The 56743-nt window shown below is 42.8% G+C and carries 62 protein-coding genes and 1 riboswitch (2 of these 63 running past the window's edge); of the genes, 15 read left to right on the plus strand and 47 right to left on the minus strand.

Annotated features, from left to right (window positions below):
• The 18 genes from fmt to HF881_RS04095 form a co-directional block, all read right to left on the minus strand.
• Positions 1-650, minus strand: partial view of a methionyl-tRNA formyltransferase gene (gene fmt, locus HF881_RS04010; protein WP_125844447.1) — the 5' portion only. The gene continues 286 nt to the left of window position 1, outside the view; the window shows 650 of its 936 coding nt (coding positions 1-650); its start codon is at positions 648-650; the stop codon falls past the left edge of the window.
• A 12-nt stretch (positions 651-662) separates the two neighbouring features.
• On the minus strand, positions 663-3059 hold the full coding sequence (locus HF881_RS04015; RefSeq protein ID WP_169446551.1) for a primosomal protein N': 2397 nt from the start codon (positions 3057-3059) through the stop codon (positions 663-665).
• A 65-nt stretch (positions 3060-3124) separates the two neighbouring features.
• Entirely contained in the window at positions 3125-3439 is a 315-nt protein-coding gene (rpoZ, locus tag HF881_RS04020) for a DNA-directed RNA polymerase subunit omega (RefSeq protein ID WP_002874282.1), read from the minus strand.
• Between the two features lie 24 nt (positions 3440-3463).
• A complete protein-coding gene (gene gmk / locus HF881_RS04025; RefSeq protein ID WP_000775041.1) occupies positions 3464-4090 on the minus strand; it encodes a guanylate kinase in 627 nt (208 codons plus the stop codon).
• 134 nt (positions 4091-4224) lie between these two features.
• On the minus strand, positions 4225-5838 hold the full coding sequence (locus HF881_RS04030) for a ribonuclease Y (RefSeq protein ID WP_049519337.1): 1614 nt from the start codon (positions 5836-5838) through the stop codon (positions 4225-4227).
• A 126-nt stretch (positions 5839-5964) separates the two neighbouring features.
• Complete coding sequence (locus HF881_RS04035) at positions 5965-7638, minus strand: P-loop NTPase fold protein (protein ID WP_240956779.1); 1674 nt, start codon at positions 7636-7638, stop codon at positions 5965-5967.
• Positions 7639-7874: 236 nt separating this feature from the next.
• The gene (locus HF881_RS04040) at positions 7875-8129 is read right to left on the minus strand and encodes a Txe/YoeB family addiction module toxin (protein ID WP_169446553.1); all 255 of its coding nucleotides are present in this window, start codon (positions 8127-8129) and stop codon (positions 7875-7877) included.
• Positions 8130-8132: 3 nt separating this feature from the next.
• Positions 8133-8387, minus strand: coding sequence for a type II toxin-antitoxin system Phd/YefM family antitoxin (locus tag HF881_RS04045; RefSeq protein ID WP_000388572.1), 255 nt, complete (start codon positions 8385-8387; stop codon positions 8133-8135).
• 130 nt (positions 8388-8517) lie between these two features.
• Entirely contained in the window at positions 8518-9615 is a 1098-nt protein-coding gene (locus HF881_RS04050) for a nucleotidyltransferase (RefSeq protein ID WP_169446554.1), read from the minus strand.
• A gap of 9 nt (positions 9616-9624) precedes the next feature.
• Complete coding sequence (locus HF881_RS04055) at positions 9625-10365, minus strand: class I SAM-dependent methyltransferase (protein WP_169446555.1); 741 nt, start codon at positions 10363-10365, stop codon at positions 9625-9627.
• Positions 10366-10793: 428 nt separating this feature from the next.
• Positions 10794-11144, minus strand: a complete 351-nt coding sequence (gene rsfS / locus HF881_RS04060) for a ribosome silencing factor (RefSeq protein ID WP_169446556.1) — start codon at positions 11142-11144, stop codon at positions 10794-10796.
• Complete coding sequence (gene yqeK / locus HF881_RS04065) at positions 11145-11738, minus strand: bis(5'-nucleosyl)-tetraphosphatase (symmetrical) YqeK (RefSeq protein ID WP_169446557.1); 594 nt, start codon at positions 11736-11738, stop codon at positions 11145-11147.
• A complete protein-coding gene (locus HF881_RS04070; RefSeq protein ID WP_009729842.1) occupies positions 11738-12367 on the minus strand; it encodes a nicotinate-nucleotide adenylyltransferase in 630 nt (209 codons plus the stop codon). The genes yqeK and HF881_RS04070 overlap by 1 nt, the downstream gene beginning before the upstream one ends.
• A 51-nt stretch (positions 12368-12418) precedes the next feature.
• Positions 12419-12730: a ribosome assembly RNA-binding protein YhbY gene (gene yhbY, locus HF881_RS04075; protein ID WP_169446558.1), complete on the minus strand. Its 312-nt coding sequence runs from the start codon at positions 12728-12730 to the stop codon at positions 12419-12421.
• Positions 12731-12943: 213 nt separating this feature from the next.
• Entirely contained in the window at positions 12944-14050 is a 1107-nt protein-coding gene (gene yqeH, locus HF881_RS04080; RefSeq protein WP_169446559.1) for a ribosome biogenesis GTPase YqeH, read from the minus strand.
• A 2-nt stretch (positions 14051-14052) separates the two neighbouring features.
• The gene (locus tag HF881_RS04085) at positions 14053-14580 is read right to left on the minus strand and encodes a YqeG family HAD IIIA-type phosphatase (protein WP_006153778.1); all 528 of its coding nucleotides are present in this window, start codon (positions 14578-14580) and stop codon (positions 14053-14055) included.
• Between the two features lie 17 nt (positions 14581-14597).
• On the minus strand, positions 14598-15506 hold the full coding sequence (locus HF881_RS04090) for a magnesium transporter CorA family protein (protein WP_038804075.1): 909 nt from the start codon (positions 15504-15506) through the stop codon (positions 14598-14600).
• 57 nt (positions 15507-15563) lie between these two features.
• Positions 15564-16124, minus strand: a complete 561-nt coding sequence (locus HF881_RS04095; protein WP_169446560.1) for a mechanosensitive ion channel domain-containing protein — start codon at positions 16122-16124, stop codon at positions 15564-15566.
• A gap of 148 nt (positions 16125-16272) precedes the next feature.
• Here HF881_RS04095 and sstT point away from each other — a divergent pair, with 148 nt between their 5' ends.
• Positions 16273-17478, plus strand: coding sequence for a serine/threonine transporter SstT (gene sstT, locus HF881_RS04100; protein WP_000720780.1), 1206 nt, complete (start codon positions 16273-16275; stop codon positions 17476-17478).
• A 67-nt stretch (positions 17479-17545) separates the two neighbouring features.
• Positions 17546-18499, plus strand: a complete 954-nt coding sequence (locus HF881_RS04105) for an aromatic acid exporter family protein (RefSeq protein ID WP_169446561.1) — start codon at positions 17546-17548, stop codon at positions 18497-18499.
• A 293-nt stretch (positions 18500-18792) separates the two neighbouring features.
• Here HF881_RS04105 and HF881_RS04110 read toward each other — a convergent pair whose 3' ends face one another.
• Both HF881_RS04110 and HF881_RS04115 read right to left on the minus strand, forming a co-directional pair.
• Positions 18793-20337 carry a peptide chain release factor 3 gene (locus HF881_RS04110; protein ID WP_169446562.1) on the minus strand — a complete coding sequence of 515 codons (1545 nt, stop codon included), beginning with the start codon at positions 20335-20337 and terminating at the stop codon, positions 18793-18795.
• A 143-nt stretch (positions 20338-20480) separates the two neighbouring features.
• A complete protein-coding gene (locus tag HF881_RS04115) occupies positions 20481-21173 on the minus strand; it encodes a TIGR02206 family membrane protein (protein WP_169446563.1) in 693 nt (230 codons plus the stop codon).
• A gap of 204 nt (positions 21174-21377) precedes the next feature.
• Here HF881_RS04115 and gatC point away from each other — a divergent pair, with 204 nt between their 5' ends.
• From gatC to nusB, 7 genes are all read left to right on the plus strand, one after another.
• The gene (gene gatC / locus HF881_RS04120; protein WP_000705420.1) at positions 21378-21680 is read left to right on the plus strand and encodes an Asp-tRNA(Asn)/Glu-tRNA(Gln) amidotransferase subunit GatC; all 303 of its coding nucleotides are present in this window, start codon (positions 21378-21380) and stop codon (positions 21678-21680) included.
• Positions 21680-23146, plus strand: a complete 1467-nt coding sequence (gatA, locus tag HF881_RS04125; protein WP_169446564.1) for an Asp-tRNA(Asn)/Glu-tRNA(Gln) amidotransferase subunit GatA — start codon at positions 21680-21682, stop codon at positions 23144-23146. Before gatC ends, gatA begins: the two co-directional genes overlap by 1 nt.
• Entirely contained in the window at positions 23146-24591 is a 1446-nt protein-coding gene (gene gatB, locus HF881_RS04130) for an Asp-tRNA(Asn)/Glu-tRNA(Gln) amidotransferase subunit GatB (RefSeq protein WP_169446565.1), read from the plus strand. Before gatA ends, gatB begins: the two co-directional genes overlap by 1 nt.
• Positions 24592-24648: 57 nt before the next feature.
• Positions 24649-25047, plus strand: coding sequence for a hypothetical protein (locus HF881_RS04135; RefSeq protein ID WP_001032002.1), 399 nt, complete (start codon positions 24649-24651; stop codon positions 25045-25047).
• A gap of 399 nt (positions 25048-25446) precedes the next feature.
• Positions 25447-26007: an elongation factor P gene (gene efp, locus HF881_RS04140; RefSeq protein WP_000568640.1), complete on the plus strand. Its 561-nt coding sequence runs from the start codon at positions 25447-25449 to the stop codon at positions 26005-26007.
• 21 nt (positions 26008-26028) lie between these two features.
• Positions 26029-26418 (plus strand): Asp23/Gls24 family envelope stress response protein, encoded by a 390-nt coding sequence (locus HF881_RS04145; protein WP_000510598.1) that lies wholly within the window; start codon positions 26029-26031, stop codon positions 26416-26418.
• Complete coding sequence (gene nusB / locus HF881_RS04150; RefSeq protein WP_084971775.1) at positions 26411-26833, plus strand: transcription antitermination factor NusB; 423 nt, start codon at positions 26411-26413, stop codon at positions 26831-26833. Before HF881_RS04145 ends, nusB begins: the two co-directional genes overlap by 8 nt.
• Before the next feature lie 251 nt (positions 26834-27084).
• Here nusB and HF881_RS04155 read toward each other — a convergent pair whose 3' ends face one another.
• The 20 genes from HF881_RS04155 to HF881_RS04250 all read right to left on the minus strand — a co-directional run bounded on the left by HF881_RS04155 (position 27085) and on the right by HF881_RS04250 (position 42180).
• Complete coding sequence (locus HF881_RS04155; RefSeq protein ID WP_125848866.1) at positions 27085-27393, minus strand: hypothetical protein; 309 nt, start codon at positions 27391-27393, stop codon at positions 27085-27087.
• Between the two features lie 13 nt (positions 27394-27406).
• Positions 27407-27721 (minus strand): hypothetical protein, encoded by a 315-nt coding sequence (locus HF881_RS04160; protein ID WP_061454088.1) that lies wholly within the window; start codon positions 27719-27721, stop codon positions 27407-27409.
• Entirely contained in the window at positions 27702-29423 is a 1722-nt protein-coding gene (locus tag HF881_RS04165) for a cutinase family protein (protein WP_169446566.1), read from the minus strand. The genes HF881_RS04160 and HF881_RS04165 overlap by 20 nt, the downstream gene beginning before the upstream one ends.
• Positions 29416-29817 carry a hypothetical protein gene (locus HF881_RS04170; protein ID WP_084974192.1) on the minus strand — a complete coding sequence of 134 codons (402 nt, stop codon included), beginning with the start codon at positions 29815-29817 and terminating at the stop codon, positions 29416-29418. Before HF881_RS04170 ends, HF881_RS04165 begins: the two co-directional genes overlap by 8 nt.
• Before the next feature lie 138 nt (positions 29818-29955).
• Positions 29956-30378, minus strand: a complete 423-nt coding sequence (locus HF881_RS04175) for a hypothetical protein (RefSeq protein WP_169446567.1) — start codon at positions 30376-30378, stop codon at positions 29956-29958.
• A 140-nt stretch (positions 30379-30518) separates the two neighbouring features.
• Positions 30519-30920, minus strand: a complete 402-nt coding sequence (locus HF881_RS04180; protein WP_169446568.1) for a hypothetical protein — start codon at positions 30918-30920, stop codon at positions 30519-30521.
• A 140-nt stretch (positions 30921-31060) separates the two neighbouring features.
• The gene (locus HF881_RS04185; RefSeq protein WP_169446569.1) at positions 31061-31462 is read right to left on the minus strand and encodes a hypothetical protein; all 402 of its coding nucleotides are present in this window, start codon (positions 31460-31462) and stop codon (positions 31061-31063) included.
• Positions 31463-31612: 150 nt separating this feature from the next.
• The gene (locus HF881_RS04190; protein WP_169446570.1) at positions 31613-32380 is read right to left on the minus strand and encodes an acetyl-CoA carboxylase carboxyl transferase subunit alpha; all 768 of its coding nucleotides are present in this window, start codon (positions 32378-32380) and stop codon (positions 31613-31615) included.
• Positions 32377-33243, minus strand: a complete 867-nt coding sequence (accD, locus tag HF881_RS04195) for an acetyl-CoA carboxylase, carboxyltransferase subunit beta (RefSeq protein WP_169446571.1) — start codon at positions 33241-33243, stop codon at positions 32377-32379. The genes HF881_RS04190 and accD overlap by 4 nt, the downstream gene beginning before the upstream one ends.
• 35 nt (positions 33244-33278) lie before the next feature.
• Positions 33279-34646, minus strand: coding sequence for an acetyl-CoA carboxylase biotin carboxylase subunit (gene accC, locus HF881_RS04200; protein WP_169446572.1), 1368 nt, complete (start codon positions 34644-34646; stop codon positions 33279-33281).
• An 11-nt stretch (positions 34647-34657) separates the two neighbouring features.
• A complete protein-coding gene (fabZ, locus tag HF881_RS04205; protein ID WP_000565515.1) occupies positions 34658-35080 on the minus strand; it encodes a 3-hydroxyacyl-ACP dehydratase FabZ in 423 nt (140 codons plus the stop codon).
• Positions 35077-35565, minus strand: coding sequence for an acetyl-CoA carboxylase biotin carboxyl carrier protein (gene accB / locus HF881_RS04210; protein WP_169446573.1), 489 nt, complete (start codon positions 35563-35565; stop codon positions 35077-35079). Before accB ends, fabZ begins: the two co-directional genes overlap by 4 nt.
• A gap of 2 nt (positions 35566-35567) precedes the next feature.
• A complete protein-coding gene (gene fabF, locus HF881_RS04215) occupies positions 35568-36803 on the minus strand; it encodes a beta-ketoacyl-ACP synthase II (protein ID WP_169446574.1) in 1236 nt (411 codons plus the stop codon).
• 28 nt (positions 36804-36831) lie between these two features.
• A complete protein-coding gene (gene fabG, locus HF881_RS04220) occupies positions 36832-37563 on the minus strand; it encodes a 3-oxoacyl-[acyl-carrier-protein] reductase (protein ID WP_169446575.1) in 732 nt (243 codons plus the stop codon).
• A gap of 45 nt (positions 37564-37608) precedes the next feature.
• A complete protein-coding gene (fabD, locus tag HF881_RS04225; protein WP_169446576.1) occupies positions 37609-38529 on the minus strand; it encodes an ACP S-malonyltransferase in 921 nt (306 codons plus the stop codon).
• Entirely contained in the window at positions 38522-39496 is a 975-nt protein-coding gene (gene fabK, locus HF881_RS04230; protein ID WP_125827468.1) for an enoyl-[acyl-carrier-protein] reductase FabK, read from the minus strand. The genes fabD and fabK overlap by 8 nt, the downstream gene beginning before the upstream one ends.
• A gap of 117 nt (positions 39497-39613) precedes the next feature.
• Complete coding sequence (locus HF881_RS04235) at positions 39614-39838, minus strand: acyl carrier protein (protein WP_000257840.1); 225 nt, start codon at positions 39836-39838, stop codon at positions 39614-39616.
• 57 nt (positions 39839-39895) lie between these two features.
• Positions 39896-40870: a beta-ketoacyl-ACP synthase III gene (locus tag HF881_RS04240; protein ID WP_169446577.1), complete on the minus strand. Its 975-nt coding sequence runs from the start codon at positions 40868-40870 to the stop codon at positions 39896-39898.
• Entirely contained in the window at positions 40870-41304 is a 435-nt protein-coding gene (locus HF881_RS04245; protein WP_000386342.1) for a MarR family transcriptional regulator, read from the minus strand. Before HF881_RS04245 ends, HF881_RS04240 begins: the two co-directional genes overlap by 1 nt.
• Before the next feature lie 90 nt (positions 41305-41394).
• The gene (locus HF881_RS04250) at positions 41395-42180 is read right to left on the minus strand and encodes an enoyl-CoA hydratase (RefSeq protein WP_125838899.1); all 786 of its coding nucleotides are present in this window, start codon (positions 42178-42180) and stop codon (positions 41395-41397) included.
• Positions 42181-42382: 202 nt separating this feature from the next.
• Between HF881_RS04250 and HF881_RS04255 the strand changes: the two genes are divergently transcribed.
• The 3 genes from HF881_RS04255 (at position 42383) to serS (ending at position 45609) form a co-directional block, all read left to right on the plus strand.
• Positions 42383-43747 carry an aspartate kinase gene (locus HF881_RS04255; RefSeq protein ID WP_000869649.1) on the plus strand — a complete coding sequence of 455 codons (1365 nt, stop codon included), beginning with the start codon at positions 42383-42385 and terminating at the stop codon, positions 43745-43747.
• A 2-nt stretch (positions 43748-43749) separates the two neighbouring features.
• Positions 43750-44121 (plus strand): DUF956 family protein, encoded by a 372-nt coding sequence (locus tag HF881_RS04260; RefSeq protein ID WP_000079372.1) that lies wholly within the window; start codon positions 43750-43752, stop codon positions 44119-44121.
• A gap of 213 nt (positions 44122-44334) precedes the next feature.
• On the plus strand, positions 44335-45609 hold the full coding sequence (gene serS / locus HF881_RS04265) for a serine--tRNA ligase (RefSeq protein WP_169446578.1): 1275 nt from the start codon (positions 44335-44337) through the stop codon (positions 45607-45609).
• Positions 45610-45634: 25 nt separating this feature from the next.
• Here the strand turns inward: serS and HF881_RS04270 are convergent, their stop codons facing one another.
• The 6 genes from HF881_RS04270 to zapA form a co-directional block, all read right to left on the minus strand.
• Entirely contained in the window at positions 45635-46534 is a 900-nt protein-coding gene (locus HF881_RS04270) for a TDT family transporter (protein ID WP_169446579.1), read from the minus strand.
• A 108-nt stretch (positions 46535-46642) separates the two neighbouring features.
• The gene (locus HF881_RS04275) at positions 46643-47191 is read right to left on the minus strand and encodes a carboxymuconolactone decarboxylase family protein (protein WP_169446580.1); all 549 of its coding nucleotides are present in this window, start codon (positions 47189-47191) and stop codon (positions 46643-46645) included.
• A gap of 130 nt (positions 47192-47321) precedes the next feature.
• Entirely contained in the window at positions 47322-48644 is a 1323-nt protein-coding gene (locus HF881_RS04280) for a sodium:alanine symporter family protein (RefSeq protein WP_169446581.1), read from the minus strand.
• Between the two features lie 90 nt (positions 48645-48734).
• Positions 48735-48823: riboswitch (glycine riboswitch) on the minus strand.
• Between the two features lie 168 nt (positions 48824-48991).
• Entirely contained in the window at positions 48992-51328 is a 2337-nt protein-coding gene (locus HF881_RS04285; protein WP_169446582.1) for an endonuclease MutS2, read from the minus strand.
• 111 nt (positions 51329-51439) lie between these two features.
• A complete protein-coding gene (locus HF881_RS04290) occupies positions 51440-51988 on the minus strand; it encodes a CvpA family protein (RefSeq protein ID WP_169446583.1) in 549 nt (182 codons plus the stop codon).
• On the minus strand, positions 51985-52287 hold the full coding sequence (gene zapA, locus HF881_RS04295; protein ID WP_125848905.1) for a cell division protein ZapA: 303 nt from the start codon (positions 52285-52287) through the stop codon (positions 51985-51987). The genes HF881_RS04290 and zapA overlap by 4 nt, the downstream gene beginning before the upstream one ends.
• A gap of 86 nt (positions 52288-52373) precedes the next feature.
• Here zapA and rnhC point away from each other — a divergent pair, with 86 nt between their 5' ends.
• The 3 genes from rnhC (at position 52374) to HF881_RS04310 (ending at position 56388) form a co-directional block, all read left to right on the plus strand.
• Positions 52374-53255: a ribonuclease HIII gene (gene rnhC / locus HF881_RS04300; RefSeq protein ID WP_169446584.1), complete on the plus strand. Its 882-nt coding sequence runs from the start codon at positions 52374-52376 to the stop codon at positions 53253-53255.
• A 3-nt stretch (positions 53256-53258) separates the two neighbouring features.
• Positions 53259-53873, plus strand: coding sequence for a signal peptidase I (gene lepB / locus HF881_RS04305; RefSeq protein ID WP_001105831.1), 615 nt, complete (start codon positions 53259-53261; stop codon positions 53871-53873).
• Between the two features lie 148 nt (positions 53874-54021).
• Positions 54022-56388, plus strand: a complete 2367-nt coding sequence (locus tag HF881_RS04310) for an ATP-dependent RecD-like DNA helicase (RefSeq protein WP_169446585.1) — start codon at positions 54022-54024, stop codon at positions 56386-56388.
• A gap of 47 nt (positions 56389-56435) precedes the next feature.
• Here the strand turns inward: HF881_RS04310 and tig are convergent, their stop codons facing one another.
• Positions 56436-56743, minus strand: the 3' end of a protein-coding gene (gene tig, locus HF881_RS04315) for a trigger factor (RefSeq protein WP_169446586.1). The gene runs 976 nt beyond the window's last position; 308 of the gene's 1284 nt are visible here — the last part of the coding sequence; the start codon falls outside the window, past its right edge; its stop codon occupies positions 56436-56438.

Below are 56743 nucleotides of genomic sequence, written 5' to 3' on the forward strand. Positions count from 1 at the left end.
GTTTTAGTCCAATCGAGTTTCTCTTCTTCTGGCTTGATATTTGGCGAGAAAGTGACTTGACTAGGATCTTGTGGTTCAGGTTGGATTTCTCCTGCTAGGTAGTCAGGTAGCGTATCCAATAGCAAGTCACGACCAACAACCGCCAATTTCTCAAACAAGGTTCCAACGTTGTCATCATCAGTGATGGGAATACTGCGACGAGAAATCATATCTCCTGCATCCATTTCCTTGACCATCTCCATGATGGTCACACCAGCTTCCTCATCCCCTTGAATCAAGGCATAATGAATAGGGGCGCCACCACGGTGTTTAGGAAGAAGGGAAGCGTGAACGTTGACCGCAAAATCCATGCTATCAAGAAGTTTACTTGGGAGAAACTGTCCAAAAGCAGCGGTCACAATCCCATCCGCCCCTAAATTCATGATAGCTTCCAGCTCTGGGCTTCCAGATAATTTTTCAGGCTGGTAAATGGGAAGACCTGCTTCTTTGGCAGCCTGCTTGACTGGGGTTTCTTGGATCACTTTTTTACGGCCGACAGCGCGGTCTGGCTGGGTCACAACAGCTAGGATCTCGTAACGATCATCTGATAACAAACCCTTCAAAACTGTTGCTGAAAAGTCGGGGGTCCCCATAAAGATTAGTTTTGTCATTTCTTCTCCTTCTTATAAAAATTGCTGCGGTTCGTGGTCAATGCTGAGACGAAGCTCGCTATTTTCCCGTTCTTGAGTCAAGGCCAAGACCTGATTGAGGGTTGGACCCAGCTCATCTTCTAAACGGTATTTAATCAAAATCTGGTAATGATAAAGGTTGTGGGTGCGTGCAATGGGTTTTGGTGTCGGTCCAAGGATTTTACTAGTTTCCGATAAACCTGAGCGCAAAATTCCCATGACCTCATAGGCACGCTTGACAACCTCTTCTTCTTTCTTGTGAGAGAGGGTAATCCCAATAGTGAAATAATAAGGCGGATAGCCGAGTTGGCGCCTGATACTCATTTCATAAGCGTAAAAGCCTTCATAGTCCTGTTCCTTGGCAAAACGAATGGCATAATGCTTGGGATTGTAAGACTGGATCAAGACCTGCCCAGCCTTTTCCGCACGTCCTGCCCGACCAGCCACCTGAGTTAAGAGTTGGAAGGTTCTCTCAGAAGAACGGAAATCAGGCAGATTCAAGGCCGTATCTGCATTAAGAACTCCGACCAGAGTCACATTTGGAAAATCCAAGCCCTTGGCAATCATCTGAGTTCCCAACAAGATATCTGCTTCCCCTCGGCCAAACTGGTCAAGAAGAGCTTGGTGACTACCCTTCCTGCGGGTCGTATCCACATCCATCCGCAGAATGCGGGCCTGAGGAAAGAGCTCTGCTAGCTCATCGTAGGCTTTCTGAGTCCCTGTACCGTAGTAGCGAATGCTGCGACTCTGACAGTTGGGACAGACATGAGGAATTCCCTTGGAAAAGCCACAGTAATGGCAGTTCATGGTCTTGGTATCCATGTGGAGAGTCAGAGAAATATCACAGTTGGGACAGCTATCTACCGTCCCACACTCCCGACACATAACAAAGCTAGAATAACCCCGACGGTTGAGCATGAGGACTACCTGCTCTTTTTTATCCAGTCGGTCTTGGATAGCTTCTAGCAAAGGAGGGGTAAAGTTTGATGTCTCATTCTGCCCGATATAGTCCCGAAAGTCAATCACTTGAACCTCAGGAATGGTAGCTAAAGGATTGGCCCGTTGGGTCAGACGTAAGTGTTGATAGACTCCTTTTCCAGCACGCGCACGGCTCTCTAAGCTCGGTGTTGCCGAACCAAGGACTAGGACTGCTTGATTGTACTGGGCCCGTAAGATGGCTACCTCTCTAGCATGATAACGGGGATTGCTGCCTTGCTTGTAGCTAGCTTCATGCTCTTCATCGATAATCATGACACCTAGATTTTTCAAAGGAGCAAAGATAGCTGATCTGGCACCAACCACAACTTGAGCATCGCCACGCTCAACCTTGCGCCATTCGTCGTACTTTTCACCATTGGACAGGCCTGAGTGAAGAATGGCCACTTTCTCGCCGAAACGAGCAATGAAACGTTCCGTCATCTGAGGAGTCAGGGAAATCTCAGGCACCAGCAAAATGGCTGTCTTGCCCTTGTCCAAGGCTCCTTGGATAATCTGCAAGTAAACCTCTGTTTTCCCGCTTCCTGTAATCCCTTGAAGGAGGAAAGGAGGCTGTTGACTGCCAATAGCACTGACAACGGCATCACGTGCCTGTCTTTGTTCAGGATTCAATTCCAAAGGTTGGCTGGCTTCAATGCCTTCAAAATAAGCAGCTGAACGTTGCACTTCCTTTTGGACTATGGACACAGCACCTTGTTCCACAAAGAAATTGACTTGCTCCCGCGAGTAGGATTCTAACAAACTAGCCAGAGGAGCACTTTCAGGATGAGACAGCAAATAGTCTCTCAGCTCTGCCTTTTTCTTAGCACGCGCAGAAATCTCAACTCCTTCTAACTGCTCAACATGAACCTCATACCAAGACTGGGTCTTGACCTTCTTCTGATCGACTGCCTGATATTCTAAACGGAGCAAACCTTTTCTCGTCAAGCGCATCATCTCAGCTTGCTTAGCAAGGTCTAGAGAAGAAAAGGCTAGCGAATCTTCTGAACCAAACAAGCGCTCTTTGTCTTGCCGACTCAGACCTTCTAAAGGATAAAGAATCTTATCATAACTGGAGTTTAAAAATCCTGGAAGCATGGCTTTTAGAATGGAGATTTTGTAAGAAAAGACAGACTTTCGAAGCTCCTCAGCCAGCCAGAGTTGCTCCTGAGTCAAGACTGGAGAAAAGTCCAGCACTTCTGCAATCTCTTTCAGGTTTTGATCAGCCACTTCTTCATCCGACTGGGACTCCAAGCCTAGCACAATCCCTTGGATCAAACGATTGCCCTTGCCGAAGGGTACATGGACCCGCATACCGACTTCCAGCATGTCTACAAATTCCTCAGGGACCTTGTAACTGTAGGGCTGGTCCGTCTGCATCAGGGGAACATCCACGATAATCTTTGCGATCGCCATCTTCTCACCTCCTTCTTGTCAGTAAATTCTTGCAATAGAAAAAATAAGATTGAGTCCCCCCAACCTTAAATTTTTTCACCATCTTCTTTTTCTTTAGCAATTTGCTCTTTAATTTTCTTTTCTTCTTCTTCTTTGCGGCGTTTTTCTTCTTCGATACGGAGACGAACCGCTTCACGTTTTCCTTCTGGATCTGGGTGAATCGTAACGTTTCCTGACTCGATTTCTTCCAAAGCGCGAAGAGTTGATTTTTCAGACTTAAACTCTTGAGTTGCTGGCGCACCTGCTTCTAGTTCGTGGGCACGTTTTGCTTCCAAGATTACGAGTGAATATTTTGATGGTACCTTGTCAAGCAAGGTATCGATAGAGGGTTTTAACATCATTTGCTTGTACCTGTTTCCTATAGTTTATCGAGTAGTTGGAGATTTTGGCAACATCTCCTGGTAGTGACCAATGACACGGTCCACACGGAAGTGTTCTGCTTCGATCACACGCTTGACACGTTCAGCAGCGAGGGGCACCTGATCGTTGACAATGGCATAATCGTACTCACGCATGAGAGCAATTTCTTCCTTGGCTTTTTCGATTCGTTGGGCAATCACTTCAGCGCTATCTGTTCCACGACCAACCAAACGATCTTGCAATTCATCCAAATCTGGCGGCGTTAGAAAGATAAAGACAGCATCTGGAACCTTTTTCTTAACCTGAAGAGCTCCCTGGACTTCAATCTCAAGAAAGACATCGATTCCCTTGTCCAGAGTTTCATTGACATAGGTCAGAGGAGTTCCGTAGTAGTTACCGACATATTCTGCATATTCCAACATCTGGCCTTGACGGATCAGCTCTTCAAACTCTTCACGAGTACGGAAGAAATAATCAACCCCGTCCACTTCACCAGGACGTTGCGCACGCGTCGTCATCGATACAGAGTATTGAAATTGATTCTCAGAACTCTCAAAAATCTCTCTTCTAACCGTTCCTTTCCCAACTCCTGAAGGACCAGAAAAAACGATTAGCAAGCCTCGGTCTGCCATTATGTCTCCTTTAGTTAGTCTGTGAAATAAAGTGAAATTTCTCTCGGATACTGATGATTGCGTCAGTTATCCTTCTACAGTCTTTCTATCTAGTGTAACAAAAAAGCAGTAATTTTTCAACTGCTCTTTCTTATTTATTTAGCATAATCTACTGCACGAAGTTCGCGGATCACGGTTACCTTGATATTTCCTGGGTAATCGAGATTGTTTTCAATTTTCTCACGAACTTTGTGAGCCAAGATTGTGACTTTGTCATCTTTGATTTGTCCTGGATTAACCATGATACGGATCTCACGTCCTGCTTGAAGGGCAAAGCTATTTTGCACGCCTTCAAAGCCATTGGCGATTTCTTCCAAATCATGGAGACGCTTGATATAGCTTTCAAGAGATTCACTACGAGCACCTGGACGCGCCGCACTCAAGGCATCTGCTGCAGCAACGATTACTGCAATGACACTTTCGGCTTCGACATCGCCGTGGTGGCTAGCAATCGTATTCACCACAACTGGGTGTTCCTTGTACTTACGAGCCAACTCCGTACCAATCTCAACGTGGCTACCTTCAACCTCGCGGTCAATAGCTTTCCCGATGTCATGAAGGAATCCAGCACGACGGGCAAGAGCTGCATTTTCACCAAGTTCACTCGCGATAATACCAGATAACTTAGCAACCTCAATCGAATGGCGCAAGACATTTTGTCCATAAGAAGTACGGAACTGCAAACGTCCCATGATCTTCATCAAGTCTGGATGGAGGTTTGGCGCACCAATCTCATAGGCAGCAGCCTCTCCATATTCACGGATTTTGTTGTCAATCTCTTGACGGTTTTTCTCCACCAACTCCTCGATACGAGCTGGGTGGATACGGCCATCCTTGAGCAACATTTCCATGGTCATACGAGCAATTTCGCGACGAATCGGATCAAATCCTGACAAGGTTACCACTTCTGGCGTATCGTCGATGATGACATCAACCCCTGTCAAACTTTCAAAGGTACGAATATTGCGTCCTTCACGACCGATAATACGTCCCTTCATGGTATCGTCTGGCAGGTGAACTGTCGAGTTTGTTGACTCTGCTACATAGTCACCAGCGATACGTTGCATAGCCTGAACCAAGATATCTTTAGCAATCTTGTCTGAACGTTCCTTGACTTCTTGCTCAGCCTCACGAATGCGGCTAGCAATTTCCTTGGTCAAGTTTTCCTCTGTCTGAGCCAAGATAATATCTCGAGCCTCAGTTTGGGAAAGGGAACCGATACGTTCAAGTTCAGCTTCTTTTTGCCTTTCGACTTCCTCTAATTGCTCTTCACGTGCATCAAGGTTTTTTGCTCTATCAGAAATACTTTGTTCTTTTTGTTCAAGTGTTTTTTCTTTGTTCGTCAAATTGTCGTCTTTACGGTCAAGGCTCGTAGCTCTCTCCGTCAAACGACTTTCAATTTGCTTGAGCTCCTGACGTTCTGACTTAAATTCAGCGTCCACTTCTTCACGGTATTTTCTGGCTTCCTCTTTGGCCTCCAATAGTGCTTCTTTTTTAAGAGACTTGCTTTCGCTCTTGGCTTCATTTAGCAATAAATCCGCTTCGCGCTCAGCTTGTCCTCGTAAATTAGTTGCTTCTTGTTCAGCATTTAGAAGCATCAACTCTGCAGCCTCTTGTGATGATTTCATCTTAGCTGAGATGCTGACATATCCAATGACTAAACCAATGATGACGGCAAAAACAACAATCGCAATTGTCATGATTTCCATGTTTTTACCTCATTAAATTTGTTTATCGAATGACATACATTCTTTAATATTCTATCATAAAAAAGGAATTTAAACAAACCCAAATTGAAGAGTTTTGTGTGAATTTTAGACAAAAAGATTTCTAGTTCAGCTATCACTTAATACTAATTCATCTAGAGGAATATGATTAATTGTAATTTGCCCTTTTGAATCTAAACGTAAGCATTTTTTTATAAAGTTCTGACATTTCGCGTCTTTCAATTCATCTATGTTAATCACTTGATAATTATTTTTTAGTCTATAATTTAAAATATCATAATAAATTTCAACTAAACAGCCCTTTGTTCGGCCACAAAGTATGTCATGATCATCATAATATATTTTGTGGCCTGTTTTTGATATAAATAGATTCCTTAGCCCCATTTCCCATAAACATGATAACAATTGAGAATAATATATAATAGGTCCACGAATGTAATTAAAATAAATATATATATCCTTCTCTGAAGTAGGCAAAGAACTTAAACCTACAATCTTCTCTAACATTTCAAAATGAAAATATGCGTCTAACTCATAGGGCTGGTCATACTCATCTATTTCATAAATACCATCAAAAAATTCAAAAAATGATACTAGAATACTATCAGTTCCCATGCGTCCATTCATGCAATCAACGATATAATTTGATATCTTTCCACTAGAATATGGTAGAAGCCTATCACTCTCAATTATATTTGAAAGTTCTTCTAATGATTTCTGGAACTCTCTTAAACTTGGCTTTTTAACTTTTGAATCTTTATTTTTATATTGTACAACTCTCTCATCTATATTTCCATAATAAATTTTATAAATTAGTGATAAAATTTCCCCAAGCTTATTATCTCTCAATTTACTCTTTTTCAAGATGTTATCTATAACTTCTTCTGTAGATACCATTTGATTATGATTCAGCTTAAATTTGTTATCAATAAGATTTTTCTTTGTTGACTTAATTTCCTCACTATTTAAAATTACAATAATTTTAAGTTTTTTATTTTCAGAAAGATAGTCAATATAACCCAATAAATCATTGTAATCTGAGGGGTTATCTGATGTTTCTGCATATGAAACCCGTTCAAAATCATCAAAAATAACGATAGAATCTCGCTTCATCAAATCCGTTCCAACTATTTTAAAGAACCATTTAAAAACTCCTCCAACAAGTGGAATAAAGTCCAAATTTCCGAGTATGGATTGTTTTTCTATCTCATTAATCAATATTTTCTCGGCTTGCTCTCTTGTTTTTATCCCAAAGCAGGAAATATAGTAGATTTCTTTCTTTTTGTAAATTTGATTTTCAAAAAACGTCTTTATAAAAAATGTTTTCCCACTCCCCCAAGAACCATCTAGCCAGAAGACATTATGAATAGAGTCTGGACTATTTAAAAACTCCACCAGATGAGTTTGATAAGGATAGTCATACAAGTAATATCCTGGAAATAGATTTGGATCCAGTTTTTTATAACTAACCTTTTTAAAAATTATGTCTAAAAACCAAAATAGTATTGTTGGTATGGTCAGTGCTAACAATATTATTACACGATTCACATACAAAATCGAAATAATATCTTTTAAAAAATTATAATTAGATATAAATTTATATATAGGTGAAGCAAAGCGTTTAAATTGTTCAATCTCCAGCGCAAGATACAGTACCCATATACTGGCTATAAATATTTTGTACCACTCAACAACTCTAACATTACTACTCCATGATGACCTTTGAAATGGATATTTCAGTAGCCGTTTAAAATTCAGAAAAGTATTAAATATGCTGTTCATTATATTTCTCATATATCGCTCATATATCGCTCATATATATCCCTTTTAATCTATATCATCATGATTATACCACAAAATAAGAGTTATTAAGCGGATTCAAGGGACAAGAATCTAGTTATTATACTAAAATTTTTCACTGATTTTTTAACTTAGGAAGTCTATCATTTTCCAAAAAATTTTATCTTCAATTTACTAGCTAAAATTTCTAAAATAAAAAAGCCCACCTTTCAGTAGACTTAGTAATGATCTTTGAAGGACAAGAAAGCGACGCTATCTCCATCCATCATGTAAATCAAGCGATTTTCCGCGTCAATACGCCGTGACCAAGTTCCTTGATAATCATACTTGAGCGGTTCTGGTTTCCCCATTCCTACAAAAGGATCTCGTTGAATATCCTTGATTAGCATGTTGATTCTTTTTAACGTCTTCTTATCCTGAGTTTGCCAGTAGCAATAATCTGCCCAGGCATCTTCTGTAAACTTGAGCAGCATTCCTCACTCCTCAATCACATGGACTTGAGTGCTTCCAGCACGGACTTGAGCCATTCCTCGCAAAACCTTGTCAGAAAGTTCCTTATTTTGAGCGATTCTCAGGGTTTCCTGAATACTGTCCCATTCGCTCTTTGAAAGGACTACAATGTCCTCATCTGGATTTTTATTGACCACCGTTAAAGGCTCAAATTCATCATTTACCTTCTTCATGTAGTCCTTTAAATGATTTCGGAATGTTGAGTAAAGAACTGCTTCCATAACCATACCTCGTTTTACCTCTTTTCCACTATTATACACGAAAAGAAAGAAATTGTCAGGAACTTGTACAAGATTTTCTTTTCTATCTATTTATTCGGAAAAATTTCAAAAAGCCTACCTTTCAGTAGACTTAGTTTGATTCTATTCTAATGGGTACTCTGCCGAAATTCTGCTCTGCTATACTTGAATTCCCTAGTCGGTAAATCTGGTCTGCCTTTTGGGTCATAGCATCCCAAGGTTCTTTGCCAATTCGGCTGACTAGATGGACCTGCTCTTTCAGAGACTTGAGATGCTGTCTACCTTTTTCAGTAAAACCAAGGACATGAATGGCTTCTGGCAAGTCACTTTCTCTGGCCTGCACCAGGATATAGGTCAAGAGACGTCTGACACGCGCCTTGGTATAGCGTTTGGTCGCAATCACCTCGACCAATTCGTCAACAGACTGGGCTGTCTTGATAGCTTCCTTGATGCGCACTGCCATTTCTTGATTGACCTGATAGATGGTGGTTAGGTCTGGATTTGACAAGATTTGATAGCGGAGCAAGGGAAAATAGTCGTCCCAGCTCACCTTACTGGCCTGCTCAAAGAGAATAACAGAAGGCATAAAGCGTTCTAAGAAATCTTTGTCCCTCTGGTGCTGACGGAGGGCTGTCGCCGAGGCAAAGTCCACATTCTTGTCCACAGAATGGTAACCCGCTCCCTGACGCTGAATCGGCTGGAGTTTGATGTTGCGTCCTGCAACCGCCTTGGCATAGGCTAGAGCAAGGACATGATTGGGCGTATTGCCAGAAAAATCAAGACCAGCAAATTCCTTCCACATGGCTTGGGTTTTCTGGGGATAGGAGAGAGAGTCAGGCAGATTTTCCACAAAATTCTCCATCTCACTACCTTGATTTGTGTATAAGTCAGCGATTTTCTGGTAATCCAGAACTTCTTCTGTCCCAAAAGCGAGGCTATCAATGCCCAACCGAGCCAAGATATCCACAGCTCCTTGGCCAAAGAAATCTGCTGCCTGAACACTGACTAAAAAGGGCAATTCCACTACCAAGTCTGCGCCATTTTCCAGTGCCATCTGGGTCCGAACCCACTTGTCAACGATAGCAGGCTCGCCTCTCTGCATGAAATTCCCAGACATGGCAACGATTTTCAGCCCCTCTGCCTGTTCCAGCAGGTATTTGTGGCCATTATGAAAAGGATTGAATTCCGCGATAATACCTGTGATGGTCATGATGCTCTCCTACTTCTGCGCGACAAAAAACCATCGTTTGCTGGTCTTTGTCGGCTCCTTGTCCTCAAAGTCCGCATAGAGTTTGAAGGATTTGAAACCAGCCTGTTCCAATAAAATATCGTAGGTCAAGATCTCATAGGTCCGCTCCTCATGCACCTCATCGTGGCGACTAAAGGAACCGTCCGCTTCCTTGATAAAGAAAGTCAACTCATGCACGATGGAGTGAGGAGCTTCGTCCTCATAGGTGTCCCAAAGCATGGCAAAATCTTCCGCATTTTCATGGTAGGAATAGCCTGGAAAAACTTCATCTGTCTGGTAGGTCGAATGCACATCAAAGATAAAGACGCCATCTTCGTTGAGGGCATTATATACTTCCTTAAAGACGTCTCCTACCTCCACCTCATCCTGCATATAGCAGATAGAGTCCGAGTAACACGTAACAAAGTCGTACTTACCAGCCCTGGATAAATCCAGCATATTGCCTTCAATAAAATCAATCTTTTGCTTGGCTGAAGCCGCTCTCTTCTCAGCAATCTTCAGCATATCCGCGCTTAAGTCCAGTCCAGTCACTTCAAAACCAGCCTGAGAAAAGCGCACAGACTGGATACCTGTCCCGCAAGCCAGTTCCAAGAGTTTTTTTCTCTCCTTGGTCTTAGGCAAATGACGCAGCGAAAAATCCGTCCATTTATCGTATAAACTATCGTCCATCACAGCATCGTAAACAGCCGCAAAGGTTTCATAAGTCGCCATAAAACATGATACCAAGTCCGCCCGTAATTTGATAGAAAATTAGGAGCCTGACGATGGAGCCGAGCTCCAAGGAAGGCTGTCTATTTTCCGAGAATTACAGGACGGGTTCAAATCCTTTCTAAGATACAAAGAGCGTTAAAAGCAAAGAGAAAATAGGAAACTTTCTGCCGTATCATCAGATACAAAGGAAGTTACTCTTTTTCTCACAGCTTTTAGCTCGCGTTCCGTTTCAAGATCAACCAAACACGACGCCCTCACCTTTCCATCAATTTCTTTTAAAATAAGCAAAGAAACCCAGTCGACTACAACTGAGTTCAATTGTAACGCTATAGTCTTTTCGTTTGCTTTTAGTACTAGGCAACGAATTGCAGGCATAACTAGAGTTAGCCAAAATGAGTTAACGCCGTAATAAAAGATAAAGGAAAAGACTATAAAGTTTCAGATAAATCTACTGAATTCGCCTCATGCCAGAGTTTTTCTAGGTTATAGTGGGCGCGCATTTCTTCAGAAAAGATATGTACAACGACCCCACCGAGGTCCAGCAAGACCCAGCCTCCAGCTGCGTCGCCTTCGACATGGCTGCCTTTAACACCAGCTTCGGCTACTTTTTCACGAATGTTATCAGCGATTGCGTCCAACTGACGGCTATTCATCGAGCTAGTGATAACAAAGTAGTCTGTCACACTGGTCAAATCTTGTACATCAAGTACAAGGATATCCTCCGCACGTTTCTCATCCGCCGCTTTCACGACTAGTTCTAGTAATTCTTTTTCGTTCATTTAGTCCTCTTTCAAATAGTGCACATAGGCGTTATAGGTTTCAAGGGTTTGGGGATAGATGGGAAATCCCTGATGAGCCAAATGCTCGACAGTGCGAGCTGTTTCATAGGCCACCGCCTTATTGAGCGATAGCTCAGCAATCTCACGCGCCACATCCACTCCCGGAAATGCTCGGTTATGCTCGATATAGTCTGCGACATAGACAACCTTATCTAAGTCTGTCATCTGACCAGCTCCGACTGTATGGATTTCAATGGCCCGCAGGATCTCAGAATCTTTCAAATTCAAATCTTCCTGAATCTTGTAGATGCCAACCATGCCATGCCAGACATTATTGCCCCAGTTTTTGAGGTCAGGGTCTAGCTGATAACGGGCAATCAAGTTTAGAAATTCCTGATCTGACAACTTTTTAGCATAGTCGTGGAGAAGACCTGCTAGTCCTGCTTTCTCGGCATCGACTCCAAATCTCTCAGCTAGTTCTATGGCTGCACGCTCTACACCCAGACAATGGGTCAAACGTTTTTCAGGCAGAAGCTCTGCCATTTTTTCCAACAAAGCCTCACGTGAACAGTTGATATAGTCTTGATATGCCATCAGTAAAGTCCCTCCTTCTCGATGTAGTCTAGCACTGGCTGAGGTAGGAGAAAGTTGGGTTTCCGACCTTGGGCAATGAAGTCACGCACCATGCTTGACGAGATGTCCATGAGAGGCACATCCACCCAGATAACTGGATAGGAAGTTCCAGCCTTGTAACGCGGACGCTGAACTCCTACAAACTGAACCATGTCGACCAGCTCATCAATTCGGTACCATTTAGGCAGATAGTCCACCATATCAGCCCCGATAATGAAGTAATAATCAGTGTCTGGATGTTGCTCTGTCAAAATCTTCATGGTGTCGTAGGTGTAAGAAATGCCCTTGCGCTCCAGCTCAATAGTTTCAATGGCTAGGCCTTCGATCCCCTCAATCGCCAATTCAAGCATCTTGAGACGGTGGTGTTCAGGGATGGTTTCTTTTTTGTCTACATGAGGAGGTTGGTATTCAGGCATAAGCAGAACCTGGTCCAGCCCTAACTGTTGACGGACTTGGTCCGCAACGATCAGATGGGCATTGTGAACAGGGTTAAAATTCCCCCCTAAAATCCCGACTTGTTTGCGTTTTTTCTCCTTGATTTCTGGCTCCAACTCTACCTTGGTAAAGGGAGTCAATAATTCGATTGCCATAGGCTTGTCTTCCTTTAATTCTCTGTAAAAACAGTTGTTTGGAGTAGGGGTTTAGATTTCTTTGACTTTTTTAGAAATCTTGCGATTTTCTTTCTTGCTAGATTGCTTAAACAAGATCAAGATGCGTCCGATTTTTTGGACAGTATCTACACCGATTTCTTCTTCTAAAACTTCAGCTACTTCGTGGATGTTTTCGTCTGTGTTTTGCAAGAGCGTGACTTTAATCAATTCACGGGCGTCAAGAGCTTGACGGACGCTGGTTTTGATTTGGTCGTTGAGACCATTTTTCCCGATTTGAATGATGGGTTTGAGGGTGTGTGCCTGGCTGTTGAGAAAGGCACGTTGTTTTGATGTTAATGACATAATTTCTTAAAAAGAGTTTCTTTTTATACTTTTCTAAAGTGGTGACGGACGTCAGCAAAGTCCTTCGAACTTTCATGACTAAAATTTTAGCCTAAGGTCTCAAATTTTCCGCAGTTGGTACAATCACTTATACCAACTAACACCACGGCGAAAAGTATTCTCTACGGGCTCGCAACGCTCGCCTTAATAAAGACAACCCTTTCCTTTCTGTGTTTAAATAATTGCTTTTCGTGTGACGACGGCGACGTCTTCTGGTGCCCAGACGGCGACTTTGGCGGTGCCTGTTACGCGGATCCAGCCGAGTCCTGAGATGACTAGGTCAGTCTTGTCCTTGATATTAAATACATGCTGGACTAGTTTTGGAAAATCTTCTTTTTCCTTACTATTTGGCGGTGTGAGAAGAGTTCCGAGGTGCTTTTCATAAAAGGCACTAGCGCCTTCTAGCTTGGTACGGTGGAGTTTGAGTTCATTGTCAAAGAAGGCTGTGAAGCCTTGTTTTTCTCCTGAAATGAAGTCAAATCGTCCCAAACCACCTAGAAATAGAGTTTGCTCAGGGTTAAGTTGATAGGTTTTAGGCTTGATTTCCTTTTTAGGGCTGACATACTTGAGGTTTTTGGCTGTCAAGTAGTGGGCCATCTGGTGTCGGTGGATAATTCCCGGCGTATCATAGATATAAGATCCGTCGTCAAGCGGAATCTCAATCTTGTCCAAGGTCGTCCCTGGAAAGCGTGAAGTCGTGATGACATTTTGGTCACCAGTGATTTCTTGGATAATAGCGTTGATAAGGGTTGACTTTCCAACGTTGGTCACCCCAACTACGTATACATCACGGCCCTTGCGGTAGTGTTCAATCTTGTCAATGACTTCCTTGATAGCATGCTTATTCTGAGCCGAAGTCAGGACGACATCCACAGGGCGAAGACCTTCTTCGTGGGCACGTTCCATGAGCCACTGGCTAATCTTGCTCGGTTTAACAGACTTGGGCAGGATATCTTTTTTATTTCCGACCAAGAGGACATCATTACCCGATACAAAGCGTGGCAAACCTGGGATGACAGAACCATTAAAGTCAAAAATATCAATGACATTAACCACCAAGGCATCACTATCTCCCACTTCGTGCAAGAGTTTGAGGAAATCATCATCCGTCAACTGGACATCTGTGATTTCATTGTAATGACGGAGACGGAAACAGCGTTGGCAATAGACTTCGCCTGTCTCCAAACCTTTTTCGAGTGCCGACTGGGGAGTAAATCCTAGACCAGCCTTGTCTGTCGTCTGAATGGTTGCTCCACAACCAATACAGAGAATTTCTTCCATAGTTAGATTCCTTTTTTATATGTAATTGGTCCGTACTTTTCAGTAATTTGCTTCATGACACGGCGCTCGCGAGCTCGGTTAATCTGCGTCTTGATCGAGTCGTGTTGGACCAAGGGTTTGACCAAAATCGATCGAATACCTGCACGGTGCGCTGCACGAATATCCGTCATGAGTTGGTCGCCGACCATGACCACTTCATTTTTCTCATAGTGGAATTCCTTCATGGCACGATCAATCCCAAATGTGAAAGGCTTCAAGGCCCAATAAACGTAATCAATCCCAAATTTTTCAACTGCTCGTTGAACCCGTTTTTTGGTATTATTTGAGACCACGATGATGCGGATACCTGCGTCTCGGAGGTCATGTAGCCATTGCTTCATCTCTGGCGTTCCATCAGGGTTGTTCCAAGCAATGAGGGTATTGTCCAAATCGACCAAAACAGCCTTGATCCCCTGCGCCTGCAGGCTTGGGACTGTCAGATCATAGACTGCTTCCACAGCAAAATCTGGCATATAGTTTTCAATCGCCATTCTGGCTCCTTTTCTTTTTAATTTCTAGCAATTTTCTTTAAACATTGGGCTAAGACTGCCCATAAAATGAGACTAGCTATCAAAATATAAATCCAAGCATTCGGTTCATCTGTAAACGGTAAAGGGACATTCATTCCGAAGAATCCTGTAATAACCGCAAGGATAGCCAGCAAGACTGAGATAATTGTCAAAGTTGTCAAATTATCATTCAGATTATTATTTAGGATGTTGTTGTAAGAGGCTGAGAGTTGTTGCAAAACTTGAGAAATCAAGTCTGTCATCGAAACCAACTGATGCGCTTCAATCATAGCATCATCAAACTGCTCTCTTTCTACCTCATTAAGATTGCGATAAAGAGCATGCCCTTGGATATGTTCCAAGAGGAGACGATTTTGCTTGGCAGCAGCTGTCAGGTAAACCATACCGGTTTCCAAGTCAGAGAGGGCAAAAAGATTTTTTTTAGTTGTTTTTTGACGAAGAAGTGCACTAATTTCATCCTTACTTTTATCCATCTCTTCAATAACTGGATAATAAGCATTGCTAATAATCTCTAAACTGGCAAAAAGAAATTTGTAGATTGAAATAATTTCATGGCTTTCAAGATAGGTCGCCATGCGTTTAATCACATAAGTATTCTTGTGATTGCTGATAGTGATCAACCGTTGTTTTTCAACGATAAAGGTCATCGGAATCGCTTCATAATATTCTTTGTCTTTTTCTAAATCAAGAACATTATAAATGAAGGTTACCGTCCCCGTTTCACGGTTATAATCCATGTGGGCTCGTTCATTTCTATCTAGAGCATACTCGATGGTTTCCTTGTCCAATCCATAGATGTCAGAAAGATCTTCCATATTTTTAATCTTGTCCACATCAAGGTCTATCCAGGTACAATCATGACCTAGTTTTTTCTCTACAAATAGCATACTCTCTCCTTTGCCAAACTCTTTCTATTGTACCACAAATCTGCCAAAATAGCAGACCTACTCTGTACGAGAGAAGTTGCTGACAACAGTGATATTTCGGTTGGGAACAAAGTGAAGGGCTTGGTCGTCACTGCGAAGTTGGGTCGTACGGATTCCTACACTGACAACCTTTCCAGATACGGTAATAGGACCATTTGTGAGGATCACTTCGTCGCCCACATCAAGCTGGCGTTCAAAGAGGATGAAAAAGCCGTTGATGACATCGGATAAAAAGCCTTGAGCCCCCATCCCAATGGCAACCCCAGCAATTCCTGCCCCAGCAAGGAGGCTGGAAACTGGCAATCCTAAAATGGACAAGATGCAGTAAATTAAAAAGAAATAAAGGGTGTAGTTAAAGATATTCTCAAGCAAACGAGAGATGGTCTTTTGTCTGCCTGCATCCCGATTTGAAAATTTAAGCGAGGGCTTGACAATCTTTCGTACAGTCGCATGAAGTATCTTTTTAGCTATATAAAATAGCAGAAACAAAATTAAAAGAGAAATCACCTTGGTCAAGACATTCTCTAATACAGTTGTTACATCCAATTTATCAAGATAACGCTGAAAAAATTCTTGCATACAAAACTCCTTTTTAGTATTATACCACAAATCATCCCATTCAAATCCCTCATAAATATTCCGATATTCCCCCAAACTCAAAAAAAGACTTGCCTCAATGGCATATTTATACTATAATCATAAACAATACATTTTGAAGGAGACTATTATGAAAAAAATCATTCGAGCCTGGAACAAGGCCAGCCTCATCAAACGTATCCTAATCGGCATGCTTCTTGGAGCCTCTCTAGGGCTACTTTTTCCTAGTCTGTCGGGGCTCGGCATTCTCGGTGACCTATTCGTTGGGGGTCTGAAAGCCATCGCTCCTGTCTTGGTCTTTACCCTCGTCGCAAATGCCCTCTCACAACATCAAAAAGGGCAAGATACCAATATGAAGACCGTTATTTTTCTCTATCTACTCGGTACCTTTGCAGCTGCCTTGATTGCTGTACTGGCTAGTTTTCTCTTCCCAGTCCAGATTACTCTCAGCAGTGCGAGCACAGAGATTGCCCCACCAGACGGCATCGGTCAAGTTCTCAGCAACCTCCTGCTAAATCTCGTAGACAATCCCCTCAACGCCATCGTTCAAGCTAATTATATCGGGATCCTATCCTGGGCTGTTGTCTTTGGACTTGCTATGAGAGAAGCTAGCAAAAACAGTAAGGAATTGCTCAAAACCATGGCTGGTGTAACTTCCAAGATTGTGGAGTGGATTATCAATTTGGCACCTTTCGGAATTATGGGCTTGGTCTTCAAGACCATCTCTGATAAAGGAATTACCAGCCTTGCTAACTACGGAATTTTGCTAGGACTCTTGATTGCAACTATGGCTTTTGTGGCCCTTGTTATCAATCCCCTCATTGCCTTTTTCTTTATGAGAAAAAATCCCTACCCTCTTGTTTTTAAATGTTTGCGTGTCAGTGGAATTACAGCTTTCTTTACTCGTAGTTCTGCCGCTAATATCCCTGTCAACATGAAACTCTGCCAAGATCTAGGACTCAATCCAGATACCTACTCTGTTTCTATCCCCCTTGGCTCCACTATTAACATGGCTGGCGCAGCCGTAACCATTAACATTCTGACTCTAGCTGCAGTCAATACGCTAGGAATCTCTGTCGACTTTGGTACAGCTTTTGTGCTCAGTGTCGTCGCTGCCATTTCTGCCTGCGGAGCTTCTGGAATCGCTGGTGGATCACTCCTCCTCATTCCCGTCGCTTGTAGTCTCTTTGGGATTTCAAATGACGTTGCTATGCAGGTAGTCGGAGTTGGTTTTGTCATCGGTGTCGTCCAAGATTCCTGCGAAACTGCCCTAAACTCTTCTACCGACGTCCTCTTTACAGCAGTAGCTGAGTACGCATCGGCACGTAAAAAATAGATTTTTTAAGACAAGTCTTCCAAGCCTTGTCTTTTATACTCTTATTCTAGTATTATAGGAAATTCTCATGTCTATCACCCAACGTACGACAAAACTGATCTTAGCGACCTGCCTCGCTTGTTTTCTAGCTTATTTTTTAGATTTATCATCAGCGGTTTCAGCTGGAATTATCTCCCTCTTAAGCCTATCCGACACGCGCAGAAGCACGCTGAAATTAGCACGTAACCGCCTCTTCTCCATGCTCCTAGCACTGGCTATCGGTGTTCTAGTCTTTCAGCTGACAGGCTTTCACATCTGGAGCCTCGGGCTCTATCTGGCTCTCTACGTGCCCCTAGCCTATAAAATGGGCTGGGAAATTGGTATCACCCCTAGCAGTGTCTTGGTCAGTCATCTTTTGGTACAGGAGTCTACCTCTCCAGATCTCTTGCTCAATGAAATACTCCTCTTTCTCATCGGGACAAGCTTTGCTCTATTGGTCAACCTTTATATGCCCTCTCGTGATAAAGCCATCCAAAGCTACCACCTTCAGGTCGAAGAAAAGTTAAAAGGCATCCTGCTTCGCTTTAAATACTATCTGTCAAGGGGAGACGGACGCAATCAAGCCCAACTCGTTGACCAATTAGACAAGCTCCTTGATGAGGCCCTCAAGCTAGTTTATTTGGATCACTCAGACCACCTCTTTCACCAGACGGACTACCATATCCACTACTTTGAGATGAGACAACGGCAAAGTCGTATCCTGCGAAATATGGCCCAGCAGATCAATACTTGTCACCTAGCCGCAAGTGAAAGTTTGATCTTGGCCCAGCTCTTTTCTAAGATTGCTACCCAGCTAAGCCAGACCAATCCTGCTCACGATCTACTTGATGACATCGAACGCTATCTGCAAGTCTTCCGCAATCGGAGTCTCCCTAAAACACGTGAGGAGTTTGAGACCCGTGCCACCCTCCTGCAGCTACTACGCGAAGCCGAAACCTTCATTCAGGTCAAGGTCGATTTTTATCAGAAATATGGAAACTAGAAAAACCTCAGAAGAATTCATGTAACATGATTTCTCTGAGGTTTTTAATTTACCTTTGACTTCAATTACCTTTACTATATGAAAAAATCCACGAATCGATATTATTCGCGGACTTTTTCTAGTAAAGCGCTTAGGTAAGCCGCCATAGCGGTTACCGATTGTTAGATTACGACACTGAGTTTTACAAATCGATTTCATTTGTAAAACTCAGTTAGTGAGGCAGTTAGCTAGTCTGCAAAATAGCGGTTAGCGTCCAACAATCAGGAACTTTGGTTCCAATTGTTGGTATTGAATCACATCTTCTCTTCTAACTCTACGTCTGGGTACTTGTCTGCAAACCAGCGGAGGGCGAAGTCATTCTCAAAGAGGAAGACAGGTTGGTCGAAGCGGTCTTTTGCCAAGATATTGCGGCTTGATGACATCCGTTCATCCAAGTCCTCAGGCTTGATCCAACGAACGGTCTTTTTACCCATTGGGCTCATGACCACTTCCGCATTGTATTCATTTTCCATACGGTGCTTGAAGACTTCAAACTGAAGTTGACCTACAGCGCCCAGCATGTACTCGCCTGTTTGGTAGTTAGTATAAAGCTGAATGGCTCCCTCTTGTACCAACTGCTCAATTCCCTTGTGGAAGGATTTTTGCTTCATGACGTTCTTAGCAGAAACTTTCATGAAAATCTCAGGTGTAAAGGTTGGCAGTGGTTCAAATTCAAACTTGTTTTTTCCAACCGTCAAAGTGTCTCCAACCTGATAAGTACCGGTATCGTAAACCCCGATGATATCTCCTGCAACAGCGTTGGTCACATTCTCACGACTTTCCGCCATAAACTGAGTGACATTCGAAAGCTTGGCACCCTTCCCAGTACGAGGCAGATTAACACTCATCCCACGCTCAAATTCACCGGATACGATACGCACAAAGGCAATACGGTCACGGTGACGAGGGTCCATGTTAGCTTGGATTTTAAAGACGAATCCTGAGAAGTCCTTGTCATATGGATCGACAATTTCACCGTCTGTCTTCTTGTGTCCATGTGGTTCTGGAGCAAATTTCAAGAAAGTTTCGAGGAAGGTCTGTACCCCAAAATTGGTCAAAGCTGAGCCAAAGAAGACCGGTGTCAAGTCACCTGCAAGAATAGCTTCCTCTGAGAACTCATTCCCAGCTTCATTCAAAAGCTCAATATCATCTTTGACTTGCTCGTAGAAAGGATTGCTACCAAAAAGCTTGTCCCCATCTTCTAGACTAGCAAAACGCTCATCCCCCTTGTAGAGCTCCAAGCGTTGGTTATAGAGGTCATATAAGCCTTCAAAGGCTTTCCCCATCCCGATTGGCCAGTTCATAGGGTAGCTGGCAATCCCTAGGACTTCTTCCAATTCTTGCAAGAGGTCCAGTGGCTCACGGCCATCACGGTCCAGCTTGTTCATAAAGGTAAAGACTGGAATGCCACGGTGCTTCACAACCTCAAACAATTTCTTGGTTTGGGCCTCGATACCCTTGGCAGAGTCCACGACCATGACCGCAGCATCCACCGCCATCAAGGTACGATAGGTATCTTCTGAGAAGTCCTCGTGCCCTGGTGTGTCGAGGATGTTCACGCGCTTGCCATCATAGTCAAACTGCATAACAGATGACGTGACCGAAATCCCACGTTGTTTCTCAATATCCATCCAGTCAGACTTGGCAAAAGTCCCTGTTTTCTTTCCTTTAACCGTACCAGCCTCACGAATCTCGCCCCCAAAGTAGAGCAACTGCTCAGTGATAGTTGTTTTCCCCGCGTCCGGGTGAGAGATGATGGCAAAGGTACGACGTTTCTTAATTTCTTCTTGAATATTCATAAGTTCTCTTTCTTTGATTCTCTATTTTTAGTTGTTTCAGTAGCTAAGAATGATTTTTACATTGGATTTACTATTCCTTTCAACTCTCCATTATATCGGATTTTGGGGAGTTTTTCAATTGCTCATCCGATGAAAAAGGTAAGCTAGAGCACAGATTTCACCTGATTTCTCTTTTTCCACCGTTTCTTGAACAAGATATCAAAGAGAAGCAAAGCTAGAGAAAGAATAACCGACACAAGGAGGTACTTTATCCATAGAGGTGCATGAGAGATAAACGGTGTATCTCTTAAGAGGCCATAATTTCCACCCGTTACCTGATTAACCCCAACTAGAAAGAGATTGAGAACGAAAGTATAGACTACGATCATATACTTCTTAAGTAAGCTCTTGTCATAGTGATTCATCAAGTAAATCAAGGAATTCACTAGAAGTGCATAGTGCCCAATCAAAAATGAAAAACTAGTGATATGGGGGAAATCATAGGGGTCAAAAACGGGGTAAACCAAGGCAAAGACCGCTCCACTTGCTCCTAAGAGGGCAAAGTATTGCTTGCTCCGCCATTTATCTGGTAAGAAAACTACCGCAAACATGGCCAAACGGCAATGATAAAAAGGGAGACTATTAGACAATGGAATCCCAAAACCAACATACCAACTATATAGGGCTAGTAACTGGAGAATCTGAATTCCCTTAAACAAGAGGACAAATTTCGGATTCTTGTGATAAGCAAGTGCCCCATAAATACAAAGCACTAAGACAAGCATCATAATCCCATACCAAAAGAGCGAAATGGGAGGAGGTACGGTTTGGAATCTTGTAAAAAAATTATGTAGCATATTTTCTATCCTAACTCATCTTTCGGGGAATTCTTCCTACATTAATCTCTAGTCTCACTCAATTTTTCTTTTAGTTTAACTATTATAGCGAATTAAAAGCGATTTTTCAATTTCTATTTCTTTTCAGTTTGCCTTAGCTTATTTATAGGAAAATATGGTAAAATAGAACAGACTAAAAATCATCATTTCACGAAAGGATGCAAGATGAAAATTACGCAAGAAGAGGTAACACACGTTGCCAATCTTTCAAAATTAAGATTCTCAGAAGAAGAAACTGCTGCCTTTGCGACCACCTTGTCTAAAATTGTTGATATGGTTGAATTGCTGGGCGAAGTCGACACTACTGGTGTCGCACCTACTACGACCATGGCTGACCGCAAGACTGTACTCCGCCCTGATGTGGCCGAAGAAGGAACAGACCGTGACCGCTTGTTTAAAAATGTACCTGAAAAAGAAAACTACTATATCAAGGTACCAGCTATCCTAGACGATGGAGGAGATGCCTAATGACTTTTAATCATAAAACCATTGAAGACTTGCACAACCTCCTTGTCTCTAAGGAAATTTCTGCAACTGAATTGACACAAGCAACGCTTGAAGATATCAAATCTCGCGAGACGGCTATCAATGCTTTTATTACCATCGCTGAAGAGCAAGCCCTCGCTCAAGCTAAGGCTATTGATGAAGCTGGAATTGACGTGGACAATGTCCTTTCAGGAATTCCACTGGCTGTTAAGGATAATATCTCTACCGACGGTATCCTGACAACTGCAGCCTCAAAAATGCTCTACAACTACGAGTCAATCTTTGATGCGACAGCCGTTGCCAATGCCAAAGCTAAGGGTATGATTGTTGTTGGAAAGACCAACATGGACGAATTTGCCATGGGTGGTTCAGGTGAGACTTCTCACTACGGTGCCACTAAAAATGCTTGGGACCACAGCAAGGTTCCTGGTGGTTCATCAAGTGGTTCTGCCGCAGCTGTAGCCTCAGGACAAGTCCGCTTGTCACTTGGTTCTGATACTGGTGGTTCTATCCGCCAACCTGCTGCCTTCAACGGGATCGTTGGTCTCAAGCCTACCTACGGAACAGTTTCTCGTTTCGGTCTCATTGCTTTCGGTAGCTCGCTAGACCAAATCGGACCTTTCGCTCCAACTGTTAAGGAAAATGCCCTCTTGCTCAACGCTATTGCCAGCGAAGATGCAAAAGACTCTACTTCTGCTCCTGTCCGCATTGCCGACTTTACTTCCAAAATCGGTCAAGACATCAAGGGCATGAAAATCGCTTTGCCTAAGGAATATCTCGGTGAAGGGATTGATCCAGAAGTTAAAGAAACCATCATCAAGGCAGCCAAACACTTTGAGAAACTTGGTGCTATCGTTGAAGAAGTCAGCCTTCCTCACTCAAAATACGGTGTTGCCGTTTACTACATCATTGCTTCATCAGAAGCTTCATCAAACTTGCAACGCTTTGACGGTATCCGTTACGGCTACCGCGCAGAGAATGCGACGAATCTTGATGAAATCTATGTAAACAGTCGTAGCCAAGGATTCGGTGAAGAAGTAAAACGCCGTATCATGCTAGGTACTTTCAGCCTTTCATCAGGTTACTACGACGCCTACTACAAGAGGGCTGGACAGGTCCGTACCCTCATCATTCAAGATTTCGAAAAAGTCTTTGCGGATTACGACTTGATTTTGGGACCAACTGCTCCAAGTGTTGCTTATGACTTGGACTCACTCAACCATGACCCAGTTGCCATGTACTTGGCTGATCTTTTGACCATCCCAGTCAACTTAGCTGGTCTCCCAGGAATTTCGGTCCCTGCTGGATTTGCTCAAGGTCTACCTGTCGGTCTCCAATTGATCGGTCCTAAATACTCAGAAGAAACCATTTACCAAGCTGCTGCTGCTTTTGAAGCAACAACAGACTACCACAAACAACAACCCGTGATTTTTGGAGGTGATAACTAATGAACTTTGAAACAGTCATTGGACTTGAAGTCCACGTAGAGCTTAACACCAATTCAAAAATCTTCTCACCAACTTCTGCCCACTTCGGAAATGACCAAAACGCCAACACCAACGTGATTGACTGGTCTTTCCCAGGAGTTCTGCCAGTTCTCAATAAAGGTGTTGTTGATGCCGGTATCAAAGCTGCTCTTGCCCTCAACATGGACATCCACAAGCACATGCACTTTGACCGCAAGAACTACTTCTATCCTGATAATCCCAAAGCCTACCAAATTTCTCAGTTTGATGAGCCAATCGGATACAACGGCTGGATTGAAGTCGAACTAGAAGACGGTACGACCAAGAAAATCGGTATCGAACGTGCCCACTTAGAGGAAGATGCTGGTAAAAACACCCACGGTACAGATGGCTACTCCTATGTAGACCTCAACCGCCAAGGGGTGCCATTGATTGAGATTGTATCTGAAGCTGACATGCGTTCTCCTGAAGAAGCCTACGCTTATCTAACTGCCCTCAAGGAAGTCATCCAGTACGCTGGTATTTCTGACGTTAAGATGGAAGAAGGTTCTATGCGTGTGGATGCCAACATCTCGCTTCGTCCTTATGGTCAAGAGAAATTCGGTACCAAGACTGAGTTGAAGAACTTGAATTCCTTCTCAAATGTTCGCAAGGGTCTTGAATACGAAGTCCAACGTCAAGCCGAAATCCTTCGCTCAGGTGGTCAAATTCGCCAAGAAACTCGCCGTTACGATGAAGCTAACAAGGCAACCATCCTCATGCGTGTCAAGGAAGGTGCTGCAGACTACCGCTACTTCCCAGAACCAGATCTACCCCTCTTTGAAATCTCAGACGAGTGGATTGAGGAAATGCGTACAGAGTTGCCAGAGTTTCCAAAGGAACGCCGTGCTCGCTACGTATCTGACCTTGGTTTGTCAGACTACGATGCTAGCCAGTTGACAGCAAACAAAGTTACTTCTGACTTTTTTGAAAAAGCTGTTGCCCTTGGTGGCGATGCTAAGCAAGTCTCAAATTGGCTCCAAGGGGAAGTTGCTCAGTTCCTTAATGCTGAAGGCAAGACACTAGAACAAATCGAATTGACACCAGAAAACTTGGTTGAAATGATTGCCATCATCGAAGACGGTACTATCTCTTCTAAGATTGCCAAAAAAGTCTTTGTCCACCTGGCTAAAAATGGCGGTGGGGCGCGTGACTACGTCGAAAAAGCAGGTATGGGCCAAATCTCAGATCCAGATGTTCTGATTCCAATCATCCACCAAATCTTTGCGGATAACGAAGCTGCCGTTGCCGACTTCAAATCAGGTAAACGCAACGCAGACAAGGCCTTCACAGGATTCCTTATGAAAGCTACCAAAGGTCAAGCCAACCCACAAGTTGCCCTTAAACTCCTCGCCCAGGAATTGGCGAAGTTGAAAGACAGTGAGTAATTCACTCTTTAAACACTTTTTTCTACTTTTAAAACGAGAATGAGACAAGGGGAATAAATGAACAAATTTTTACGATTGCTATTTGTCTTAGTCATCATCGCTATGTTAGGCGCTTCTATACTACAAATCTTTCTCCCATCATATTTGGGAGAGCATTCTGGTTACGGTATTTCTGCAGGATGGCAAAGAGAAATTGGAATTTGGAATCTAGCTGTCTTAATTATTATTCTTGCCGTTAATATTAAATACGATTGGTTCTATCTACGAATCGCACTTCTTGCTCTCATTATTGGCGGAATTGGAATAGGAACAAATCACTTACTCAATTATATGGAGTATCACTCTCCTGTAAATGCTATCGGTGCTTTTGAAAATTACTTGCTAGCAATAGGATGGATTGTGGGATGGCTCATCGAACACCATTCCATAAAGAAGCTAAATGCTAGTAAATCTTAGATGATTTTTAAAGGTTATCAAATAATTTAATAATTATTCGAGTTATGAAATCAACCTTTTCAATAGTCTCAATGCCAATCAAAAACCCTTCAACGAACTCGCTAAACAAAAGGTCAACAAGGTTTGGACAGGCCTCTACGAGATTGAAGCAACCAGTATCTTGCTTGAAGACTTCAGCTATGACCAAGAAAGTCTTTGTCCATCTGGCTAAAAATGGCGGTGGCGCGCGTGAATACGTGGAAAAAGCAGGCTTAAAGTTGAAAGAAAACTAGACAGAACAAAACCAGCCCTAAGGTTGGTTTTTTCTTCTCTACAACTCCCAATAACTATTTTGGCTTTATTTCCAGAGTATTTTATGGTAAAATGAAGAGTAATAATATTTATTAAAGAGGTAAAAACATGATTGAAGCAAGTAAATTAAAAGCTGGTATGACCTTTGAAACAGCTGATGGTAAATTGATCCGCGTTTTGGAAGCTAGCCACCACAAACCAGGTAAAGGAAACACGATCATGCGTATGAAATTACGTGATGTCCGTACTGGTTCTACATTTGACACAAGCTACCGTCCAGAGGAAAAATTTGAACAAGCCATCATCGAGACTGTCCCAGCTCAATACTTGTACAAAATGGATGACACAGCCTACTTCATGAACACAGAAACTTACGACCAATACGAAATCCCTGTAGTCAATGTTGAAAACGAATTGCTTTACATCCTTGAAAACTCTGATGTGAAAATCCAATTCTACGGAACTGAAGTAATCGGTGTAACTGTACCAACTACTGTTGAATTGACAGTTGCAGAAACTCAACCATCTATCAAAGGTGCTACTGTTACAGGTTCTGGTAAACCAGCAACGATGGAAACTGGACTTGTCGTCAACGTTCCGGACTTCATCGAAGCAGGACAAAAACTCGTTATCAACACTGCAGAAGGAACTTACGTTTCTCGTGCCTAATCTCTAGAAAGAGGTCATTCTATGGGAATTGAAGAACAACTTGGCGAAATCGTTATCGCCCCACGTGTACTTGAAAAAATCATTGCTGTTGCTACTGCAAAGGTAGAGGGCGTACACTCTTTTTCAAACAAATCAGTATCTGACACCCTTTCAAAACTTTCACTCGGCCGCGGCGTTTATCTTAAAAACGTGGACGAAGAACTCACAGCTGATATCTACCTCTACCTTGAGTACGGAGTAAAAGTTCCTAAGGTAGCTGTTGCTATCCAAAAAGCTGTCAAAGATGCAGTCCGCAATATGGCTGATGTAGAACTCGCTGCTATCAATATCCACGTTGCAGGTATTGTTCCAGATAAAACACCAAAACCAGACTTGAAAGACTTGTTTGATGAGGACTTCCTCAATGACTAGTCCACTATTAGAATCTAGACGTGAGCTCCGTAAGTGTGCCTTTCAAGCTCTTATGAGTCTTGAGTTTGATACAGACGTCGAAACTGCTTGTCGTTTCGCCTACACACACGATCGTGAAGATACGGATGTGCAACTCCCAGCCTTTTTGACAGAGCTCGTTTCTGGTGTTCAAACTAAAAAGGAAGAACTAGACAAGCAAATCACACAACATCTAAAAGCAGGTTGGACCATTGAACGTTTAACGCTCGTGGAGAGAAACCTCCTTCGCTTGGGAGTCTTTGAAATCACTTCATTTGACACTCCACAGTTGGTTGCTGTTAACGAAGCTATCGAACTTGCAAAGGACTTCTCAGATCAAAAATCTGCCCGTTTTATCAATGGACTGCTCAGCCAGTTTGTAACAGAAGAACAGTAAAAAGAAAAAGTGTTTGACAAATATCAAACACTTTTTTCTTTGCCTCCACTATCTAAAAAAGTGGTAATAGACATAATATTACAAGTTTAATATTCATTTTTCTAAAAATATTTTAAAAAAAAGTTCTGCTTACATCTAAAAACTAGTAAGAAAAGTTAAATTATCTACTTTTGTTGTATAATTACATTTTTTTTAAAATATAATAAAAAAGCGTTATAATTAACCTAAATATCTCTTATAGGGTATATTTGTTATAGATCCTTTTCTTCTAACTTTCGATAAAAGTTTTTATTCTCTTGGTGTCGAGCTTCCAGTACATTCTCTATACGATTCTTATACAGTTGATGATAGTTATCTAAATTGTTCTCTATCTCAAAGATATATGGTTGAATTTCAGCAAAACTACTGTCTCTACATGCATAGGAAAGCGCCTCTAGGAGATGATCCGTCTCCCTGCTAAACTTGTGGAAATCATCATCCAAATCCATCTCCAAACGCTCTAAGTATCGCAATTTACGATTGTGTTCATCCTCTAATTTCTGAAGTTCCTTTTTATCCATGACCCGTTTTCTCCTAGCTTTTGATCGGACTCTGTAAAGTAGGTGTTTGCAAGGTCTGTGTCAAGTAAGTTTCGGCAGCATCTGCAGCTTTCCCCTCAAATCCACCCTTAATATTGTTCACATAGGTCTTAGAAGCGTAGTCTTGCATATCTGTGGCTGCTTCCTGCAACTTTTTAGCTAATTCTGCTCCTTTAGCAAGGATTGACAACTCTTTTGCAGTTACCAAGGCCCTGACTGCTTGTCGTTCTTGTTCCTTCATTCTTTCTTTGAAGCCTCTATCGAGTTGCTCTCTTGTAATTAAAGTATCCTCATCCGTTAGGACTACCATTTTTTCCCCTCCATGTTTGTTTTACATCCACCAATAGATTGTTAAAATCTTCAGCACTATCTGTATCTACGGTCTCAAAGGAGCCACTAGCTTTAACCAGACTTTCCCCTAGTTGCTCAATTTGTGTCAGGAAGGATGTTGCTGCAGTCTTCGTGTCACTCGCAACGCCTTCATCCCAAAAGCTTGTTGTATCAAAACCAGAAAGCAGATTCGTAACTTCTGAACTTGACAAATATCCAACCATGTCAAAGGCTGTCTGTCTTGTTTCTTTTATCATGTTTTGAATATCTTCCTTAGCATCTGAAAGTAAGGTTTTCACAGATTTTACTTTATCTTCCATGTCAAAATTTGCCAACTGGGCTGCTGTCTGAAGCAACTGAGCTCGAACCAAGATTCTTTGATTTCCTGAAAGATTGCCATTTCTCAGTTGTTCCTGATAACGAGGAATAGCTTCTCGATCCCACTTTATAGATTCCTGACGAGCTTCTTCGACGATTTTACTATATTCAGTTGTAAAATTCTCGTAAACTGAATAACCAATAGCTGCCTTTATTTTAAACTCACCTCTCATAATGGCATTTAAAACATTTGAGGCTACATTTTCATCGACTCCTAAAGCCCGGAGGGAATCCAACGTTGTCGCTATCAGTCGAGCCAGCTTTTCACCTGCCCTGAGCAATTCCGGGTGAAAATCCTCAGACGCGGTCAACAAATTTCCCTTCCCATCCGATTGGAAAACACCAAAGTCATGGGAGCTTTCCGGATCAGTAATCTGAGTATAATGCAAGGGGACAAGCACATTGACTTTCCCGACGGGTTTCTTGAGGGGTTCATCGGAGTCCCCAGGTAATTTAGTGATGGTATGTTCACGATTGAGCATACCCACGATATCAAAAGGATTGACATAGTACTCTATTTTTTCGCTAATCTTTTTGATTTTCTCATCGCTGAGACCCATTTTCTTTAAACTCTTTGTCGTGTCCGGGCCGTCAAAGAGGACTACTTTGCCGATTTTCTCCAGTTCTTGATCAGTAAGGCCAGCTACCCCTTGCGCAGAGACAATGGTTCCCAGGGAGTGACCTGTGATGTCCATCGTAGCTTGCGGAGCTTTTTCGCTCATCTCTGCGATTTTCGTTTTCATTCCTACTGTTGCTAACTTGGCTTGCGGCGTATGGATATGGTTGAGAGCGAACTTAGCGTCGTTGTCAATCCAGTCGTTCAAATTTTCCAAACTGATGGCATCACTGCCGCGGATAGTCATATAAGTTTTCGTAGTATCATTAGTCAAGGTAGGCGTATCCGTTAAGTAGTAGGCGCTAAAACCAGCTCTCTCATCAGTTAAGAGTCCTTTTTGATAGCGTTTGATAGGATACTCTTCTTGGTGAACCCCTCCTCCAGGATCACCAACTTGGAGTTTTATCGTATCTTCCACAGTATGTAAATCAGGATCTGGCTGCAGGTAAACCTTACCATTATGAGGAAGATGTTTGCCTCCGGGGGTGATTTCCAACTTCTTCGTATTCTTATTATAAAACTCCGCATCCTTAGAAAAATCAAATTCAAGAGATTGACCCGAGTCTAACTCTTCCCTATCGTATTTCTTTTGAGACTCATAAGGAAATTTAACCGGTCGACCTGTATAAGCAGCCTGAGCTAAATCTGCATAAAAATTATCAAAGGTTTTTAGATTACTGTTAGTCAAAAATCCTTCCCCCCACTCTTAAATAATTGGCTAAAGCCATTGAATTAGGAATAATTTTACCATTCTCAATATCAAAAGTTACATTCCAGGAAGAGGACTCAATATGATTAAAGCTACCATATACATTTACAATTTCTCCTCCTCCTTGAGGAGTCCCATTCCCAACTTTTTCCCATTTGGTTTCATCCCAAGCAATCTGAACAGATTCAATCTTTGAATTTTTAGACTTTACAAAATCTTCTATTTCTTTTTGATGCTCCTTCAGATATGCCAACTGCTTAGCTCGCGGACTAAGAAATACTCCTCCGAATAGATTTGTTTTCTGCGCCATCCATGCTCCTCCTCCAAATACTACAAGGGCTAAAACTAGCCAAACCAAAGTACGTTTTTTCATCTCTTTCCTCCTATATAGCGGAATCTAAGTATATTAGATCATGAATGTAAAAAAAAAATACTTTTAGCAAGTATTCTAAGTTAGTAGAGAATGAGTAATATTAAATTTGAGTAAAAATTATCAAAGGTTTTTAAGTTACTATTCGTCATACTTGTCCCAACCTCCATTTTTTAACACTCTAGGCTGATTATACATACCAATCCTATCTATTGAAGGCACATCATTTTTATTTTTTAATCGAAAATCTATTGTAAAGTCAGAATCCTTTATATGATTAAAAGAACCCTTCACTGATAGATTATAACCTCCCCCCTGTGGAGTTCCATTCCCTATCTGTTCAACAGTTACACTATTCCAATCCATCTGAACAGATTCAATCTTTGAATTTTTAGACTTTACAAATTTTACAATTTCTTCTTCATGCTCCTTTAGATAAGCCAACTGCTTGGCTCGCGGACTAAGAAATACTCCTCCGAATAGATTTGTTTTCTGTGCCATCCATGCGCCGCCTCCGAATACTACAAGGGCTAAAATCAGCCAAACCAAAGTACGTTTTTTCATCTTTTTCCTCCTATATAGCGGAATCTAAGTTTATTATATCATGAATGTAAAAAAAAATACTTTTAGCAAGTATTTGAAGTCAGTGGGGAATGAATGATGTTAAATTTGAATAAAAATTATCAAAGGTTTTTAAATTACTATTACTCAAATGGTTTCCCTCCAATGCCTAGGCCATTAACTAATGTCATCGAAGCTAAATCAACTTTTCCATCATCTACAATTATCATTACATGCCAACCAGAATTTTCAATGTTATTGAATGTTCCATAGATGTCAATAATCTCTCCACCTCCTTGAGGCGTACCATTTCCTATCTTATCCCATTGTGTCTGTTTCCAATCAATTTGAACCGATTCTATCTTTGCATTTTGAGATTTTACAAAATCCTTAATTTCTTCTTCATGCTCTTTCAAATAAGCCAACTGCTTAGCTCGCGGACTCAGAGTTATTCCTCCAAATAAATTTGTTTCTTGTGCCATCCATGCGCCTCCTCCAAAAATTACAAGGGCTAAAACCAGCCAAAGTAAAGTACGTTTTTTCATGATTATCCTCCTTAAACGTGGATTCTAAACCTATTATATCATGAATGTAAAAAAAAATACTTATGGCAAGTATTGTAAGTCAACAGGGAATGAATGATGTTAAATCCGCATAAAAATTATCAAAATTTTTTAAATTACTATTAGTCAAGCAGTTTACCCCCAATACGCAACGGACTACCAATTCCGATAGAATTAATTAAAATTTTTCCATCTGTAATCTTAATAATAACACTCCAACTTGAGTTTGATATATTATTAAACCCTCCATAAACCTGAACAATCTCGCCTCCTCCTTGAGGTGTACCATTTCCTATCTTATCCCATTGTGTCTGTTTCCAATCTATTTGAACCGATTCAATCTTTGAATTTTTAGACTTTACAAATTTTACAATCTCCTCTTCGTGCTCTTTTAGATAAGCCATCTGCTTAGCTCGTGGGCTAAGATATACTCCTCCGAATAGATTTGTTTCCTGTGCCATCCATGCACCTCCTCCAAAAATTACAAGTGCTAAAATTAGCCAAAGTAAGGTACGTTTTTTCATGACTGTCCTCCTAATGATAAACTTTCTATTTCTACTATTACATACACTACTGTTAACCCATTGTCATCATTTTACCTTATTTATTCGTTTTTTCATCTGATCACGGTTATCAAAAAAGCTAAAACAAATTGTTCTAGCTTTTAAAATTTCTTAATATTTTCTAAACCGTTGGTAACGTTCTTCGAGGAGCTGTTCCAAGGCTAAGCCTTGCAAGCGTTCAAGCTCTGCACGCAATTCATTTTTAAGGTGAGCTTGCAGTTCTTTACTGGAGAGGCCGGCTTCTGAGATTACCTTGTCCACAATTCCCATTTCTAGGAGCTCGTGTGAAGTGATTTTCATCAACTCTGCCGCCTCCATGGCACGGCTTCCATCCTTCCAAAGGATAGAGGCAAAGCCTTCTGGACTGAGTACGGCATAGATCGAATTTTCCAGCATCCAGACACGGTCAGCAACGGCTAGTGCTAATGCACCTCCAGACCCGCCTTCACCGATAATAATCGCGATGATTGGAACCTTGAGGTCACTCATTTCCATCAGGTTTCGGGCAATTGCTTCACCTTGTCCACGTTCCTCGGCTCCTACACCAGGGTAAGCACCCGCCGTATTGATAAAGGTCACAACTGGACGGCCAAACTTTTCTGCCTGTTTCATCAAACGAAGAGCCTTGCGATAGCCTTCTGGATGGGGTTGCCCAAAGTTCCGTTTGAGGTTATCATGAAGACTCTTCCCCTTTTGGATACCGACGACTGTGACCGCTTGGTCACCTAACCAGCCAATTCCACCAATGACCGCACCATCATCTCGGAAAGAGCGGTCTCCATGCAATTCGATAAATTCATCGAAGATTCCATTGGCAAAATCAAGGGCTGTCAAGCGACTTTGCTCGCGTGCCTCTCTGACTATTTTTGCAATATTCATCCGCGACTTCCTCCATGCAATCTCACTAATTTAGCAATTGTTTCTGGTAGTTCTCTACGTTTGACAATTGCATCAACAAATCCATGTTCAAGCAAAAATTCTGCCTTTTGGAAGTCATCCGGCAAGGTCTCACGAACTGTATTTTCGATAACACGACGCCCTGCAAAACCAACTAAACTCTGGGGCTCTGCTAGGATAATGTCACCTTCCATAGCAAAAGAAGCTGTCACTCCGCCTGTTGTCGGATCCGTCAAAATAGTCAGGTAAAAAAGTCCTGCCTTGGAATGACGTTGAACTGCCGCAGAAATCTTAGCCATCTGCATCAAGCTCATGATTCCTTCTTGCATGCGGGCTCCACCAGAAGCTGTAAAAAGTACAACTGGCAACTTTTCAACTGTCGCATATTCAAATAAGCGCGTGATTTTTTCGCCCACAACGGTTCCCATCGACGCCATGATAAAGTTTGAATCCATGATCCCGAGAGCAACTTTTTGCCCCTTGATGTTAGCTGTACCAGTTAGGACAGCTTCATCCAGTCCTGTTTTTTCACGCATGCTAGCCAGTTTTTTCTGGTAACCAGGAAAGTTCAAGGGATCTTGAGTCTCGATACCTGTAAACATCTCCACAAAGCTATCAGAATCAACTGTCAGAGCCAAGCGCTCTTGGGCTGAAATACGGAAAGTATAGCTACAATGGGGACAAATGCGCTCACTGCCAAGGTCCTTTTGATAAATGGTGTGTTTACACCCGGGACACTTGGAGAAGAGTTCATCCGGAACCTCAGGCTTGGCTTGTGGTGCCTGCCTTACGGATCGATTAGGATTGATCCGAATATACTTATCCTTTTTACTAAATAGAGCCATAACTCCCCCTTTTAGTTCTCATACTCTTTGAAAGTCTATTCTTTTTCTTGATATTGTGGCAAGAAATTTTCCATCAGGAAGGAAGTATCGTAGTCACCAGCAATAACACGGCGGTCTGAAATTAGATCCAACTGGAAGTCTGCATTGGTTTGCACTCCTTCAATATCAAGTTCATAAAGTGCACGTTGCATCTTCATCAATGCATCAAAACGATTCTCCCCATGAACAATGATTTTGGCAATCATACTATCATAGTAAGGAGGAATGGTATAACCTGGATAAACTGCTGAGTCCACGCGCAAACCAACTCCACCACTTGGTAGATAGAGATTGGTAATTTTACCTGGGCTTGGAGCAAAGTTAAATGCTGGATTTTCCGCATTGATCCGGCACTCGATAGCATGACCTCGTAGGACTATATCTTCTTGTTTGAAAGGTAAAGGTTGTCCAGCAGCAATGCGAATCTGTTCCTTCACGATATCAACACCTGAAACAAACTCTGTGACTGGGTGTTCAACTTGCACACGAGTATTCATTTCCATGAAGTAGAAATTGCCACTCGCTTCATCGAGAAGAAATTCAATCGTCCCTGCATTTTCATAGCCTACAGACTCTGCTGCACGAACGGCTGCAGCACCAATTTCATGACGAAGGGTTTTGCCAATCGCAATGGATGGGCTTTCTTCTAAGACCTTTTGGTTATTCCGTTGGAGTGAACAGTCCCGTTCACCAAGATGGACAACATGACCCTCTTGGTCCGCAAGAATCTGAACCTCGATATGGCGAGCTGGATAAATCACACGCTCAAGATACATAGCGCCATTTCCAAAATTGGCCTTGGCTTCACTGGATGCTGTCTCAAAGGCTGCGACCAAGTCTTCTGCCTTTTCAACCTTACGAATCCCTTTTCCACCACCACCTGCCGATGCCTTAAGCATGACAGGATAGCCAATTTTTTCTGCAACTGCAAGGGCCTCTTCAGCCGTGTGAACTTCACCATCAGATCCTGGGATAACTGGAACCCCAGCCTTGATCATTTGTTCACGCGCATTGATCTTATCACCCATGGTGTCCATCACAGCACCAGAAGGACCGATGAACTTAATTCCCACTTCGTCACACATAGTGGCAAACTTGGAGTTTTCGCTAAGAAATCCAAAACCTGGATGGATGGCTTCTGCCTCTGTTAAGACTGCAGCAGACAAAATTGCATTGATATTGAGATAAGATTCTGTCGCCTTACCAGGTCCGATACAGATAGCTTCATCCGCTAGGAGTGTGTGAAGAGCTTCCTTATCAGCAGTTGAATAAACTGCTACGGTCGCAATGCCCAATTCACGCGCAGCTCGAATAATGCGAACCGCAATCTCACCACGGTTGGCAATCAAAATTTTACGAAACATGGAGAACCTCCTTAGTTTCCAATTGCAAAGGTAAGAGTACCACTCGCTGCAAGCTTACCATCTACTTCAGCCTTTGCTTCAACCACGGCGATGGTACCACGACGTTTGACAAAAGTAGCCGTCATGACTAATTGATCACCTGGTACAACTTGCTTCTTAAACTTGACCTTGTCCATGCCGGCGTAAAAGACCAATTTCCCTTTATTTTCAGGTTTGGACAATTCCAAGACACCAGCAGTCTGAGCCAAGGCTTCCATGATAAGAACACCTGGCATAACTGGGTATTGAGGAAAATGACCATTAAAGAAAGGTTCGTTGATGGTCACATTTTTAATGGCAACAATGGTATCTTCGCTCACTTCCAAGACACGATCCACTAGGAGCATGGGGTAGCGATGGGGTAGAGCTTCTTTGATTCCTTGAATATCGATCATTTGATACGTACCAATCCTTTACCGAACTCAACCATTTCTTCATTTGAAACGAGAATTTCTGTCACCACACCATCCTTAGGTGCAGGAATTTCATTCATGACTTTCATGGCTTCGATGATCACCAAAGTCTGACCTTTTTTAACACTGTCTCCGACTGTGACAAAGGCAGGTTTATCTGGTCCAGCAGCCAAGTAAGCCACCCCTACAAGTGGACTTTCAACAACATCACCCTCCAGAGCAACCGTCGTTTCAGCTGGTGCTGGAGCTTCTTCCACTGCACTCTCTACTGGAGTTGAAGGGGTAGAAACTACTGGACTTGCAGCTACTGCAGCTGGCGCTGGAACAACTTGAGCTGGTGCTTCAGAAGCCATTCTTGCTTCATTCTTACTGAACTGCAATTCGTCCGTTCCATTTTTATAAGAAAATTCTCTCAAACTTGATTGGTCAAATTGAGCCATCAAGTCCTTGATTTCATTTAAATTCATAATTATTTATTCTCCCAACGTTTGAAAGCAAGAACCGCATTGTGTCCACCAAAACCAAAAGTGTTTGAAATAGCATAAGGGATTTCTTGCTCCAAGCCTTGTCCATAAACGACATTCGCCTCGATATAGTCTGATAACTCGCTTGTTCCAGCTGTCATTGGTACATAGTTATGACGCATGGCTTCAATTGTAGCGATGGCTTCTACTGCCCCTGCAGCACCAAGCAAGTGTCCTGTAAAGGACTTTGTTGAAGATACAGGTACTTCTTTACCAAGGACAGCTACGATCGCACCACTTTCTCCTTTTTCATTAGCAGGAGTTGAAGTTCCGTGGGCATTGACATAAGCCACTTGCTCTGGAGAAATCTCTGCCTCTTCCAAAGCCAATTTAATTGCCTTAATCGCGCCTTGACCTTCTGGATGAGGTGAAGTCATATGATAAGCATCACAGGTATTTCCATAACCAACTACTTCAGCTAAGATAGTCGCCCCACGTTTTTCAGCGTGTTCCAGACTTTCAAGCACCAACATACCAGAACCTTCTCCCATCACAAAACCATTACGATCTTTGTCAAATGGAATAGAAGCACGGGTAGGATCTTCTGTCGTAGAAAGAGCTGTCAGAGCTTGGAAACCAGCAATGGCAAATGGAGTGATAGAAGCTTCTGATCCTCCAACTAACATGACATCTTGGAAGCCAAACTTGATAGAGCGGAAGGCATCCCCAATCGCATCATTTGATGAGGCACAGGCTGTATTGATTGATTTACAGATACCGTTTGCTCCGAAGCGCATCGCAACATTTCCTGAAGCCATATTTGGCAAGGCTTTTGGAAGTGTCATTGGTTTAACGCGTTTTGGACCTTTTTCATGAAGACGGATAACTTGATCTTCGATTTCTTTAATTCCCCCAATACCAGAAGAAACGATGACACCAAAGCGATCTTTATCGATTGCTTCTACATCAAGATTTGCATTTGTCACCGCTTCTTGAGCTGCATACAAGGCATACAAAGAATAGTTGTCAAAACGGTTGGTATCTTTTTTGACAAAGTATTTATCAAATGGGAAATCTTGAACTTCTGCCGCATTATGAACAGCAAAATCGTTGTGATCAAATTTAGTGATTTCTCCAATTCCAATTTTTCCAGTTTGCAAACTGTTCCAAAATTCTTCTGGAGTATTTCCGATAGGAGAGGTCAATCCGTAACCTGTTACTACAACTCGATTTAGTTTCATCTGTCTTACCTATATCTTTCCTTATTTTTTACATGCTAAGTCCGCCATCAACAGCGAGAACTTGTCCAGTCAAATAATCCTGTCCGGCCAGGAACACTGTAGCATCTGCGATATGATCTGCTTGACCAAACTGTTTCATTGGGATTTGTGCCAATGTCGCTTCCTTGATCTTATCAGATAAAACAGCAGTCATATCTGACTCGATCATTCCTGGTGCAAGAGCATTTACGCGCACATTACGATTAGCAACTTCACGTGCTACTGACTTGGTAAAACCAATCAAACCTGCTTTAGAAGCTGCATAGTTGGCTTGTCCGATATTTCCCATCAAACCGACCACACTCGACATATTGATAATCGCACCTTCACGTGCCTTGATCATCTGTTTCAAGACTGCTTGCGTCATGTTGAAGGCACCTGTCAAGTTGATCTTAAGCACTTTTTCAAAGTCTTCTTCGGTCATCTTAAGCATAAGCGTATCTTGAGTGATCCCAGCATTGTTGACCAAGACATCGACAGAACCGAGTTCCGCAATCGCTTGATCTACCATACGCTTGGCATCTGCAAAGTCTGAAACATCACCTGAGATTGGGACCACCTTGACACCGTAGTTTGAAAACTCAGTCAGCAATTCTTCTGAGATTGCTCCGCGGCTATTCAAGACTACATTAGCACCTAGTTGGGCAAATTTGTGAGCAATGGCAAGTCCGATACCACGACTTGAACCTGTTACAAAGACATTTTTGTTTGTAAGTTGCATTCTATCTCTCCTGTTTCCTGTTGTATTTTGTGGGAGAAGGGGTCATTAGTTTCCTAACAAAGCATCCAAGCTTGCTTGGTCTTCAACGTTAGCTAGCTGAGCTGTTTTATCGATTTTTTTGACAAAGCCTGATAGAACCTTACCAGGACCAATTTCAATAAAGTTGGTTACCCCAGCATCCTGCATCACAGCAATACTTTCATAAAAACGAACAGGTTCTTTCACCTGACGCGTCAAAAGCTCTTGGATTCGATCTTTTTCCATAACAGTAGCTTCCGTATTGCCGACTAGAGGGCAAGTAAAGTCAGAGAAACTCACTCCCTCAAGAGCTCCAGCTAGTTGCTGACTGGCTGGCTCAAGAAGGGCTGTATGGAAAGGACCATATACATTTAAAGGAATCAATCGTTTTGCTCCTGCTTCCTGCAAGAGTTCAACTGCGCGGTCAACCGCAGCCACCTCACCACCGATAACGATTTGGCTTGGGGTGTTGTAGTTGGCTGGGGTCACTACTCCAACTTTAGAGGCTGCTTCACAAGCTTCCTCAATCACTTCAACTGGAGTATTAAGGACTGCAACCATCTTTCCAGAACCTGCAGGTGCAGCCTCTTCCATATAAGCACCACGCTTAGCAACCAAGGCAACTGCAGCCTCAAAGTCCAAGGCACCACTTGCTACAAGAGCAGAATATTCCCCAAGGGACAATCCTGCTACCATATCTGGCTGGTAGCCCTTTTCTTTCAATAGTCGGTAAATAGCAACCGAAGTCGCTAAAATAGCTGGTTGCGTATAGCAAGTCTGATTTAACTTGGTTTCTTCCTTATCAATCAAGTCACGAAGGTCATAACCCAAAACCTGACTGGCTTGGTCAATTGTTTCCTTGACGATAGGATAGTGATCATAGAGATCACGCCCCATTCCTAGATACTGAGCACCTTGACCTGCAAATAGAAAGGCTGTTTTAGTCATTTCTTACAACTCCTGCCCAACGAGAGGCTTCTTCTTGAATTTTCTTGGCTGCGCCATAGTATAGATCTTTTAGGATTTCTTCGACAGTTTCCTCTTTAGAAACCAAACCAGCGATCTGACCTGCCATGACAGATCCACCTTCTACATCTCCATGAACAACGGCTTTAGCAAGAGCACCAGCCCCCATTTGTTCAAAGATTTCTAAATCTGGATTTTCTTGTTTGAAGGCATCTTTTTCAGCCTGCTCAAAGTCACGTGTCAATTGATTTTTAATGGCACGAACAGCATGACCAAAATGCTGAGCTGAAATAGTCGTATCGATATCACGCGCTTTTAAGATTTTTTCCTTGTATTTTGGATGGGCGTTAGATTCCTTAGCTACTACGAAACGCGTACCAACTTGAACGGCCTCAGCACCAAGCATAAAGCCTGCAGCGACACCTTCACCATCCGCAATTCCTCCAGCTGCGATAACCGGAATTGAAACAGCTGCAGCAACCTGACGAACCAAGGTCATCGTTGTTAATTTACCAATATGTCCGCCGGCTTCCATTCCCTCTGCAATAACTGCATCTGCACCAATTTTTTCCATGCGTTTTGCCAAAGCAACACTTGGAACAACAGGAATCACTGTAATTCCTGCATCATGGAAACGAGCCATGTATTTACTTGGATTTCCTGCACCAGTCGTAACCACCTTGACCCCTTCTTCAATCACGAGATCAACGATGTCTTCTACAAAAGGTGACAAGAGCATGATGTTGACACCAAAGGGTTTATCCGTAAGTGATTTGATTTTATCGATATTAGCCTTTACGACCTCTTTAGGTGCATTCCCACCACCGATGATCCCCAGACCACCAGCTTTTGATACTGCACCAGCCAAGTCACCGTCCGCAACCCAGGCCATTCCTCCTTGAAAAATAGGATAATCAATGTTCAATAATTCTGTAATACGTGTTTTCATAGTGCCTCCATCATTCCTTGCTTACGTAATAGTTCGATGAGTTTATCATTTGAGTCTCAAACTATTACCTAAACAAGAGGGAGTGGGTCTCCCCTACTCCTTCTAGTAATATGTTAATTATTTTGTTTGCTCTTCAACGTAGGCAACCAAGTCACCAACTGTTTTCAAGTTATCTTCTGCTTCGATTTGGATATCGAAAGCATCTTCGATTTCAGAGATTACTTGGAACAAGTCCAATGAATCTGCATCCAAATCATCAAAAGTAGATTCAAGTGTTACTTCTGATGCGTCTTTACCAAGTTCTTCAACGATAATTTCTTGTACTTTTTCAAATACTGCCATGATAGGACTCCTTTAAAATATAAAAAATTTATAACTATGTGTTTACCACATGATTACCTAGATTGTAAGAATGAGTGTGCCCCATGTCAAACCTCCACCGAAGCCTGATAGGAGAATCGTCTGGCTACCATCTAAACGAATCATGCCATTCTCCACACACTCTGAGAGCAAAATCGGGATACTTGCTGCACTGGTATTTCCATACTCCATCATATTGGCAGGAAGCTTGTCTCGGTCTACACCGATCTTCTTAGCCATCTTATCCAAAATGCGGATATTTGCCTGATGAAGCAAGAGATAATCCAATTCCGATGCTGCGATTGGACTATTTTCAATAGTCTCTTTGATTGATCTAGCAACATCTCGATTTGCAAAATCAAAAACTGCTCGTCCATCCATCTTCAAAAAAGCAGGAACTGCCTCTTGATCTGAGAAGGGCGAAGCCAGAGCCGTTTGGCCATAGGTCAAACACTCGCTCCGAGAGCCATCCGTATAGAGACTTTCCACGAGGAAGTGTCGTGTATCACTCGCTTCCAAGAGAACCCCACCAGCACCATCCCCAAAGAGAACAGCTGTCGAACGATCTGACCAATCAACTGCCTTGGATAAGGTTTCAGCCCCGATAACAATCCCTTTCTTGAACTGTCCAGAGCTTAAAAACTTTTCAGCAGTTGAGAGAGCAAATACAAAGCCACTGCAAGCTGCTGTCAAATCAAAGGCGAAAGCTCTATGAGCTCCAATATTTGCCTGAACCCGAGCCGCCGTAGAAGGCATCATCGAGTCTGGGGTAATCGTCGCTACAATGATAAAATCAATCTGATCCGCTTTTATGCTCGCCTTAGCCAGCAAACTCTTGGCAACTTCTGTCGCCAAATCACTCGTTGACTCCGTTTTTGAGATATGTCTCTGTTTAATTCCTGTCCGGCTTGAAATCCACTCATCGCTTGTATCCATGATCTGAGCCAAGTCTTGATTAGTGACCACTTGCTCTGGAACATAATGAGCAACCTGGCTTATTTTTGCAAAAGCCATTATTTCAAATCCTCCAAAAATTGATAAAGGTTAGTCAAGCCCCTGCCCATCACTTCTATCTCTTCAGAACTCATGCCATCGATAATTTTCTCGACCATAGCCTTGTGGAAACGTTTATGAAGGCGGTGAACCAAACGACCTTTCTTTGTCAAATGCAGGTAGACCACACGACGATCCTGATCAGAACGAATGCGCTCAACATAACCTTTTCTTTCGAGGTTATTCAAGCTGGTCGTAACAGTTCCAAGAGTGACCATCAGTTCTTTAGAAACCTTACTTGGCGTTGCCTCCGGAAACTTCCCAATCACATCAATCGTGTGCATTTCTTTGATGGAGATGTCTTTGAAACGACTACCTCGTAAGCTAACCTCCTCAATCACAAGGACATTATTAAAAATAGATGTTAAATACTCATTCACTTGTTGGTAGTCCAAAGTATTCCCTCCTTCTCAAAAAAACTTTTGTATTCAAAACATTTGACACAAAAAGTATATCAAACTTCAAAGAATTGTGCAAGTATTTTTTTATTTTCCTGAAAATTTTGGTCGTCTTCTTTCAGAATGAGCTCGTACTCCTTCTTTAAAATCTTCAGTCAAAGATAACGATTCTTGCAACTTTAATTCCAATTCAGCATAATTCTGCCAATCCTTAAATTGACTTTCCCAAACTAGCTTCTTAATGGCTGCATAGGAATTTGCTGAACCTCGTCTTAATTTCTTCAGAACTTGTTCTCTTGTCTTTTCTAGCTTATCTGCCTCGCAGACACGGTATACCACGCCCCATTCCAGTGCTTTTTCCGCAGTCAAAGCTTCTCCTGTCATGGCAAGTTGCGCAGCCCGTGTTACCCCGATACTACGACTCAAGAGATGGATCCCACCAGCGTCTGGCGCCAATCCAACTCCAACAAAGGCTTGGATAAATTTTGCCTTATCAGTCGCCAAACAAAAATCGACTGCCACTGCCATATTGGCTGCAGCACCAGCAACCGCTCCATCCACCTCCATCAAGACAGGTTTAGGAATTTGCTTGATTTTAAAAGAAATTGTATTGACTAATTCTGCAATCTTATTCAAAGAAGGAATGTCATCCTCATCCACTGCACGCTTCATCTCAACCAAATCTCCCCCAACTGAAAATACCTTCCCATTCGCGTTAATCAAGATAAACTGAACAGCTTGATCCTGCTCTGCTAGGGTTAAAGCTTCTAAAATCTCCTCACACATTGGGATATGGAAACCATTTGCCACTTCGGGACGATTCAAAGTAATGATAGCAAGATCATCTAGGATCTGATATAGGATATGATTCATAGCTTCTCCTTTTATAAGGTGATAAAATTATTTCATTGTCAAAGTATACCTTTTTTTAGATAAAGAGGCAAGAGAAAACCAATCGAAAGTGTCTCGGCTGATCAAAACGCTCACTTTATCCTAAAGACTATACTATTTTCTTCATTGAAAAAAGGCCCTCTTTCTGCTATAATCGTATAAAATACTTACTTGAGGAGTCCCTATGAAGGTTGTAAAATTTGGCGGAAGCTCTCTTGCCTCTGCTAGTCAGTTAGAAAAAGTTTTAAACATCGTTAAAAGCGATAAAGAGCGCCGTTTTGTGGTCGTTTCTGCACCGGGTAAACGCAATTCTGAGGATACCAAGGTTACAGATGCCTTGATCAAATACTATCGTGATTATGTAGCAGGAAATGATATCAGCAAGAGCCAAAACTGGATCATCGATCGCTATGCGGCTATGGTGAGCGAACTAGGCTTAAAACCATCAGTTCTAGAAAAAATTTCTAAAAGCATCCGTGCCTTAGCGACTCTTCCTATTGAGGAAAATGACTTTCTCTATGACACCTTTCTAGCAGCTGGAGAAAACAACAATGCCAAACTTATCGCAGCTTACTTTAACCAAAACGGCATCGATGCGCGCTATGTTCACCCTAGAGAAGCGGGAATTATCGTAACAAGCGAACCTGGAAATGCTCGCATCATTCCATCTAGCTATGACAAGATTGAAGGCTTGGCTGACAGCAACGAAGTCCTTGTTATTCCTGGTTTCTTTGGGGTCACTAAGGAAAATCAAATCTGTACCTTCTCCCGTGGTGGATCCGACATAACTGGTTCCATCATCGCTGCCGGTGTTAAGGCTGATCTCTACGAAAACTTTACGGATGTCGATGGTATCTTTGCTGCCCATCCAGGTATCATTCACCAGCCTCATTCTATCCCTGAATTGACCTACCGTGAGATGCGGGAATTGGCTTATGCAGGTTTCTCAGTCCTTCACGATGAAGCTCTGCTCCCTGCCTACCGTGGGAAAATTCCTCTCGTTATCAAAAATACCAATAACCCTGACCATCCGGGTACTCGTATCGTTCTCAAACATAGCAGTGATAAATTCCCAGTCGTTGGAATCGCTGGTGATTCTGGCTTTGTCAGCATCAACATGTCGAAATACCTCATGAACCGTGAAGTTGGATTTGGACGCAAGGTTCTGCAAATCCTTGAAGATCTTAACATCGGATGGGAACACATGCCAACAGGTATCGACGATCTTTCGATCATTCTCCGCTCCCGTGAGTTGACTCCTATCAAAGAAGAAGAAATTCTGCGTCAACTCGTTCAAAAGGCTGAAGTGGACCATGCTGAGATCGAACATGACCTTTCAATCATTATGATTGTCGGAGAAAAGATGAAGAGTCATATCGGGGTAACTGCTACTGCAACACGTGCTTTGTCTGAGAATAAAATCAACATCCAGATGATGTCCCAAGGTTCAAGTGAAGTTTCCATCATGTTTGTTGTCAATAAAGATCAAGAAAAAGCGGCTATCAAGGCTCTCTACCATGCCTTTTTCGATGAAAGTAAGGAAGACTAATCATGGCCCAATCTCTCAATAAAGTCATTGACCTGCAAACTACTGGGACATCTTACCTCTCTATCTCCGGAAAAGTTGGAAAATTTCTAGTTGGGGATCAAGCCTTGGAGTTTTATCCTGATGTCAATGTCGAACAATATATCCAAATTCCCTGGTCCAGCATTCAGCAAATCGGAGCCAACGTAACTGGTCGCAAAATCAGCCGTCACTTTGAAGTCTTCACTGATCAAGGTAAATTCCTCTTTGCCTCAAAAGACTCTGGGACTATCCTCAAAATCGCTCGGGAAAAATTAGGAAACGACAAGGTCGTGAAACTTCCGACTCTGCTCCAGACCATTGGACAAAAATTTAAAAATCTATTTGCAAAAAAGTAGAAACTTTAGTATAATCATAGCAACGGATAAGTAGGTTATCCTCTTCTTTCAGAAAGTCTGCGGGTGCTGCGAGCAGATAGGAGGGATAGGTGAAATTCTACCGTTATTCACAATTAAATACAGAATCAAGTGCACACCTGTGAAGTTGGATGGAACCGTGGCCCTGCCACTCCAACGCTTTGTTAGGTGTGCTTTTTTCATAAAGGAGTTCTTATGTTAGATATCAAACGTATTCGTACAGACTTTGATGCTGTCGCTGAAAAATTGGCTACACGTGGTGTAGATGCTACTGTTTTGAATGAGATGAAAGAAATCGACGCTAAACGTCGTGACATCTTGGTCAAGGTCGAAAATCTCAAGGCAGAACGTAACACAGTTTCTGCAGAGATTGCTCAAGCCAAGCGCAATAAGGAAAATGCTGATGACAAGATTGCTGCTATGCAAGCTCTCTCTGCTGAAGTAAAATCTCTCGATACTGAATTGGCAGAAATCGATGCTAAATTGACAGAATTCACCACTACTCTTCCAAACATCCCAGCTGACAGCGTTCCTGTTGGAGCTGATGAGGATGACAATGTGGAAGTTCGCCGTTGGGGAACTCCACGCGAGTTTGACTTCGAGCCAAAAGCTCACTGGGATCTGGGTGAAGACCTCGGTATCCTTGACTGGGAACGTGGTGGAAAAGTTACGGGTGCTCGTTTCCTTTTCTATAAAGGTCTTGGCGCTCGTTTGGAACGTGCCATCTATAACTTTATGTTGGATGAGCATGGCAAGGAAGGCTATACGGAAGTCATCACACCTTATATGGTTAACCACGATTCTATGTTTGGTACTGGTCAATATCCAAAATTCAAGGAAGATACTTTTGAACTTAGCGATACCAACTTTGTCTTGATTCCGACCGCTGAAGTACCTCTTACAAACTACTACCGCGATGAAATCCTTGACGGAAAAGACCTTCCAATCTACTTCACTGCTATGAGTCCATCATTCCGTTCTGAGGCTGGTTCAGCTGGTCGTGATACACGTGGCTTGATCCGTCTGCACCAATTCCACAAGGTTGAAATGGTCAAATTTGCCAAACCAGAAGAATCTTATGAAGAATTAGAAAAAATGACAGCCAACGCTGAAAATATTCTTCAAAAACTCAATCTTCCGTACCGTGTCGTTGCGCTCTCTACTGGAGATATGGGCTTCTCAGCTTCCAAGACTTACGACTTGGAAGTTTGGATTCCAGCCCAAAATACCTACCGTGAAATCTCAAGCTGTTCAAATACAGAAGATTTCCAAGCTCGTCGTGCTCAAATCCGTTATCGTGATGAAGCCGATGGCAAGGTGAAGCTGCTTCACACCTTGAACGGTTCTGGACTTGCAGTTGGACGTACGGTGGCTGCTATTCTTGAAAACTACCAAAATGAAGATGGATCTGTGACTATTCCAGAAGCACTTCGTCCATATATGGGTGGCGCTGAAGTTATCAAACCATAAAAAATAAGGCCTAGCTAGATAATAGCTAGACCTTTTTTCGTAACCAAATTAGATAACCACTCAAGACAAAGAGTAAAATAATCAGGCAAAGGAGGGTTTCAGCCAATACCAAATAATCCAAAAATGGAAGTTTCAAAATTCCCTGAGCCATCTTGAGCGATGTAGCTGTGATGATGGTTGGAAAGGTGAGGGCTGAGAAAGCTGGTTGAAAGCCTTCTTTTAAAATATTAGGCAAGCGAGTCAAAACGAAGATGAAAAACGACTGAGAGACAAGCATCAGCAGTAACAAGGCCCAGGTCGGAAGAGTAACTCCACCGATACGCACCAGAGCCGCTAAGAGCAAAGAAAAAGGAGCACAGTAGATTCCTTCTTGCCCTAGTAGGGCTGGAGTCAATGGTTTTTTCTTTAAATCACTGTAAATCAACGGATAGAGAAAACAAGTAGCTAGAAAGCCGAAAGTCACCGTTAAGTAGGCAATCTGAATCAGACCAACGACTGGATAGGTCAAGGCTGCCACTGCTATTCCCACATAAAGTACTGTCCAGCTTGGTGTTGCACTAGCTCTTTCCTCCACTCCAAGAAAGCGACGAGAAAAATAAGCAATCAAAGCAAGATCCAAGATAAAGGAGAACCACCACAAAAGCTGGGCTAGGATAGGCATAGGCGGAACTAGTCGCAAGACATAAGTCGAGAAAATCATCCCAGCCATAGGAAAAGTGGCCATCCCAGATAAGAGAGGGGCTTTGGTCAATTCTCGCTTGGTTTCAGACCAATTTCTTAGATGAAGAAGGAGAAAGAAAATCCATAAGACTAATCCAGTCAAACTAAATAGGTGTGAAAGAACAGGCCAAGTATCCGCAATCAGGTTTCCTGCACCTGCCAAACCTAACAAACAACCAGAAAATACCAAGGGGAGTTTTTTCATGGCAACCTCCGTTAATCATATTATTATCAGTATAGCATAAAAGCCTTTAAAATAGCATAGAAAAATGAAGACTGGATAAATCAGCCTTCATTTTATTTATGATTCGAACTAGGCATAGGGTTGCAACTCTGGGTTGATTGGCGTATTGGCTAGGTTATTGGCATAATTGCAAAGACTGGCAAGACTAACACCGAGAACCACATCCAAGGCATTTTGTTGCGTGTAGCCAGCTTCTAAAAATTCACTAAGCGCTTCATCTCCTACACGACCCTTGGTATTGATGACTGCCAAAGTAAACTTAGCTAGAGTATCTAGCTTAGAATCTGACTCGATTGGAGTACGATTGCGAAGGGCTTGGAGAAGATCATCATTCATCTGGATCTGTTTGATCGAAAAGGCGGTATGACCTGCGACGCAGAAAGCACATCCATTGGTTACGGCAGCTGTGATTTGCACCACTTCACGCTCAACTGGGGTTAAACTATTGCGGCGGTTGATGGCTCCGACAGTTCGGTAGGCTTCTAGAGCGGTAGGGGCATTGGCCAAGAGACCTATCAGATTGGGAATATAGCCATTGTTATCTTTTTGTACTGTTTCAAGAACTTCTTTCACTTCTGCTGGTGCTGATTCTACTGTGTGAATGGTAAATCTTGTCATAAGAAACCTCTTTTCATTTTATTGTCATTTAGTCTATCATAGAATTTTCCCCTTGGATAATATATATTTTCAATTGCCATGATAGGAAATGTTTATGAAAGCAAAAAATCACACGAAAAGTGTGATTGGATTAGTGTTTAAAATACTTTTTAGTCTCAGCAATGACGACTGGCGACAAAACTAAGAGGGCAATCAGGTTAGGCAATGCCATCAAGGCATTGACGATATCTGCGATAATCCAAACCATATCCAACTCGATAAATCCTCCCAACAAGACCATGAGCACAAAGACCACTCGATAGAGCCAGATAAAGCGAACGCCAAAGAGAAACTCGAAACAGCGCTCTCCGTAGTAGTTCCAACCGAGAATTGTCGTAAAGGCAAAAAGCACAAGGAAAATAGTCAAAAGAGCAGGCCCAAAATTTGAAAAAATTGTTGAGAAGGCTGACTGGGTAAGTGCTACTCCATTCAAATCACCGCTCCAAACTCCAGTTACCAAGATTGTCAGACCTGTCAGAGTACAGATAATCAAAGTATCAATAAAGGTTCCTGTCATGGAAATCAAGCCTTGCTCAACAGGCTCATTTGTCTTAGCTGCAGCCGCTGCAATGGGAGCTGAACCAAGACCAGATTCATTAGAGAAGACTCCTCGTGCCACACCATTTTGGATAGCCATCCGAATACTAGCACCTGCAAAACCACCTACCGCAGCAGCTGGACTAAAGGCTGAAGTAAAGATGAGGGCAAGTGTGGCTGGGATTTTCTCAATATTAAAGAGAATAACTGTAAGAGTTCCCAAAATATAGACAATAGCCATAAATGGAACAACCGCTGTCGAAACCTTAGAAATAGATTTGAGTCCACCAAAGACGGCAATCGCAACAAAAACAGACAAAACGAGAGCTGTGATAGCTGGATCAATTTGAGCTGTATTTTGAATGGATTCTGTAATCGAATTGACTTGGGTGAAGGTACCAATCCCTAGAAGGGCTACCAATACACCCGCTAGGGCAAAGAAGATAGCAAGGGGGCGCCACTTTTCCCCCATTCCCAAAAGGATGTAATGCATGGGCCCTCCAGCTACAGCGCCGTTTGCATCCTTGCTACGGTATTTGATAGCCAGTAAACCTTCTGCATACTTGGTTGCCATCCCAAAGAAGGCAGCCATCCACATCCAAAAGAGAGCGCCTGGTCCCCCAACCTTAATGGCTGTCGCGACCCCGATGATATTTCCCGTACCAACGGTGGCGGCTAGAGCCGTACATAAAGCGGCAAAGCTCGACACATCGCCATGCCCCTTGTCCTTGGTAAAAATCAACTGAAAGGCCTTAGGGAGACGAGCCACCTGCAAAAGGCCTAGTCGGATGGTCAAATAGATACCCGTTCCGACCAATAAGATCAAGAGGGGAGGCCCCCAAACGAAAGCATCAAGCGCTTTTAGCAATTCTAACATTTCCTACTCCTATCTTTTCAACCCCAAAAGAAAGAGCACATGCAAGATACATGTACTCTGGAATGCTTAGATAAATGCCTAAAAGCGGTCTATCCTAGCTCTGTCCTTTTACCTGAGAGTTTGAGCAGTTACCTGCCTTGCCCCTTCGGTGCCTTTACGGTCTCTCCAGAGTTCCGTCCATTTACAGTCATGGAAAACAAACCTTTCTCCACTTCTATTAAACTTCATTCGGTGTTGGTATTTTATTTTTTATTATTCTACAAGAAAAGTTAGCCTTTGTCAATGTTTTCTATGAAAATTTTTAGTTTTCATTGCTTTTTTTCAGAAAGAGCGAATCCTTCTTCTCTCTATCCTTTAAAGGTCACAATGGTGGCGCCACTGCCTCCAGCATTCTGTGGGGCATAGCCAAAACTCTTGACATGCTTGTTTCTTTGTAGGTATTTGGTGACGCCCTCACGGATGACTCCCGTTCCGATACCATGGATGATATCGACTTGAGCCATATTATTGAGCAGGGCTTGGTCGATAAAGGCATCCAGCTCATTCATAGCCTCTTCGTACCGTTTTCCTCGGAGATCCAGTCTGGCTTGTGGACCACGTCCAGATGTACGTTTGACGACATTGACTTGTTTTTTCTTGACTGGGGCTTCTTGCTGAGCCTGAACAAGATCAAATTCTTTCTCTTCCAAGGTCATCTTGATCAAACCAACTTGGGCTTCCCAACGGCCGTCCTTAAGCTGATTGGTCAAGGTTCCACGTTGGCCATAACTGAGAACCACGATATCATCTCCAACCTTTGGAGCTCGTTTTTTCTTGGCTTTTTGAAGGACCTTGTTTTTGGACAAGTCGACTTTTTCAGGGGCCAGTTTTTTCAGCTCCGCCTTGGCTTCAATGATTTCATGGGGTTTGAGTTGAGACCTACTGTGAAGGTTCTTGAGAATCTGGTCACTCTCATTTAGAGCGAGTTCCACAATCTCGGCTGCTTGTTCACGCGCCTTGTTGAGCTCGGTTTCTTTTTCACGATTGAGTTCGTTGTAAAGTTTTTTGAGTGCTCGGTTCATCTTGAGGTTCTCTTGCTCGACCTCACGGATATTGTCCAAGCGTTTACGACTTTCCAGTGTTTGCTCTTCCAATTGCTCAATGATACGATTAACGTCATTATCTTGGTTGACCTGCTGGCTGGCATCCCCGACGATGACATCTGACAAGCCCAGACGTTTGGCAATTTCAAAGGCATTGCTGCGACCAGGAACTCCCTGCATAAAGCGATAGGTCGGACGCAGGCTGGCTGTATCAAACTCCATGCTGGCATTTTGCACAAAGGCTGTTTCAATACCATAAGCCTTGAGTTCTGGATAGTGGGTCGTCGCCATAGTCTTGACCTGACGTAGACGAAGGTCCTCCAAAATAGCCATAGCAAGGGCAGCACCTTCCTGCGGATCGGTACCTGCGCCAAGCTCATCTAAGAGTAAAAGCGAGTGTTGGTTGACCTTGCCAAGAATATCTACGATATTGGTCATGTGGCTCGAGAAGGTAGACAAGCTTTGCTCGATAGACTGCTCATCCCCAATATCTGCGAAGATTTCTTCGAAAATACCGACACGGCTCCCCTTATCAGCTAAAATGGGCAAGCCTGACTGGGCCATGAGTTGGGTCAAGCCCAAGGTTTTGAGCATGATGGTCTTACCACCTGTATTGGGACCTGTAATGACAATGGCCGTTAATTCCTTACCGAAGTGTACATCGTTTGCGACAGCATTTTTAACCAAAGGATGGCGGACATGAAGGAGTTGAATCTCTTGATTCTCTGAAAGTTGAGGAACGACTGCTTGTCTTTTTTGAATGAAACGCACCTTGGCACGAATCAGATCCAGATGGCCGATGATCCACGCGTCATTAGCAATCTCAGCGGCATGAGGGCGGACGCGTTCTGAGAGTTCCTGTAGGATACGAATCATCTCATAGCGTTCGTCTGCTCGCAAACTAGCGATTTCTTCGCTCAGTTTCACGACCTCACGTGGCTCGATATAGACCGTGTTTCCGCTGGCAGAGATGTCATGAACAACACCTGCAATCTTGTTACGATAGGTGTTCTTGACAGGCAAGACTTGACGACCATTTCTGCTAGCGATTATCCCTTCCGTCAACATCTGAGCTTTTTGATTGAGCAAGTCTTGCAAGACATCTCGAACTTGACTCTCGCTATCATGGATTTTCCGACGGATGCGTGCTAGCTCTTCACTGGCGAAATTTTCGATAAATCCTGCATCATTTAGGGATTGAAGACTCCCTTGCAAGTGTGGAAAATCATGCAGTTTTTCAAACCATCTCGCCAGCTGCTCCAAGCGTACATTTTCAAGATTGGCATAAAAACCTTGCAACTCTCTGCTAGCAAGCAAAACCCGTTTGAGGAGCAGGAACTCCTCAATATTGAGGTCCGCCCCCATCTCCAGACGCTTGCAAACAGCTGAAATCTCACGTGTTGCTTGGATGGTAAAGTGAGGTTGCTCCACAAATAGGGCTTGCATTTCCTCCATCTCTGTAAAGGCTTGTTTGATCTTATCCACCTTGGCAGTTGGAGCCAAAGCTTTTAGCTCCTCTTGCCCTTGTTCTGTCAGGAGATGAGGTTCAAACAAGGCTTTAATTTTATTAAATTCTAAGGTCTCTAGTATTTTTGTATTCATATTCTTTCCTTGTATGCTTGTTTACAAAATTATAGTAATTAGAGGTTTTGGACTTACCTCGTCCTAGTCGTCCAATCTGTAAACAAAGGGCTAGGAAAAATCCCGCCCTTTTTATCCGATTAAATTTGTCACCCAGAGTTGTTTGATAAAGTTTGTCGTGAAAGGGACACTTTGGATGATGTGTTTAGCTACGATACTTTTTTCAAGTGAATTTTGAATGACTGCCAGAGGCACCGTTGCAAGAATGGTCAAAGCCATTTGCAAGACAAATAAGGTTACCAATAGCGACAATAGGCCTGCTCCGATACGAAACCATTTGACATCTAGCTTTTTAGTTGGAATCAAGTGTAGGAACAAACCGATAAAACGTCCGATAGTGTAACAAATTCCGAAAACTAGAAGGTAGGCTATCCCCGCATAAAAGACCTTATCTAGCTGAAAAAGCTGACCTGAAGGGAAGAAAAAGGTACCCTGTCCTTCCTGAGGATTGGCATAAGGGACAAGCAAGTGAAGTTGATCTCCCAGCGATTTATAAAACTGACTAGCAACAAAGGCTGAAATCACTGCAACGAGAAAATAATAAACTTGCAACACCAAACCTCTACGGTAGCCGATGTAAAAACCCCAAGCTAGAACCAGTAAGAGAAGGATCGAAATCATAGGGAGTCCTCAATCTTGCTCTGTTCTTGTTTGACTGCCACTAGCTTATTTCGAAGGTCTTTAAGCTCCTGCTCCTTATCGTCAAACTCAATCTCACGACTAAGCTGCGTCGATAGGCTGTTAATCGCTAAAAGGAGGGCAACGGTTTCATCATCCGCCCCAGGCATTCGTTCCTTAATTGCTTGGTATTTTTCAGTCGCAACCTTGGCAATTTCCTCCATAAAGAGGTTGTCATGCTCGGTTGTCAAGGTTAATGTCTTTTTCCCGAATGTAAACTTATATCGATTTAGATTTGCCATAAAATTCACCTCACGATATTATACCAAATTTCGCTAACTTTGTCAGTTTTTACCAATTCTCCTGCTTTTATGGTACAATAGAGACTATGGCAAGTATCACACTCACACCAAGTGAACAGGAAATTCAGAGCTTTTTAAGTCAGTATCAGAAGGCTCTCGCTCCTAGTAAAAATCCCTATATCCGCTATTTTTTGAGACTGCCTCAGGCGACTGTTTCCATTTATACTTCTGGGAAAGTCCTCCTGCAGGGCGAAATGGCTGAGCAATACGCCAGTTTCTTTGGTTACCAAGTTCAACAAGAAAAAAGTGGACAAGATTTTCCTATGATTGGAACTGATGAGGTGGGAAATGGTTCCTACTTTGGTGGGCTTGCTGTCGTGGCTTCCTTTGTGACACCTGACCAGCACGACTTCTTGCGAGAACTCGGCGTAGGGGATTCAAAAACCCTGACAGACCAAAAGATTCGTCAGATTGCCCCTATCCTCAAGGAAGAGATCCAGCATCAAGCGCTCCTCCTTTCACCGAGCAAGTACAACGAAGTTATCGGAGAGCGTTACAATGCTGTTTCTGTAAAGGTTGCCCTTCACAATCAGGCTATCTTTCTCCTTCTCCAAAAAAGAGTCCAGCCAGAAAAAATCGTGATTGATGCTTTTACAAGTCCTAAAAACTATAACAAATACTTGGCGCAAGAAGCCAATCATTTTCCAAATAAGATCACTTTGGAAGAAAAAGCCGAGGGAAAATACATAGCTGTCGCAGTCAGCTCCATCATCGCGCGGGATCTCTTCCTAGAAAACTTGGAAAATCTTGGACGAGAACTAGGCTACCAACTGCCAAGCGGCGCTGGAACTGCTTCTGATAAGGTTGCTAGCAAAATCCTTCAAGCCTATGGTATGAAGGGGCTCAACTTCTGTGCCAAACTGCACTTTAAAAATACTGAAAAAGCCAAAGCACTTCTAGAAAGGTAAGTTATGAATTATTTTAAAACATTTCTAAAAGAGTGGGGACTTACGTTCCTTATCATTATACTAGTTGGTCTTAGTCGTCTCTTTCTCTGGACCAATGTCCGTGTGGAAGGACACTCTATGGACCCTACCCTAGCTGATGGTGAGATTCTCTTTGTCGTCAAACACCTCCCTATTAACCGTTTTGACATTGTAGTTGCCCATGAAGATGATGGAAATAAAGACATCGTTAAACGCGTTATCGGCATGCCTGGTGATACCATTCGCTACGAAAACGACAAGCTCTTTATCAACAATCAAGAAACCGACGAACCTTACCTAGCAGACTACCTCCAACAGTTTAAAAATGATAAACTGCAAAATGCCTATTCGGGGAAAGGCTTTGAAGGGGATAAGGGGGTCTATTTTAGAAGTCTAGCCCAGAAAGCTCAAGCCTTTACTGTCGATGTAAATTTCAACACCAGCTTCAGCTTTACCGTACCCGAGGGTGAGTACCTCCTCCTTGGAGATGACCGTTTGGTTTCCAGTGACAGTCGCCATGTCGGGACCTTTAAGGCCAGTCAAATCAAAGGAGAAGCCAAATTCCGTTTCTGGCCACTCAACCGTATCGGAATCTTTTAAAACCAGCAACCAGATGCTGTGATAGTCTTTTTGAGTTAGCTTTTAGGATTAGATTGCAACTTAGCAATATCTTGTATCAAGCCCTAAATCCAAGAAAAGCCTAACTGAGAGCTCTATCCCAGCTCTTTTTCTATCAAAAAGGAAACCTATGGAAGTTTATTTTTCAGGCACCATTGAACGCATTATTTTTGAAAATCCCAGTAATTTTTATCGCATACTCCTCCTAGATATCGAAGATACCAATGCGGAGGACTTTGACGATTTTGAAATCATCGTTACGGGAACTATGGCTGACGTGATTGAGGGCGAAGACTACACTTTTTGGGGGCAAATCGTTCAGCACTCCAAGTACGGAGAACAACTGCAAATCAGCCGTTATGAGCGGGCAAAACCAACTAAAAATGGGCTAGTAAAGTACTTTTCCAGTAGCCATTTCAAGGGAATTGGTCTCAAAACGGCTCAAAAAATCGTAGATAGCTATGGTGAAAATACCATAGACGAAATTCTGGAGCATCCTGAAAAACTGGAAAGCATTGCAGGACTCTCTGCCAAAAATCGTGAAGCTTTCCTCTCTACCCTCCGTCTCAACTATGGGACAGAGATGGTCTTGGCAAAACTTGCTAACTACGGCATTCCCAATAAACTAGCCTTTCAGATTCAAGACTTTTACAAGGAAGAAACGCTGGATATTGTCGAAAACTATCCCTACCAACTGGTTGAAGATATCAAGGGCTTGGGTTTTACCATTGCTGACCAACTAGCGGAGGAACTTGGCATCGAAAGTCAGGCTCCTGAGCGCTTCCGTGCTGGCCTTGTCCACAGTCTCTTTCAAGGCTGTATGGATACGGGTGATACCTATATGGAGGCTCGAGATTTACTGGAACAGACCCTGACTCTCCTCGAGTCTTCCCGTCCCGTGGAATTGGACCCCAGCCAAGTTGCCCAAGAGCTTTCCTACCTCATCGAAGAAGACAAGGTTCAGCAGATTGATACCAAAATCTTTGATAACAGTCTCTTTTTCGCCGAAGAAGGCATTCGCAGTCACTTGATTCGTATCCTTGAAAAAGGAAAGCAGAAAAGTCAGGATTTAGAAACCATTCAAAAGCATATCGCTAGTGTTGAGGAAGAACTAGGTATCCAATACGATGACATTCAAAAGCAGGCTATCTGCGATGCCATCCAGAACAAGGTCTTTATCCTAACAGGTGGGCCTGGTACAGGTAAGACGACTGTTATCAATGGGATTATCGCTGTTTATGCCCTTTTAGAAGGACTTGACCTCAGGAAAAAAAGCAATCTGCCTATCCTTCTTGCTGCTCCAACTGGTCGAGCGGCTCGGCGCATGAATGAATTGACAGGTTTGCCTAGCGCTACTATACACCGCCACTTGGGAATGACAGGTGACGATGATACCAGCCATCTGGAAGATTATCTGGATGCTGACTTTATCATTGTAGATGAGTTTTCCATGGTAGATACTTGGTTAGCCAACCAACTCTTCTCCAACATCTCTTCTAACAGTAAAATTCTCATCGTGGGTGATAGCGACCAGCTGCCTTCTGTCAGTCCTGGACAAGTCCTAGCTGACCTGCTCCAGATACCCCTGATTCCGCAGACACGTTTGGAACGGATTTATCGTCAGAGCGAGGAATCAACTATCGTTACCTTGGCTAGCCAGATTCGACAAGGCATCTTGCCAACTGACTTTACTCAGAAAAAAGCAGACCGCTCCTACTTTGAAATCGCTAGTGGTCATATCCCAGCTACCATTGAGAAGATCCTCGGTGCCGCCCTCAGAAGTGCCATTCCGGCTCGTGATATTCAGGTGCTAGCGCCTATGTATCGAGGTACTGCTGGTATTGATGCCATCAACCAACTCATGCAAGACCTGCTCAATCCTCTTCAAAAGGGACAGGTTAGCTTTGAAACAACTCAGTGTCACTATCGAACAGGGGACAAGGTCATTCACCTAGTCAACGACGCTGAAGTCAATGTCTTTAACGGAGACCTAGGCTACATCACAGACCTGATTTCTGGAAAATACACCGAGTCCAAACAAGACGAGATTGTCATTGATTTTGATGGCAATGAGGTCGTCTACCCACGTAACGAATGGTACAAGATTCGACTGGCCTATGCCATGAGTATCCATAAGTCTCAGGGAAGTGAGTTTCCCGTCGTCATCCTGCCTATCACCAGTGCTAGCAAGCGCATGCTGGAACGCAATCTCATCTACACAGCTATCACACGTGCCAAGAGCAAGCTTATCCTTCTTGGTGAATTACAGGCCTTTGACTATGCAGTCAAGCATATCGGGACTGCCCGCAAGACCTATCTGATTGAGCGTTTTCAGGACCTGATAGAAAAGACTGACCAAACCAACCCAGCCCCTAGCGAAACGACAAATCATGAGAATTCTCCTCTATCCTACATCCTCACTGAGGAAAACTGGTCTAGCATCCCAGCAATGATTGGGATTACAGATGCAGACCTTAAAGAGATTTTTGGAAAATAGAGTATCAGAAAACCCACCTAGTCAGGTGGGCTTTTTATCTTTCAAGATTATTTTACTGTTGCTGTATTTGTGATCAATTCAACAGCTTTTTTGATTGCGATATCGTGTTTCAACATATCAGCTGAAAGCAAGTTTTGAACTTGCGCAACTTCCATGTTGTAAGTTGCTGCCAATTGTTCGATTTCTTTTTGGATTTCTTCTTCAGTAGCGTCAAATCCTTCAGCCTTCGCAACTGCTTCAATAACAAGGTTAGTCTTAGTGCGTGACTCAGCTTCTGCTTCGTATTGTTTGTGAAGGTCTTCTTGAGTAGTTCCAGTGATTTGGAAGTACATGTCAGGGTTGATACCTTGACGTT

Origin of the sequence: Streptococcus sp. WB01_FAA12, assembly GCF_012843315.1 — a bacterium.
Taxonomy (GTDB): Bacteria; Bacillota; Bacilli; order Lactobacillales; family Streptococcaceae; genus Streptococcus.

What these genes read in the sequence shown, in the direction of transcription:
- HF881_RS04055 (WP_169446555.1), bottom strand. Translation starts at nt 10,365, where the DNA reads ATGGCGACTTATGAAACCTTTGCGGCTGTTTACGATGCTGTGATGGAC.
- gatB (WP_169446565.1), top strand. Translation starts at nt 23,146, where the DNA reads ATGAACTTTGAAACAGTCATTGGACTTGAAGTCCACGTAGAGCTTAAC.
- gatA (WP_169446564.1), top strand. Translation starts at nt 21,680, where the DNA reads ATGACTTTTAATCATAAAACCATTGAAGACTTGCACAACCTCCTTGTC.
- accB (WP_169446573.1), bottom strand. Translation starts at nt 35,565, where the DNA reads ATGAATTTAAATGAAATCAAGGACTTGATGGCTCAATTTGACCAATCA.
- efp (WP_000568640.1), top strand. Translation starts at nt 25,447, where the DNA reads ATGATTGAAGCAAGTAAATTAAAAGCTGGTATGACCTTTGAAACAGCT.
- fabK (WP_125827468.1), bottom strand. Translation starts at nt 39,496, where the DNA reads ATGAAAACACGTATTACAGAATTATTGAACATTGATTATCCTATTTTT.
- HF881_RS04285 (WP_169446582.1), bottom strand. Translation starts at nt 51,328, where the DNA reads ATGAATACAAAAATACTAGAGACCTTAGAATTTAATAAAATTAAAGCC.
- HF881_RS04280 (WP_169446581.1), bottom strand. Translation starts at nt 48,644, where the DNA reads ATGTTAGAATTGCTAAAAGCGCTTGATGCTTTCGTTTGGGGGCCTCCC.
- rpoZ (WP_002874282.1), bottom strand. Translation starts at nt 3,439, where the DNA reads ATGATGTTAAAACCCTCTATCGATACCTTGCTTGACAAGGTACCATCA.
- HF881_RS04085 (WP_006153778.1), bottom strand. Translation starts at nt 14,580, where the DNA reads ATGGCGATTGAAAACTATATGCCAGATTTTGCTGTGGAAGCAGTCTAT.
- HF881_RS04180 (WP_169446568.1), bottom strand. Translation starts at nt 30,920, where the DNA reads ATGAAAAAACGTACTTTACTTTGGCTGGTTTTAGCCCTTGTAATTTTT.
- HF881_RS04040 (WP_169446553.1), bottom strand. Translation starts at nt 8,129, where the DNA reads ATGCTGCTCAAGTTTACAGAAGATGCCTGGGCAGATTATTGCTACTGG.
- HF881_RS04170 (WP_084974192.1), bottom strand. Translation starts at nt 29,817, where the DNA reads ATGAAAAAACGTACTTTGGTTTGGCTAGTTTTAGCCCTTGTAGTATTT.
- HF881_RS04095 (WP_169446560.1), bottom strand. Translation starts at nt 16,124, where the DNA reads ATGCAAGAATTTTTTCAGCGTTATCTTGATAAATTGGATGTAACAACT.
- HF881_RS04015 (WP_169446551.1), bottom strand. Translation starts at nt 3,059, where the DNA reads ATGGCGATCGCAAAGATTATCGTGGATGTTCCCCTGATGCAGACGGAC.
- sstT (WP_000720780.1), top strand. Translation starts at nt 16,273, where the DNA reads ATGAAAAAAATCATTCGAGCCTGGAACAAGGCCAGCCTCATCAAACGT.
- HF881_RS04190 (WP_169446570.1), bottom strand. Translation starts at nt 32,380, where the DNA reads ATGAATATTGCAAAAATAGTCAGAGAGGCACGCGAGCAAAGTCGCTTG.
- HF881_RS04250 (WP_125838899.1), bottom strand. Translation starts at nt 42,180, where the DNA reads ATGAATCATATCCTATATCAGATCCTAGATGATCTTGCTATCATTACT.
- rsfS (WP_169446556.1), bottom strand. Translation starts at nt 11,144, where the DNA reads ATGAACGAAAAAGAATTACTAGAACTAGTCGTGAAAGCGGCGGATGAG.
- gatC (WP_000705420.1), top strand. Translation starts at nt 21,378, where the DNA reads ATGAAAATTACGCAAGAAGAGGTAACACACGTTGCCAATCTTTCAAAA.
- HF881_RS04035 (WP_240956779.1), bottom strand. Translation starts at nt 7,638, where the DNA reads ATGAACAGCATATTTAATACTTTTCTGAATTTTAAACGGCTACTGAAA.
- yqeK (WP_169446557.1), bottom strand. Translation starts at nt 11,738, where the DNA reads ATGGCATATCAAGACTATATCAACTGTTCACGTGAGGCTTTGTTGGAA.
- fabF (WP_169446574.1), bottom strand. Translation starts at nt 36,803, where the DNA reads ATGAAACTAAATCGAGTTGTAGTAACAGGTTACGGATTGACCTCTCCT.
- HF881_RS04310 (WP_169446585.1), top strand. Translation starts at nt 54,022, where the DNA reads ATGGAAGTTTATTTTTCAGGCACCATTGAACGCATTATTTTTGAAAAT.
- fabG (WP_169446575.1), bottom strand. Translation starts at nt 37,563, where the DNA reads ATGCAACTTACAAACAAAAATGTCTTTGTAACAGGTTCAAGTCGTGGT.
- zapA (WP_125848905.1), bottom strand. Translation starts at nt 52,287, where the DNA reads ATGGCAAATCTAAATCGATATAAGTTTACATTCGGGAAAAAGACATTA.
- HF881_RS04290 (WP_169446583.1), bottom strand. Translation starts at nt 51,988, where the DNA reads ATGATTTCGATCCTTCTCTTACTGGTTCTAGCTTGGGGTTTTTACATC.
- nusB (WP_084971775.1), top strand. Translation starts at nt 26,411, where the DNA reads ATGACTAGTCCACTATTAGAATCTAGACGTGAGCTCCGTAAGTGTGCC.
- HF881_RS04135 (WP_001032002.1), top strand. Translation starts at nt 24,649, where the DNA reads ATGAACAAATTTTTACGATTGCTATTTGTCTTAGTCATCATCGCTATG.
- rnhC (WP_169446584.1), top strand. Translation starts at nt 52,374, where the DNA reads ATGGCAAGTATCACACTCACACCAAGTGAACAGGAAATTCAGAGCTTT.
- HF881_RS04255 (WP_000869649.1), top strand. Translation starts at nt 42,383, where the DNA reads ATGAAGGTTGTAAAATTTGGCGGAAGCTCTCTTGCCTCTGCTAGTCAG.
- HF881_RS04090 (WP_038804075.1), bottom strand. Translation starts at nt 15,506, where the DNA reads ATGCTATTTGTAGAGAAAAAACTAGGTCATGATTGTACCTGGATAGAC.
- HF881_RS04030 (WP_049519337.1), bottom strand. Translation starts at nt 5,838, where the DNA reads ATGGAAATCATGACAATTGCGATTGTTGTTTTTGCCGTCATCATTGGT.
- HF881_RS04045 (WP_000388572.1), bottom strand. Translation starts at nt 8,387, where the DNA reads ATGGAAGCAGTTCTTTACTCAACATTCCGAAATCATTTAAAGGACTAC.
- accC (WP_169446572.1), bottom strand. Translation starts at nt 34,646, where the DNA reads ATGTTTCGTAAAATTTTGATTGCCAACCGTGGTGAGATTGCGGTTCGC.
- fabZ (WP_000565515.1), bottom strand. Translation starts at nt 35,080, where the DNA reads ATGATCGATATTCAAGGAATCAAAGAAGCTCTACCCCATCGCTACCCC.
- HF881_RS04115 (WP_169446563.1), bottom strand. Translation starts at nt 21,173, where the DNA reads ATGCTACATAATTTTTTTACAAGATTCCAAACCGTACCTCCTCCCATT.
- HF881_RS04160 (WP_061454088.1), bottom strand. Translation starts at nt 27,721, where the DNA reads ATGGTAGTCCTAACGGATGAGGATACTTTAATTACAAGAGAGCAACTC.
- serS (WP_169446578.1), top strand. Translation starts at nt 44,335, where the DNA reads ATGTTAGATATCAAACGTATTCGTACAGACTTTGATGCTGTCGCTGAA.
- HF881_RS04275 (WP_169446580.1), bottom strand. Translation starts at nt 47,191, where the DNA reads ATGACAAGATTTACCATTCACACAGTAGAATCAGCACCAGCAGAAGTG.
- HF881_RS04070 (WP_009729842.1), bottom strand. Translation starts at nt 12,367, where the DNA reads ATGGCAATCGAATTATTGACTCCCTTTACCAAGGTAGAGTTGGAGCCA.
- yqeH (WP_169446559.1), bottom strand. Translation starts at nt 14,050, where the DNA reads ATGGAAGAAATTCTCTGTATTGGTTGTGGAGCAACCATTCAGACGACA.
- HF881_RS04235 (WP_000257840.1), bottom strand. Translation starts at nt 39,838, where the DNA reads ATGGCAGTATTTGAAAAAGTACAAGAAATTATCGTTGAAGAACTTGGT.
- HF881_RS04175 (WP_169446567.1), bottom strand. Translation starts at nt 30,378, where the DNA reads ATGAAAAAACGTACTTTGGTTTGGCTGATTTTAGCCCTTGTAGTATTC.
- HF881_RS04270 (WP_169446579.1), bottom strand. Translation starts at nt 46,534, where the DNA reads ATGAAAAAACTCCCCTTGGTATTTTCTGGTTGTTTGTTAGGTTTGGCA.
- HF881_RS04050 (WP_169446554.1), bottom strand. Translation starts at nt 9,615, where the DNA reads ATGACCATCACAGGTATTATCGCGGAATTCAATCCTTTTCATAATGGC.
- accD (WP_169446571.1), bottom strand. Translation starts at nt 33,243, where the DNA reads ATGGCTCTATTTAGTAAAAAGGATAAGTATATTCGGATCAATCCTAAT.
- gmk (WP_000775041.1), bottom strand. Translation starts at nt 4,090, where the DNA reads ATGGCAGACCGAGGCTTGCTAATCGTTTTTTCTGGTCCTTCAGGAGTT.
- HF881_RS04145 (WP_000510598.1), top strand. Translation starts at nt 26,029, where the DNA reads ATGGGAATTGAAGAACAACTTGGCGAAATCGTTATCGCCCCACGTGTA.
- lepB (WP_001105831.1), top strand. Translation starts at nt 53,259, where the DNA reads ATGAATTATTTTAAAACATTTCTAAAAGAGTGGGGACTTACGTTCCTT.
- fabD (WP_169446576.1), bottom strand. Translation starts at nt 38,529, where the DNA reads ATGACTAAAACAGCCTTTCTATTTGCAGGTCAAGGTGCTCAGTATCTA.
- HF881_RS04240 (WP_169446577.1), bottom strand. Translation starts at nt 40,870, where the DNA reads ATGGCTTTTGCAAAAATAAGCCAGGTTGCTCATTATGTTCCAGAGCAA.
- HF881_RS04155 (WP_125848866.1), bottom strand. Translation starts at nt 27,393, where the DNA reads ATGGATAAAAAGGAACTTCAGAAATTAGAGGATGAACACAATCGTAAA.
- HF881_RS04260 (WP_000079372.1), top strand. Translation starts at nt 43,750, where the DNA reads ATGGCCCAATCTCTCAATAAAGTCATTGACCTGCAAACTACTGGGACA.
- HF881_RS04110 (WP_169446562.1), bottom strand. Translation starts at nt 20,337, where the DNA reads ATGAATATTCAAGAAGAAATTAAGAAACGTCGTACCTTTGCCATCATC.
- HF881_RS04105 (WP_169446561.1), top strand. Translation starts at nt 17,546, where the DNA reads ATGTCTATCACCCAACGTACGACAAAACTGATCTTAGCGACCTGCCTC.
- yhbY (WP_169446558.1), bottom strand. Translation starts at nt 12,730, where the DNA reads ATGTCATTAACATCAAAACAACGTGCCTTTCTCAACAGCCAGGCACAC.
- HF881_RS04185 (WP_169446569.1), bottom strand. Translation starts at nt 31,462, where the DNA reads ATGAAAAAACGTACCTTACTTTGGCTAATTTTAGCACTTGTAATTTTT.